General features: G+C 66.8%; 41 protein-coding genes, 2 pseudogenes and 1 CRISPR repeat array (1 of these 44 running past the window's edge). Of the genes and pseudogenes, 31 read left to right on the top strand and 12 right to left on the bottom strand.

Annotated features, from left to right (window positions below; translation table 11 throughout):
• From FJU11_RS08895 to FJU11_RS08825, 15 genes and pseudogenes are all read left to right on the top strand, one after another.
• Positions 1 to 668, top strand: partial view of a metallophosphoesterase family protein gene (locus FJU11_RS08895; protein ID WP_141166691.1) — the 3' portion only. The gene continues 601 nt to the left of window position 1, outside the view; only the last 668 of its 1,269 coding nucleotides appear in the window; its start codon lies off the left edge, out of view; its stop codon occupies positions 666 to 668.
• Positions 665 to 4,219 (top strand): AAA family ATPase, encoded by a 3,555-nt coding sequence (locus FJU11_RS08890; protein WP_181408110.1) that lies wholly within the window; start codon positions 665 to 667, stop codon positions 4,217 to 4,219. The genes FJU11_RS08895 and FJU11_RS08890 overlap by 4 nt, the downstream gene beginning before the upstream one ends.
• 114 nt (positions 4,220 to 4,333) lie before the next feature.
• A complete protein-coding gene (locus FJU11_RS08885) occupies positions 4,334 to 7,600 on the top strand; it encodes a DEAD/DEAH box helicase (protein WP_141166689.1) in 3,267 nt (1,088 codons plus the stop codon).
• A 215-nt stretch (positions 7,601 to 7,815) separates the two neighbouring features.
• Positions 7,816 to 8,304: pseudogene (locus tag FJU11_RS18835) on the top strand (CRISPR-associated endonuclease Cas3''); the annotation flags it as partial.
• A gap of 421 nt (positions 8,305 to 8,725) precedes the next feature.
• Positions 8,726 to 9,688: a CRISPR direct-repeat array (repeat unit 32 nt; unit sequence GTCGCCCCCCACGCGGGGGCGTGGATAGAAAC).
• A gap of 1,081 nt (positions 9,689 to 10,769) precedes the next feature.
• Positions 10,770 to 11,483 carry a FadR/GntR family transcriptional regulator gene (locus tag FJU11_RS08875; protein WP_141166688.1) on the top strand — a complete coding sequence of 238 codons (714 nt, stop codon included), beginning with the start codon at positions 10,770 to 10,772 and terminating at the stop codon, positions 11,481 to 11,483.
• Positions 11,473 to 12,531 (top strand): ABC transporter ATP-binding protein, encoded by a 1,059-nt coding sequence (locus FJU11_RS08870; RefSeq protein ID WP_141166687.1) that lies wholly within the window; start codon positions 11,473 to 11,475, stop codon positions 12,529 to 12,531. The genes FJU11_RS08875 and FJU11_RS08870 overlap by 11 nt, the downstream gene beginning before the upstream one ends.
• Positions 12,528 to 13,607, top strand: a complete 1,080-nt coding sequence (locus tag FJU11_RS08865) for an ABC transporter ATP-binding protein (protein ID WP_141166686.1) — start codon at positions 12,528 to 12,530, stop codon at positions 13,605 to 13,607. Before FJU11_RS08870 ends, FJU11_RS08865 begins: the two co-directional genes overlap by 4 nt.
• 47 nt (positions 13,608 to 13,654) lie before the next feature.
• A complete protein-coding gene (locus FJU11_RS08860; protein ID WP_141166685.1) occupies positions 13,655 to 15,160 on the top strand; it encodes an ABC transporter substrate-binding protein in 1,506 nt (501 codons plus the stop codon).
• A gap of 69 nt (positions 15,161 to 15,229) precedes the next feature.
• Complete coding sequence (locus FJU11_RS08855; protein ID WP_141166684.1) at positions 15,230 to 16,177, top strand: ABC transporter permease; 948 nt, start codon at positions 15,230 to 15,232, stop codon at positions 16,175 to 16,177.
• A gap of 44 nt (positions 16,178 to 16,221) precedes the next feature.
• Positions 16,222 to 17,052, top strand: a complete 831-nt coding sequence (locus FJU11_RS08850; protein ID WP_181408109.1) for an ABC transporter permease — start codon at positions 16,222 to 16,224, stop codon at positions 17,050 to 17,052.
• A gap of 37 nt (positions 17,053 to 17,089) precedes the next feature.
• Complete coding sequence (locus FJU11_RS08845) at positions 17,090 to 18,874, top strand: gamma-glutamyltransferase family protein (RefSeq protein WP_141166683.1); 1,785 nt, start codon at positions 17,090 to 17,092, stop codon at positions 18,872 to 18,874.
• Positions 18,875 to 19,388: 514 nt separating this feature from the next.
• Positions 19,389 to 20,354 carry a sugar-binding protein gene (locus FJU11_RS08840; RefSeq protein ID WP_141166682.1) on the top strand — a complete coding sequence of 322 codons (966 nt, stop codon included), beginning with the start codon at positions 19,389 to 19,391 and terminating at the stop codon, positions 20,352 to 20,354.
• A gap of 133 nt (positions 20,355 to 20,487) precedes the next feature.
• Positions 20,488 to 22,047 (top strand): sugar ABC transporter ATP-binding protein, encoded by a 1,560-nt coding sequence (locus tag FJU11_RS08835; RefSeq protein WP_407946687.1) that lies wholly within the window; start codon positions 20,488 to 20,490, stop codon positions 22,045 to 22,047.
• The gene (locus tag FJU11_RS08830) at positions 22,044 to 23,036 is read left to right on the top strand and encodes an ABC transporter permease (RefSeq protein WP_141166680.1); all 993 of its coding nucleotides are present in this window, start codon (positions 22,044 to 22,046) and stop codon (positions 23,034 to 23,036) included. The genes FJU11_RS08835 and FJU11_RS08830 overlap by 4 nt, the downstream gene beginning before the upstream one ends.
• 171 nt (positions 23,037 to 23,207) lie before the next feature.
• A complete protein-coding gene (locus tag FJU11_RS08825) occupies positions 23,208 to 24,026 on the top strand; it encodes a FadR/GntR family transcriptional regulator (RefSeq protein WP_141166679.1) in 819 nt (272 codons plus the stop codon).
• 43 nt (positions 24,027 to 24,069) lie between these two features.
• Here FJU11_RS08825 and FJU11_RS08820 read toward each other — a convergent pair whose 3' ends face one another.
• The 3 genes from FJU11_RS08820 to FJU11_RS08810 all read right to left on the bottom strand — a co-directional run bounded on the left by FJU11_RS08820 (position 24,070) and on the right by FJU11_RS08810 (position 27,351).
• Positions 24,070 to 25,071 carry a 4-hydroxyproline epimerase gene (locus FJU11_RS08820; RefSeq protein ID WP_141166678.1) on the bottom strand — a complete coding sequence of 334 codons (1,002 nt, stop codon included), beginning with the start codon at positions 25,069 to 25,071 and terminating at the stop codon, positions 24,070 to 24,072.
• A 4-nt stretch (positions 25,072 to 25,075) separates the two neighbouring features.
• Positions 25,076 to 26,323: an NAD(P)/FAD-dependent oxidoreductase gene (locus FJU11_RS08815; protein ID WP_141166677.1), complete on the bottom strand. Its 1,248-nt coding sequence runs from the start codon at positions 26,321 to 26,323 to the stop codon at positions 25,076 to 25,078.
• Positions 26,324 to 26,412: 89 nt separating this feature from the next.
• Entirely contained in the window at positions 26,413 to 27,351 is a 939-nt protein-coding gene (locus tag FJU11_RS08810) for a dihydrodipicolinate synthase family protein (protein ID WP_141166676.1), read from the bottom strand.
• Between the two features lie 217 nt (positions 27,352 to 27,568).
• Here FJU11_RS08810 and FJU11_RS08805 point away from each other — a divergent pair, with 217 nt between their 5' ends.
• Together FJU11_RS08805 and FJU11_RS08800 are read left to right on the top strand one after the other, a co-directional pair.
• The gene (locus tag FJU11_RS08805; protein WP_141166750.1) at positions 27,569 to 31,198 is read left to right on the top strand and encodes a hydantoinase B/oxoprolinase family protein; all 3,630 of its coding nucleotides are present in this window, start codon (positions 27,569 to 27,571) and stop codon (positions 31,196 to 31,198) included.
• Positions 31,199 to 31,374: 176 nt separating this feature from the next.
• Complete coding sequence (locus FJU11_RS08800; protein ID WP_141166675.1) at positions 31,375 to 31,689, top strand: antibiotic biosynthesis monooxygenase family protein; 315 nt, start codon at positions 31,375 to 31,377, stop codon at positions 31,687 to 31,689.
• Between the two features lie 38 nt (positions 31,690 to 31,727).
• Here FJU11_RS08800 and FJU11_RS08795 read toward each other — a convergent pair whose 3' ends face one another.
• A complete protein-coding gene (locus tag FJU11_RS08795; protein ID WP_141166674.1) occupies positions 31,728 to 32,972 on the bottom strand; it encodes a DNA recombination protein RmuC in 1,245 nt (414 codons plus the stop codon).
• A gap of 115 nt (positions 32,973 to 33,087) precedes the next feature.
• Here FJU11_RS08795 and def point away from each other — a divergent pair, with 115 nt between their 5' ends.
• The 3 genes from def to truA are packed head-to-tail and all read left to right on the top strand — an operon-like array spanning position 33,088 to position 35,429.
• Positions 33,088 to 33,612 carry a peptide deformylase gene (def, locus tag FJU11_RS08790; RefSeq protein ID WP_141166673.1) on the top strand — a complete coding sequence of 175 codons (525 nt, stop codon included), beginning with the start codon at positions 33,088 to 33,090 and terminating at the stop codon, positions 33,610 to 33,612.
• Between the two features lie 37 nt (positions 33,613 to 33,649).
• Positions 33,650 to 34,600, top strand: coding sequence for a methionyl-tRNA formyltransferase (gene fmt, locus FJU11_RS08785; protein WP_141166672.1), 951 nt, complete (start codon positions 33,650 to 33,652; stop codon positions 34,598 to 34,600).
• A gap of 10 nt (positions 34,601 to 34,610) precedes the next feature.
• Complete coding sequence (gene truA, locus FJU11_RS08780; protein WP_141166671.1) at positions 34,611 to 35,429, top strand: tRNA pseudouridine(38-40) synthase TruA; 819 nt, start codon at positions 34,611 to 34,613, stop codon at positions 35,427 to 35,429.
• Between the two features lie 12 nt (positions 35,430 to 35,441).
• Here truA and FJU11_RS08775 read toward each other — a convergent pair whose 3' ends face one another.
• The 3 genes from FJU11_RS08775 to dapE form a co-directional block, all read right to left on the bottom strand.
• Positions 35,442 to 36,053, bottom strand: a complete 612-nt coding sequence (locus FJU11_RS08775) for a DUF1236 domain-containing protein (protein ID WP_141166670.1) — start codon at positions 36,051 to 36,053, stop codon at positions 35,442 to 35,444.
• Between the two features lie 208 nt (positions 36,054 to 36,261).
• On the bottom strand, positions 36,262 to 36,852 hold the full coding sequence (locus FJU11_RS08770) for a hypothetical protein (RefSeq protein ID WP_141166669.1): 591 nt from the start codon (positions 36,850 to 36,852) through the stop codon (positions 36,262 to 36,264).
• Positions 36,852 to 38,036, bottom strand: coding sequence for a succinyl-diaminopimelate desuccinylase (gene dapE, locus FJU11_RS08765; protein WP_141166749.1), 1,185 nt, complete (start codon positions 38,034 to 38,036; stop codon positions 36,852 to 36,854). The genes FJU11_RS08770 and dapE overlap by 1 nt, the downstream gene beginning before the upstream one ends.
• A gap of 234 nt (positions 38,037 to 38,270) precedes the next feature.
• Between dapE and FJU11_RS08760 the strand changes: the two genes are divergently transcribed.
• Positions 38,271 to 39,413, top strand: a complete 1,143-nt coding sequence (locus FJU11_RS08760; protein ID WP_181408108.1) for an AI-2E family transporter — start codon at positions 38,271 to 38,273, stop codon at positions 39,411 to 39,413.
• A 55-nt stretch (positions 39,414 to 39,468) separates the two neighbouring features.
• Here the strand turns inward: FJU11_RS08760 and FJU11_RS08755 are convergent, their stop codons facing one another.
• The 3 genes from FJU11_RS08755 to FJU11_RS08745 form a co-directional block, all read right to left on the bottom strand.
• Positions 39,469 to 39,750, bottom strand: coding sequence for a sulfurtransferase TusA family protein (locus tag FJU11_RS08755; RefSeq protein ID WP_141166667.1), 282 nt, complete (start codon positions 39,748 to 39,750; stop codon positions 39,469 to 39,471).
• Positions 39,719 to 40,864: a L,D-transpeptidase family protein gene (locus tag FJU11_RS08750; RefSeq protein ID WP_141166666.1), complete on the bottom strand. Its 1,146-nt coding sequence runs from the start codon at positions 40,862 to 40,864 to the stop codon at positions 39,719 to 39,721. The genes FJU11_RS08755 and FJU11_RS08750 overlap by 32 nt, the downstream gene beginning before the upstream one ends.
• Before the next feature lie 198 nt (positions 40,865 to 41,062).
• A complete protein-coding gene (locus tag FJU11_RS08745; RefSeq protein WP_141166665.1) occupies positions 41,063 to 41,920 on the bottom strand; it encodes a methyltransferase domain-containing protein in 858 nt (285 codons plus the stop codon).
• Positions 41,921 to 41,994: 74 nt separating this feature from the next.
• On the opposite strand from FJU11_RS08745, the gene FJU11_RS08740 reads away from it, so the two are divergent.
• From FJU11_RS08740 to FJU11_RS08725, 4 genes are all read left to right on the top strand, one after another.
• Positions 41,995 to 42,777 (top strand): ComF family protein, encoded by a 783-nt coding sequence (locus tag FJU11_RS08740; protein ID WP_141166664.1) that lies wholly within the window; start codon positions 41,995 to 41,997, stop codon positions 42,775 to 42,777.
• A gap of 63 nt (positions 42,778 to 42,840) precedes the next feature.
• The gene (gene grxC / locus FJU11_RS08735; protein ID WP_141166663.1) at positions 42,841 to 43,098 is read left to right on the top strand and encodes a glutaredoxin 3; all 258 of its coding nucleotides are present in this window, start codon (positions 42,841 to 42,843) and stop codon (positions 43,096 to 43,098) included.
• 8 nt (positions 43,099 to 43,106) lie between these two features.
• Positions 43,107 to 43,988 (top strand): carbon-nitrogen hydrolase family protein, encoded by an 882-nt coding sequence (locus FJU11_RS08730; protein ID WP_141166662.1) that lies wholly within the window; start codon positions 43,107 to 43,109, stop codon positions 43,986 to 43,988.
• The gene (locus tag FJU11_RS08725) at positions 43,985 to 44,452 is read left to right on the top strand and encodes a DUF1178 family protein (protein ID WP_141166661.1); all 468 of its coding nucleotides are present in this window, start codon (positions 43,985 to 43,987) and stop codon (positions 44,450 to 44,452) included. The genes FJU11_RS08730 and FJU11_RS08725 overlap by 4 nt, the downstream gene beginning before the upstream one ends.
• Positions 44,453 to 44,486: 34 nt before the next feature.
• Here the strand turns inward: FJU11_RS08725 and ubiG are convergent, their stop codons facing one another.
• Positions 44,487 to 45,233 carry a bifunctional 2-polyprenyl-6-hydroxyphenol methylase/3-demethylubiquinol 3-O-methyltransferase UbiG gene (gene ubiG, locus FJU11_RS08720; protein WP_141166660.1) on the bottom strand — a complete coding sequence of 249 codons (747 nt, stop codon included), beginning with the start codon at positions 45,231 to 45,233 and terminating at the stop codon, positions 44,487 to 44,489.
• A 185-nt stretch (positions 45,234 to 45,418) separates the two neighbouring features.
• On the opposite strand from ubiG, the gene FJU11_RS08715 reads away from it, so the two are divergent.
• From FJU11_RS08715 to clpB, 6 genes and pseudogenes are all read left to right on the top strand, one after another.
• Entirely contained in the window at positions 45,419 to 46,675 is a 1,257-nt protein-coding gene (locus tag FJU11_RS08715) for an aspartate kinase (RefSeq protein ID WP_141166659.1), read from the top strand.
• A gap of 156 nt (positions 46,676 to 46,831) precedes the next feature.
• The gene (gene ptsP / locus FJU11_RS08710) at positions 46,832 to 49,099 is read left to right on the top strand and encodes a phosphoenolpyruvate--protein phosphotransferase (protein WP_141166658.1); all 2,268 of its coding nucleotides are present in this window, start codon (positions 46,832 to 46,834) and stop codon (positions 49,097 to 49,099) included.
• 12 nt (positions 49,100 to 49,111) lie between these two features.
• A complete protein-coding gene (gene prfA / locus FJU11_RS08705; protein WP_141166657.1) occupies positions 49,112 to 50,191 on the top strand; it encodes a peptide chain release factor 1 in 1,080 nt (359 codons plus the stop codon).
• Positions 50,188 to 51,102 (top strand): peptide chain release factor N(5)-glutamine methyltransferase, encoded by a 915-nt coding sequence (gene prmC, locus FJU11_RS08700; RefSeq protein WP_141166656.1) that lies wholly within the window; start codon positions 50,188 to 50,190, stop codon positions 51,100 to 51,102. The genes prfA and prmC overlap by 4 nt, the downstream gene beginning before the upstream one ends.
• 311 nt (positions 51,103 to 51,413) lie before the next feature.
• A pseudogene (locus FJU11_RS08695) lies at positions 51,414 to 52,163 on the top strand (DUF4167 domain-containing protein); the annotation flags it as partial.
• A 398-nt stretch (positions 52,164 to 52,561) separates the two neighbouring features.
• Entirely contained in the window at positions 52,562 to 55,171 is a 2,610-nt protein-coding gene (gene clpB / locus FJU11_RS08690; RefSeq protein WP_141166748.1) for an ATP-dependent chaperone ClpB, read from the top strand.
• A 172-nt stretch (positions 55,172 to 55,343) separates the two neighbouring features.
• Here the strand turns inward: clpB and FJU11_RS08685 are convergent, their stop codons facing one another.
• The gene (locus tag FJU11_RS08685) at positions 55,344 to 57,260 is read right to left on the bottom strand and encodes a M23 family metallopeptidase (RefSeq protein WP_141166654.1); all 1,917 of its coding nucleotides are present in this window, start codon (positions 57,258 to 57,260) and stop codon (positions 55,344 to 55,346) included.
• Between the last annotated feature and the right edge of the window lie 411 nt (positions 57,261 to 57,671).

Below are 57,671 nucleotides of genomic sequence, written 5' to 3'. Positions count from 1 at the left end.
GACGCACGATCCATGCGCGTGGGCCGTGGGTCGTCATGCCCGGTGCGCCGCAGGGCCGGCACATCAACGAAACCGGCATGAAATCGGTAAGCGAGATCGTCATTCGTGACGGCGCGATCGACGAGGTCAATGCGGTGCCGACGGCTGAAGTGGTCTTCGAGACGGTGGAGGTCGCGATCGGCGCGGACGACGTCGTGGATTTCGCACGGCTCGCGCGTCGGGCGGTCGAGGCGTGCGGGGAGGCGGCGCTGCACCTGGACCAGGTGCTGGTCGTGCGCATTCGTGTCACCGGCGAGGCGGCGACGCTGCGCGCGCTGCGCCACCACGAGGAACTGTGGCGCGAGCGCATCCACGAAGGGGTGCGCGAACTCGAATGGGCATGGGTCGAAGGGCTGGAATTCGTGACGACGGCACGCGCGTCCGGCCCGATGGACGAAGGCCCCGTCGGCGAGATCGTCGGGGCGATGCGCGCGGCGGCACCGCGGGAAGCGACGCACCATCGCCTGCGCGCGATCCTGGAGGAGAGCCTCGATCTGCTTGCCCCTTCGGAACGCCGTGCGCTGGTGCCCGACGAGGCGGCGCTCGACGCCATGGTGGAGGCGATGGCGCACGAGGCGATCGAAGCGGTTTCCGCCACGCTTGCCGGCACGCCGGAGGCGGAGGGATGAGGCTGCGCCGGCTGCATCTCACGCGCTTCGGCCATTTTACGGACCACGTCGTGGATTTCGGTGAGAAACCGCCCGAAGGCGAGCCGGATTTCCACGTGGTCTACGGCCTCAACGAGGCGGGCAAGACGACCTTTCTCAATGCCGTGCTGCGACTTCTCTTCCGCTTTCCACGCCAGGACGTGGAAACCTACGCCTTCCTGCATGGGTCCGATCTCGAGATCGGCGCGGAAATCGAGGATCTGCCGGGCCGGCCCAATACGGTCGTACGGCGCATCAAGGCGGGCAACGCGCTTCTCGACGCCCATGGCGAACGCCTGCCGGACGACTTCTTCGCCGGCGCGCTGGCCGGTCTGGACGAGGCGGAGTACCGGACGATCTTCTCGCTCGACCGGCACAGCGTGATCGAGGGGGCGGACGACATCCGCCGCGCCGGCGGCGAGGCCGGTCGGCTGCTTTTCGCGGCCCATGCCGGACTTTCGCACCTTTCCTCCTCGCTCGACGCGGAGGACGAGGCGGCGCGTGCGCTTTTCCTGCCGGGCGGTAAGAACCAGCGCGTGCCGCAGATCAAGCGCGCGCTGAAGACGGTCGAGGGGCAGATCCGCGCCGCGGAGGTGACGCCGCGCGACTACGACCGGCTGAAGCGCGAGCACGACGAGGCCGCCTCCGCCCGCAAGGCCTGCGAAGACGAGCTGCGCCGGCTCGAAGCGGATGACCGCGAGACGCGCCGACGCATCGAGATCCGCGATCTCGGCCGGACGATCGTCGCGCTTTCGACGCGGCTCGAACGCGATTTCGCGGGGTATCCGGACTGGCCGGAAGAGCCGGACGCACCGCTGCTTTCGACGCTCGCCGGCAAGGTGGCCGCCGCCGACAGCGCGATCGCCGGAAGGCATGAAGAGATCGAGCGTGCGGGGGCCGAACGCGCGGGTCTCCTGCTCGACGAGCCGGTGGTCGAACACGCCGAACGGATCGCCGCGCTCGAACCCTTGCGCAGCACCGCCGAAGGTACGGTGAACCATTACCAGCGCCGCTTCGAACGTGAGCGAGAACTCGAAGCCGACATGGCGCGCCGGCTTGCGACGATCGTGTCTCAGCCGGATGGCCGGCTCGACGACCGTCTGGTGCTGACCGGCGAGGATATCGAAAGCCTTCGCGCGGCGCAGGGACAGCTTGGCGAGGCGGAAACGCGTCTGACCACCGCACAGGAGGAGGAAGGGCTCGCGACTGCGCGCCTCGATCGGCTGGGCGAAGAGCGTTCGCGGGACCCGACCCTCGCCGAACTGGAGGAGGCGACGGTCGATCGGCTGCGTCTGCTCGGGCTTGCGGACATCGCAGCCGCCGCGGAGCGGGCCGAAACGGCGATCGCGCATCGGCGGGCGGCGGCCGAGGAAGCGCTTGCCGGGCTCGCGCTCGCCGGCCGTGCGGTGACGATGGTGCCGGAGACCGACTGGACGCCGTCAGCGGTACGCGCGGCGGCGGAGCGCCATGCCGAATGCATCGGTGAGCAGCGCAACGCCGAGACGGCCTTGCGCGAGATCGATGCTGCGATCGTCGAGCGCGAGCACGCGCTTGCGACGCTCGAAGCGGGAATCGGTCACGAGGCCGTCGACGCCGAGGCGAGCGGGACGCGGCGCGACGTGGCATGGCGGCACCATCGCGAAACGCTCGATGCGACGAGCGCCGATGCCTTTGCCGAAGAGATGAGGCGGCACGACGGGGTCGAGGCCGTGCGTTTCGAACGGGCCGCCGATCTGGGTTCGGTGAAGGCGATGCGCCGCGACCTCGAGGAAAGGCGCGAATTGAGGAAGGCCGCGGCCGAGCGGGCGGAGAGCGCGCTTGCGAACGTCGAGCGCGCGCAAACGGACCATCTCGAAACGCTCGAAGGGCTCGGCCTTCCTGCCGGGACGCGACGCGAGGACCTCGTCTCGTGGTTGCAGCAGGCAGAGACCGCACGGCGCGAGGAGCTGCGCCTTTTCCATGAGCGTGAAGCGCAGGCTGCGCTTCTCGATCGGCGGGAGGAAGCCGGGGAGGAGGTTCGCCGGCTGATGCCGGATCTTCAGGGCCTGCCGGATGCCCGGACGCTCGCCGTCGCGGCCGAACGGCTGGAAGCGCACGGCCGGGCGACGGAACGCCGCCGGGATGCCGAGCGGGCCCTCGAAGAGGCAGGCCGCGAACGGGACCGGCGCGCGAACGAACGCGAAAGCGCGGCGGCGGAGCTCGCCGATGCACAGGCGCTCTGGACGGAAACGATGCGGCGCCGCCTTCCCGAAGACCATGGCATCGCCGATCCCCGTGCCGCGCTCGGCGTCCTTGCCGAGATCTCTCGCAAGGGGCAGGACTGGCGCGAGGTCGGCCACCGCGTGCGGGAGATGCACCGCGACGGGCACGCCTTCGTCGAGGCGCTGCAGCGACTCGCCGGCCGCCTTTCGTTTCCCACCGCCCCCTTCGACGAGCCGACCGGGGATGACGGGCCGCAGGCCTTCGTCGGCCGGGTGCAGGCAGCGCTCGACGTGGAACGGACGCTGCGGCAACGCCTGGCCGATGCGCACCATGCGCAAAAGCGCGACGCGGAGCTCGTGAAGACCATCGCGTCGCTTCGCGATCAGATCGGGAAGACGGAGACCGAACGCGCCGAGGCCGCCGCGACGATCGAACGCCTTCGCGAGCGCTTTCCCGAGACGATCGCGACGGAAGGCATGGCCGAACTCGAAAGGGTCGTTTCGACGGCGCGCGAGGCGACGGCGCTGCGCACCGAAAAGGCCGGCAAGGAACGCGCACTGCACGAAAAGCTCGCAGGCGAGGAGAGCGCTCCGCTCGACGTCGCGGCGACGTTCTTCGAGATGGATCTCGAAGGCGCGCTGGCCCGGCTCGAAGGCGAGATCGCCGAGACCCGCGAGCGCCGCAACGCAGCCTCGGAAGCCTTCGGCGCCGCCCGGCGCAATCTCGAATCCGTCAGTGGCGACGATACCGTCGCGAAGCTCGAGGCCGAGCGGGCGGCCCTTTCGAGCGACCTGACGGAAACCGTTCTCGACTATGCCCGCAGGCGCATGGGACTTTCCCTCGCGCGCAACGCCATCGACGCCTATCGCCGCGAAAACCGCAGCGAGATGATGCGTGTGGCGGGCGAAGCCTTCGCACGGCTTACCCGCGGACGCTACGTCGACCTGACCTCGCGCGCGCGTGACGGCAAGGATGTGCTCGTCGCCCGCCGCGTGGAGGACGATGCCGTGCGTCGCGCGGAGGAAATGTCCGAGGGCACCCGCATGCAGCTTTATTTCGCGCTGAGGATTGCCGCCTACCGCGCCCGCGTGGCAAGCCTGCCGGCCTGCCCGTTTCTTGCCGACGACATCTTCGAGAGCTTCGACGACTACCGCACCGAAGCCGCCTGCGGTGAAATGCGCACGCTCGGCCTTTCCGGCCAGTCGATCTACCTCACGCACCACGCCGATGTCGGCGTCAAGGCGCTTGCGGCAAGCGGGGGACGCGACGTCGTGCGCTTCCTTCCCGGCGTGCCGGAAGCCGATCGCGAGCGCCTGCGCCCGACGGGTTGACGGCGGCGATCTCCGCTTTTCCCATCACAGGAGCGTCAGCGGTCGATCGCGCATGGATCGTTCCGGGGTGCCGGCGCGTTGCTGGGGCCCGTACTTCAGAGAACGAAAAGCGCCATGCTCAAGACCGCTACCCTCGACTCAGCCAAGGAAACGGCGGAGGAACTCTCTCCGCTGCAGCCGGTCGGCGCCGTCGCCGCGATGATCGCACGGCACATGCGCGCGGAAGAGTCCGGGCCGCTGGTCTATGTGGCGTCCACCGGCAGGCGACGCCGGGAGATCGCCGGGATGCTGGACGTGCTGCTCGGCGGGGGCGAGGTTGCCCAGTTTCCCGCGGTCGAAGGCTACCCGGGCGACGGCATCGAGCCCGGTGCCGCGGCGATGGGCGGGCGCACGGCGACGCTGCGCTGGCTGATGGATGCCGACCACCGGCCCTCCGTCGTGGTGACCACGCCGGCCGCGCTGATCCGGCGCGTGCCGCCGCGCGAAGCCCTTCGCGGGACGCATCTCGAAATCCGGGTCGGCGAGGCGATCGACCTCGAAGAGACGAAGACGGCGCTGCTGAAGCTCGGATATCGCCTCGACGAGCGCGTCGACGAACCGGGCGAGGCGGCGATCCGCGGCCGTGTGATCGAGGTGTTTCCCGCCGCCGCACCGCGGCCCTGCCGCGTCGAGCACGAGGACGGGACGGTTACGGCGATCCGCTCCTACGACGACGCCACCCAGCGCTCGGTCGCCGAGAGCGAACTGCTCATCATCGACCCGGCGAGCGAGTTCCTTCCGGCCGGCGACGAAGACGAGGAGGGCGATGCCCCGTCGTTCCTTTGCCGGTACTACGCCGAGCCCGCGTCTTTCTTCGACCATCTGCCCGACGGCGAGATCATCCTCGAGGAACGCGCCGACATCCGCGCGAGCGAAGTCTTCGCCATCCTCGACGACCTGCCCGTCGACGAAACCCATGCAAAGGCCATCCGCGAGGATCACCTCGACGGCGAGACGTGGTCGCGCGAAGTCGGCGCGCGGCTTTCCGCGACCGTCACGTCCGGCAAGCGTTCTTCGAACGTCCCGGTCTTCGCGCTCGAAAAGCACCCCTACCGTGCGTTCGCAGACTTTGCGGAGCCGCTTGCCGGGAAGGGCTACCGGGTCGTCGTCGCCGGAAGCGATCGCCGCGAGCTTCGCACGGCCGCCGGCCGTGCGGCGCGGATGCTGAAGCGCGAGACCCGCGCGGTCGCGAGTTGGGCGGAGGTGCTCGATGCAGAGCCGGGCGATCTTCTCGTCCTCGAAGCGCCGGTGACGGAAGGCTTCTTGGCGCACGACGATCGGATCGCGATCGTCTGCCTGCGCGATCTCGCCGGGCAGCGTGCCGACGGCGGCGCCAGTGCGGAACCGGAGCTCTTCGCCGAAGGCGACGAGGTGTTCGCGATCGGCGACGTCGTCGTCCACCTCGACCACGGCCTCGGTATCCTCGATGGGCTCGAGACCATCGACGACGGCGAGGCGCTCAGCCTGCGCTATGCCGATGACGATACGCTGCTCGTGCCGATGTCCGACATCGCCGCGCTCTGGCGCTACGGCGGTCCCGCCTCGCAGGTCAAGCTCGACCGGCTGAAAGGCAAGCAATGGTTGAAGCGGCGCGACGAGATCATGACGGCGATCTCCGATACCGCGGAGCGCATGGTCGAGCTGCTGAAGGCGCGGCAGGAGGCGAAGGCGAGCCGGCTCGAGCCTGACCGGGCGCGCTACGAGCGGTTCTGTGCGCGCTTTGCCTTCGAGATGACCAAGGATCAGGCGAGCGCGACGGCGGCCGTCCTCGACGATCTCGCATCCGGCCGGCCGATGGACCGGCTGGTGTGCGGCGACGTCGGCTACGGCAAGACGGAAGTTGCGCTGCGCGCGGCGGCCGCGGCGGTCTTCGCGGGCAAGCAGGTCGCGGTCGTCGCACCGACGACCGTGCTCGCGCAGCAGCATTTCCGCACGTTTTCCGAACGGTTCGCGCCGCAGGGCGTATCCGTCGCCAGGCTTTCCAGGCTTGCGGACAAGGAGGAGGCCGAGGAGGCGAAGGCGGGGCTGGCCGACGGGAGCGTGCAGATCGTCGTCGGCTCCCATGCGGTCCTTTCCGACGATGTCTCCTTCACCGATCTCGCTCTCGTCGTCATCGACGAGGAGCAGCGCTTCGGCGCCGAGCAGAAGCAGCGCATGCGCTCGCTCGCCGACGAGCTTCACGTGCTGACGATGACGGCGACGCCCATTCCCCGCACGCTTCAGGCGGGGTTCGTCGGCCTGCACGACGTCAGCATCGTCGCGACGGCGCCGGTGAGCCGGCGACCGGTGAAGACGATGGTCGGGCCGTTCGATGCGGAAAAGGTCGGCGAGGCACTGCGCACGGAGCGCAAGCGCGGCGGCCAGAGCTTCGTCGTCTGCCCGCGCATCGAGGATCTCGATGCGATGGAGGACCGGCTGCAGGCGATCGCGCCGGAACTCGAAGTGCGCGCGTTGCACGGCAAGATGGAGCCCGACGCCATCGACGAGGCGATGCTCGCCTTTTCGCGAGGCGAGGGCGACGTGCTGCTTGCCACCGGCATCCTCGAAAGCGGTCTCGACGTGCCGCGCGCCAACACGATGATCGTCTGGCGACCCGACCGGTTCGGCCTGTCTCAGCTCCATCAGCTTCGCGGTCGCGTCGGCCGTGCGACGCGGCGCGGGACCGTCGTCTTCGCGACCGACCCGGACGAGGAACTGAGCGAAGGCGCGAAGAAGCGGCTGATCGCGATCGAGGAACTCTCCTCGCTCGGTGCCGGCTTCGACATTGCCGGGCGCGATCTCGATCTGCGCGGAACCGGCGAGCTTCTGGGCGACGAACAGGCCGGCCATCTCCAGACCATCGGCATCGGGCTCTACCGGCGCACGCTGGAGCGCGCGCTGGCGCTTGCCCGCGACGACCGCACCGCTCCGGACGAATGGCGCCCGACCGTCGATCTCGGCGCTCGCGCGTCGATCCCGGCGGACTACGTGCCGGAACCGGATCTTCGCATCGAGCTCGCGATCCTCCTCGAACGCATCGAGGACCTGTCGGGGCTGAAGGCGCTGCGCTCGGAGATCGAGGATCGCTTCGGCGCGATGCCGCAGGCGCTGGAGACGCAGTTCGCGCTCGCCACGATGCGCCTTCGCTGCCAATCGCTCGCCGTGCGCGCGCTGGACGGTGGGCCGAAGGCGGTGGCGGCAAGCTTCGGTGGCAAGGATGCCGAACGCGTGCAGAAGCGTCTCGGCAAGCCCGGCCGCGGCCTGCGCTGGTCGGGAACGCGGCTCGTACGCGAATGCAAGAGCGAGACGGCCGAAGAGCGCCTGAAGGAAGCCGAAGCGCTCCTCGACGCCATCGAGGGTTGAGCCGGCCAGTGGGCGGTCGAGCTCCAGCCTGAAGGCTGCCGCCGTACGGATCGTATGACGAGGGGGCCGGCGGGCGGATCTTCGATACGTCGCTGTTACGATCGCGCCGTTCCGATCCGGCTGTGCTGCGAAGGCCTTCGGTCCGGCGCAGTCGTTGACATCCTGAACCGGCATGCCATTCTGGGTTGTGTTCATCCGGCCGGGGGGCTTCGGACATGCACTATGCCCATTCGGTCGAGGGCGCGAGCGAGGACGGTTGGCAGACGCTGCCCGGTCATCTGCGTGCGGTCGGCGATCTGGCATCGAGCTTCGCCGCCGCGTTCGGGTTCGAACATGCCGGCAATCTCGTCGGTCGCCTGCACGACCTCGGCAAATACACGCCGGCTTTCCAGGCAAGGCTTCGCGGAAGTACGGCGCTGGTCGATCATTCGACGGCCGGCGCGGCGGTGCTGCGTGACCGGACACCGGGCAGTACGTTTGCCGATCGGCTGATCCTCGATCTTCTGGCCTACGCGGTCGCAGGCCATCACGCGGGACTGCCCGACCGTTCCAACGCTGTCGGCGCGCTGAACGACCGCGTGGCGGAGCACGATCCCTCGACGCTCGATCCCGTCTGGCGCGACGAGGTGCCCGTGTCGTGGGAAAACCTGTGGCCGTCGTCGTTCAAGGGCGATCGACGTGGTGGCGTGGCACCGGCGTTCCAGCTCGCGTTTCTGGGCCGGATGCTCTTTTCCTGTCTCGTCGACGCCGACTTCAAGGACACCGAGCGCTTCTACGCCGCGGTGGAAAGGGTGATCGTCGACCGCGACTGGCCGGCGCTTTCGGACGTCCTGCCGCGGCTGCTCCGCCAGTTCGACGCCCATATGGAAGGCGGTGGCGGAAGCGCCAGCGACGTCAACCGTCGCCGCAGCGAGATCCTCGCCCATGTCCGCGAGCAGGCTGCATTATCACCCGGCCTCTTCACTCTGACGGTTCCGACCGGCGGCGGCAAGACGCTGACATCGCTCGCTTTCGCCCTGGAACACGCGAAGCACCACGGCCATCGTCGCATCATCTACGCAATTCCGTTCACGGGGGCGTGGATAGAAACTCGTTCATTTTGCGCGGGTTGCGCTGCTATAATCCGTCGCCCCCCACGCGGGGGCGTGGATAGAAACGCCGGCTTGGCGACGTCGAGATAGTGTCGCATCGTCGCCCCCCACGCGGGGGCGTGGATAGAAACTGGCAGTTGCCACGTACCAGCGAGCGCCGATCCAGCGGGTCGCCCCCCACGCGGGGGCGTGGATAGAAACGGCGGTGTAGGCGAACGACATGAGGCCCCGCATGGTCGCCCCCCACGCGGGGGCGTGGATAGAAACACACTTGTCCCGCGCGCTCGTGTCTATTGAAAAGGGTCGCCCCCCACGCGGGGGCGTGGATAGAAACTCCGGGCCTGGGAAAGCGTTGGCATCCGTGTAAAGTCGCCCCCCACGCGGGGGCGTGGATAGAAACAGCCACTCCATGACCTCCATGGCACCACGGACCTGTCGCCCCCCACGCGGGGGCGTGGATAGAAACATCGCCGGAGGAGGCTCCATGAGCACGACACTCCAGGTCGCCCCCCACGCGGGGGCGTAGATAGAAACTGCCGATAGCGGATGTTGAGCAGGTACTGCGCGAGTCGCCCCCCACGCGGGGGCGTGGATAGAAACGAAGACATGCAGTGGACGCCGTGGTCCGAGGAGGGTCGCCCCCCACGCGGGGGCGTGGATAGAAACATTGCGATGGCGCACCGCTAGCGAATGACCTTGACGTCGCCCCCCACGCGGGGGCGTGGATAGAAACGGCGCGAACCCGATCGGGTCGAGCGAGGTGCGCGAGTCGCCCCCCACGCGGGGGCGTGGATAGAAACAGCGGGGCAGAGGCGATCCCGGTTTCCGAGATCGTCGCCCCCCACGCGGGGGCGTGGATAGAAACCATGCGGCGATGGCAGTTCTTTGCGGGCTGTAAGGTCGCCCCCCACGCGGGGGCGTGGATAGAAACAAGTCGATCCTGTCGATCGCGCTCGCGGTAGCCGGTCGCCCCCCACGCGGGGGCGTGGATAGAAACATCCGCGTGCCGGCAAGGCGCATGGCGTAGCAGTGGTCGCCCCCCACGCGGGGGGCGTGGATAGAAACCGCCCACCGTTCGGAACTTCTTGCCGCGCTGACGTCGCCCCCCACGCGGGGGCGTGGATAGAAATTACTACCAGGTCGATCCGGACGATGGCGGCGACGTCGCCCCCCATGCGGGGGCGTGGATAGAAACCCGAGGAATGGGGGCAGCACAGTGGCTAAGTCCGTCGCCCCCCCCATGCGGGGGCGTGGATAGAAACGTCAGCCTTGGCAAGTCGTCCTCCGACCTTTCCGTCGCCCCCCACGCGGGGGCGTGGATAGAAACATGACGAGAGCCGACGAGAGCACGCGGGCGCAGGCCGTCGCCCCCCATGCGGGGGAGTGGAAAGAAACGATGGACAGACCGGTCAGGTCGTCGCGCAGGCGCCGTCGCCCCCATGCGGGGGCGTGGATAGAAACTAGGCCTCGAATCTTGCCGCGGTCGCGCCGCCCCCCATGGGGGGCGTGGATAGAAGCCGCCGCATCCCCCGCTCCGCAAATGGGCGCGGAGGGGTCGCCCCCCCACGCGGGGGCGTAGATAGAAACTGGGCGAACCACGCCGAGGACCCGGAGAACGGGGTCGTCCCCCATGCGGGGGCGTGGATAGAAACGTTACGAAGCTGATGATGCCGGTCCCAATAGCCCGTCGCCCCAACGCGAAGGCGTGGATTTGGTCATTGCGGATGGCTTGCCGTTCCTGTCGAGTACGGTTTCCGGCGTCGGGATTGCGTATTGTCGTCGAGCGCATGGGCATTGAGACGGTGACGGTTGGGTCGCGTCGGCTTTCGGGAAGCAGGCATCCGTTTGGGGGTGAAACGCAAGGGAGCCGATGCCGGTGCGTTCGCCGGATTTGCTTCGCATGACTTGCGATTGCGGGGGTTCCCTGCCGATTGAATCTCCAATGAGGACAATATCTCCGGTTCAAGGTGCCGTTATATTCGGCAGAACGGCGAATATTTGCGCTTGCGCCATTCGGGAGGGCGTGCCTAACTGAACCAAGTACAGATTGGTCCGGTGCCTTCTTCCACGGGTGACGCATGGACGCGACTGGCAGGCCTGGCGACAATTCTCCGACGGCGCTCGAGCGCATCAGGGCGCTGCTTCATCCCGAAACGCTGCCTTCCGATCGGCGCCTGCCGACGGAACGGCAGTTGAGCGAGGATCTCGGCGTCAGCCGGCGTTCGGTGCGGCGTGCGCTCGACGTGCTCGAAGCGGAAGGGCGCATCTCGCGCAGACGCGGAGCGGGCACCTTCGCCGGTCCCTGTCCGCCTCTCAATGCCAGCGCGATGAGCGAACGGCTTGCCGAGAGCGACTTCATGGGCGTGATGGAGGTGCGGCTCAGCATCGAGCCGCCGCTTGCCGAACTGGCCGCGCTGCGTGCCGACGCGCGGGACGCCGAGCGGTTGGACCGCATGACGAAGAATGCGCATCATAGCCAGGATGCCGACGGACGCGAGCTCTGGGACAGTGCGTTTCATCGCACCATCGCCGAATGTGCCGGCAACGAACTCTACCTCGCCGTCTTCGATCTCGTCGATCGCGTGCGCCAGAATGCCGAATGGCGCCAGCTGCGCGAGCGGGCGCGCACGCATTCCGCGCTGTCGCTCTATGCGGGCCAGCACGACGCGATCGTCGAAAGCATCCGGCGGCGCGATCCCGAACGGGCGCGAGAGGCGATGCGCACCCATCTGTCGGCGCTGCGCGAAAGCGTCGTCCGGATGATGGAGACGGGAGCAGACGATGTCGGTTGAAACGGTCGAGGCTGGCGGGCGCGCGAACGGGCCGGCCAATGCGGGAAGCGGCGACGGCGCTACGGTTCTTCGCGTAAGCGATCTTTCGGTCCGTTTCGCCGGCCAGCCAGTCGACACGATCGACGGCGTCTCCTTCACGCTTTCGGCCGGGCGCACGCTCTGCCTCGTCGGCGAGAGCGGCTGCGGCAAGTCGGTAACGTCGCTCGCGACGATGCGTCTGCTTCCCGAAAAGGCGGCGCGCATCACGAGCGGCGAAGCGCGCTTCGAGGATCGCGACATGCTGCGTTTGTCGCGCCGCGAGATCGAGCGGGTACGCGGCGACCGCATGGCGATGATCTTCCAGGAGCCGATGACCTCGCTGAACCCCGTCTTCAAGGTCGGCGATCAGGTGGCGGAGGCGGTGGCGCGCCATCGCAAGGTCGGCCGGCGCGAGGCACGCGAACGCGCGCTGGAGATGTTCCGACGGGTGCAGATCCCGGCGCCCGAACGCCGGCTCGACGACTATCCGCACCAGCTTTCAGGCGGCATGCGCCAGCGCGTCATGATCGCCATGGCGCTCGCCAACGATCCGAAGCTGCTGATCGCCGACGAGCCGACGACCGCGCTCGACGTCACCATCCAGGCGCAGATCCTTCGCCTGATGCGCACGCTTCAGGACGAAAGCGGCGCGGCGATGCTTCTCATCACGCACGATCTCGGCGTGGTGGCGGACATCGCCGACGAGGTGGCCGTCATGTATGCCGGCCGGATCGTCGAAAGCGGGCCGGTGGAGACGATCTTCAACGACCCGCAGCACCCCTACACGATCGGGCTCATGAGTTCGATGCCGACGCTCGGTGCACCGAAGGGACGGCTCGCGACCATTCCCGGTTCGGTGCCCTCGCCGTTCGAATTTCCGCCCGGATGCCGGTTCGCCACGCGCTGCCCGTTCGCGCAAACGCGGTGCTTTTCCGAGGTGCCGCCCTTCGAGCGCAACGACGACGGCCATGGCTGGGCATGCTGGCGCACACCGATCGAGACGATCGCCGAAGCCGGAGGGCACGCATGAGCGACCGGCGGCGCGACATCGTGATCGAGACGCAGGACCTCGTTCGTCATTTCTCGTCCGGCGGATCGGGACGTACGGTCAGGGCCGTCGACGGCGTATCGCTTTCCGTCGAACGCGGAGAAACCTTCGCGATCGTCAGAGAATCGGGTTGCGGCAAGTCCACGCTCGCCCGTCTCCTGCTTCGCCTCATCGAGCCGACTGCGGGAACCGTCGTCTATGAAGGCCGTGATCTTTCTTCGTTGTCGCCCAGGCAGATGCGCGCGGCGCGCGCCAGGCTGCAGTTCGTTTTCCAGGACCCGTTCTCCTCTCTCAATCCACGCATGACGGTCGGTACGCTCGTCGGCGAACCGCTCATCGTCCATACCGGGCTTTCGCGCTCCGAACGGCGCACGCGCGTCGGCGAACTGCTCGAACGCGTCGGCCTTCGTGCCGAGCATGCCGAGCGCTATCCGCACGAGTTTTCAGGCGGCCAGCGCCAGCGCGTGGCGATCGCCCGTGCGCTGGCAAGCGAGCCGACGGTCCTCGTCGGCGACGAACCGGTTTCGGCGCTCGACGTCTCGGTCCAGGCGCAGATCATCAATCTGATGGAAGAGCTGAAGAGCGATTTCGGCCTGACCCTCGTGGTCATCGCGCATGATCTGGCCGTCATCCGGCACATGAGCGACCGTGTCGCGGTCATGTATCTCGGCGAGATCGTTGAACTCGCACCGGCGGACGCGCTCTTCGACGCGCCGGGCCATCCCTATACCGAGGCGCTGATTGCCGCCATTCCCGTGCCGCGGCCGGGACGCGAGGAACATGGGGAAGCGCTCGGCGGCGACATCCCTTCGCCACTCGCGCCGCCTTCGGGCTGCCGGTTCCATCCGCGCTGCCCCTATGCCGTCGATCGGTGCACACGGGAAAAGCCGATGCTCGAGACCGCCGGCCGGGGCCGCCTCGTCGCCTGTCATCGCCAGAAGGAGCTTTCACTCGCGGGCGTCGGCGCGGCGGTGGCTGCCGGGGCCAACGAGAAGGCTTTGCGCCGCTTCGAACTCTACCGCCAGCATGCCGAAGGAAACGCGGCGGGGAGTGGATAACCCGGCTCGTCCCTTCGGTCCGACAAAGACTTCCAGAGGAGAATGAGATGAAACTCGCACGACTCTCGCTACTGCTGCTCGCCACCGTCGCGACGGCCCTGCCGGCCGCGGCCGCCACGCTCAAGATCGGCCTTGCCGACGACGCGGACGTTCTCGATCCCGATCAGGCCCGCACTTTCGTCGGTCGCATCGTCTTCACGGCACTGTGCGACAAGCTCGTCGACGTCACGCCGGAGCTCAAGATCGTTCCGCAGCTCGCGACGAAGTGGAGCTGGTCCGACGATCAGAAGACGTTGACGATGCAACTGCGCAAGGGGGTCAAGTTCCAGGACGGGACGACCTTCGATGCCGCCGCCGTCAAGGCCAACATCGAGCGCTCCAAGACGCTGAAGGAATCGCGCCGCAAGAGCGAGCTCACCTCGATCGATTCCGTCGAGGTGGCGGGTGACCATACCGTCAAGTTCCATCTGAAGCAGCCGGATGCGACGCTGCTCGCCCAGTTCGCCGATCGATCCGGCATGATGATGTCGCCGACCGCCTTCAAGAAGGAAGGCGAGAAGTTCTCGTCCGATCCGGTGTGTTCCGGGCCCTTCCAGTTCGTGAACCGCGTTCAGCAGGACCGCATCGAACTGAAGAAGTTCGACGGCTACTGGAACGCCGACAAGATCAAGGTCGACGCGGTGACCTACCTGCCGATCCCGGATGCGACCGTGCGCCTTTCCAACCTTCGCTCGGGTGATCTCGACATCGTCGACCGCGTCGCGCCGACGGACGTCAAGCAGGTCGAGCAGGCACCCGACATCCATATCGAAAAGGCGGTCAGCCTCGGCTACCAGGGCATTACCATCAATATCGACAATACCAAGAGGGGCGACACGCCGATCGGCAACGAGAAGCTCCTGCGTCAGGCGCTTTCCCTTTCGATCGATCGCAACGCGCTGAACCAGGTCGTCTTCAACGGCGTCTATAAGGCCGGCAACCAGCCCTTCCCGCCGACGAGCCCGTGGTACGACAAGTCGGCATCGATGAGCGGACGCGACATCGACAAGGCGAAGGCGCTGATGAAGAAGGCGGGCCAGGAAAAGGTCTCGCTGACGATGAACGCGCCGAACAGCCCGCAGGAGCTTCAGGTCGCCCAAGTGCTGCAATCGATGATCAAGCCGGCGGGCTTCGATCTGAAGATCCAGCCGATGGAATTCGCCTCGCTCCTTTCGGCCGATACGGCGGGCAATTTCGAGCTCAGCCAGATCGGATGGTCGGGGCGCATCGATCCGGACGGCAACATCGACCAGTTCGTGCGCTGCGGCGCCGGCCTGAACGACTCGCACTACTGCAACAAGAAGGTCGACACGCTGCTGCAGGACGCGCGCGAAACGCAGGACAATGCCGAGCGCAAGCAGAAATACGATGCCGCCAACGAGATCCTGATGAAGGATCTGCCGATCATCTACCTCTACCATCAGACCTGGCTGTTCGGCGTCCGTAAGGACATCAATGGCTTCAAGGCCTATCCGGACGGCATGATCCGCCTGGAAGGCGTGACGAAGGGCTGATCGAAACCCGTACCGGACGGCGCGCGATCGCGCCGTCCGCACCCCGTTTGCTTTCCGGCAGGGCCGCCCATGCTGCGCTACATTGCAAAACGCTTCGCCGTCGCGATCCCGACGCTGGTGATCGTATCGATCTTCGTCTTCTCGCTGCAGAAGATGATGCCGGGCGACCCTGCCGTCATCATGGCGGGCGAGCAGCGCGATCCGCAGGTCATCGCCTATCTGCGCGAAAAGTACCATCTGAACGATCCGGTGCCCGAGCAGTATGCGTTCTGGGCAGGCCGCGCCGTCCGGGGCGATCTCGGCCAGTCGCTGCGCTCAGACGTGCCCGTGCTCGACCTCATCGGCGACAAGCTGCCGGTAACGATCCAGCTCGCGGTCATGGCGATGATCATCGCGTTCGCGATCGGCATCCCCGCGGGGATCGTTTCCGCCGTCAAGAAGGGCACGATCACCGATTACGTCGCGAACTTTGTCGCGCTTTCCGGCCTTTCGATCCCGAATTTCTGGCTCGGCATCATGCTGATCCTGCTCGTCTCGGTGCATCTCGGCTGGCTGCCCGCTTCGGGCTACGTGCCGTTGACCGAAGCGCCGCTGCGCTCGATCGAGACGATGCTGATGCCGGCCTTCGTGCTCGGCACGGCGCTGGCCGCGACGCTGATGCGGCATACGCGCTCGGCCATGCTCGGCGTGCTTCAGGCCGATTACGTGCGCACCGCGCGGGCGAAAGGGCTCGGCGAGCGGGTCGTCATTCTCAAGCATACCTTCCGCAACGCCGTCCTGCCGATCGTCACCCTGAGCGCGCTGCTCTTCGGCGAGCTTCTCGCCGGCGCCGTGCTCACCGAACAGATCTTCACCATACCGGGCTTCGGCAAGCTGATCGTCGATGCCGTCTTCAACCGCGACTATCCGGTCGTGCAAGGCGTCGTGCTGTGCACGGCGATCGGCTTCATCCTGATGAACTTCTTCGCCGACATCCTCTACGTCGTCCTCAATCCGCGCATGAGGGAAAGCCTGTGAGCGCGGTCGCCGCCGAGCCTGCGAAGGGCGGAAGGAAGCTGCGGATGCGCAGCCGCAGCCTCACCAAGCTGCTGGCCAATCCGAGCGCGCTCTTCGGGCTCGCCCTCGTCTGCTTCTTCATCGCCGTCGCGATCCTCGCGCCGATCCTGCCGCTCGACGGACCGGCGGCGACCGATTGGGGCGCGATACGCAAGGCGCCTTCGGCGGCCCACTGGCTCGGCACGGACGATCTCGGTCGCGATCTCCTGTCGCGCATGGTCTGGGGCGCGCGCGCCTCGCTGATGGCCGGCGTCGTCTCCGTCTTCATCGCCGTCGTGGTCGGCGTGCCCTTCGGCCTCGTCGCGGGCTATTTCGGCGGATGGGTGGACCAGATCATCTCGCGTATCGTCGACGCGTTGCTTTCGACACCCTTCCTCATCCTCGCGATCGCGCTCGCAGCCTTTCTCGGCCCGAGCCTCACCAACGCGATGATCGCGATCGGCCTTTCGGCCATGCCCGTCTTCGTGCGCCTGACGCGCGGGCAGGTGCTCGCGGTTAAGACCGAAGACTATGTCGAGGGTGCACGCGCGATCGGGCTCGGCCACGGCCGCATTCTCGCGCGCTACATCCTGCCGAACGTCTTCGCCCCCATTCTCGTGCAGGCGACGCTGACGGTCGCGACCGCGATCATCGCCGAGGCCAGCCTTTCCTTCCTCGGCCTCGGCCAGCAGCCGCCCGCGCCGAGCTGGGGATCGATGCTGAACACGGCCAAGAACTTTCTCGATCAGGCGCCCTGGATGGCGCTTTGGCCGGGCATCGCGATCTTCCTCGTCGTCATCGGCTTCAACCTTCTGGGTGACGGCCTGCGCGACGCGCTCGATCCGCGCGAAATCTGACAAACCGAAAAAGACACGCCAGCGAGGAGAAAACGCGATGCAGGCCTTCACGACCCGACCGGAAATCAAGGGAACCTTCGGCGTCGTCGCCTCGACGCACTGGATCGCCTCGGCCGTCGGCATGAGCATCCTCGAAAAGGGAGGCAACGCCTTCGACGCCGCCGTCGCGACCGGCCTTGTCCTCCAGATTCTCGAGCCGCATCTGAACGGGCCGGCCGGCGACATGCCGGCGATCATCCGGTCCGCCGCCAGCGGGCGCACCGAGGTCATCTGCGGCCAGGGTCCGGCGCCGGCCGGTGCGACGATCGCCCATTACCGCAACGAGGGCCTAGACATGATCCCGGGCGACGGTCTGCTCGCCACCGTCGTGCCAGGCGCATTCGGCGCCTGGATGCTGATGCTTCGCGACTACGGGCGCCTGTCGCTTCGCGCCGTCATGGAACCGGCGATCCACTACGCCGAAAAGGGCCACCCCGCCCTGCCGCGCGTGGCGGCGACGATCGAGGGGCTCGGTGAATTCTTCGAGAGGGAATGGCCGACCTCCCACGAGACCTGGCTGCCCGGCGGCCGCGCGCCGGAAGCCCACGGCATCATGACCAACCCCGTCCTTGCGAAGACGCTGACGCGGCTTTTGAAGGAAGGCGAGGCCGCGAGCGGGCGCGAAGGCCAGATCGAAGCGGCGAAGGACGCCTTCTACAAGGGTTTCGTCGCTGAGGAGATCGACCGCTTCGTCCGCGACACCGTGGCGATGGACGCGAGCGGTACCGCCCATCGCGGCGTTCTGACCGGCGAGGACATGGCCCGCTGGGAGCCGACGGTCGAGACGCCGGCGAGCGTCGACTATCACGGATGGAGCGTTTCGAAGACGCAGAGCTGGGGGCAGGGGCCGGTGCTCCTGCAGGCGCTGAAGCTTCTCGAAGGCTACGACCTTGCGGCGATGGATCCAGCCGGCGCCGATTTCGTGCACACGGTCGTGGAAGCCGAAAAGCTCGCCTTCGCCGACCGCGAGGCCTATTACGGCGATCCGGCTTTCGTGGACGTACCGCTCGAACGCCTGCTTTCGCACGACTATGCCGAAGCGCGGCGCGCCCTGATCGGCGGCGAAGCCTCCTTCGACCTGCGTCCGGGCATCGTCGAGGGGTATGAGGAGCAGGTCCAACGTACCCTCGCCATGCTCGATCATGCGAGCGCGACCGGGGCGGTCTACGAGCCGACGATGGCGCACCTTTCGGAAAAGCGGGGCGATACCGTGCATATCGACATCGTCGACGCCGAGGGCAACATGGTGTCGACCACGCCGTCCGGTGGCTGGCTGCAATCCTCGCCGGTCGTGCCGGGGCTCGGCTTTCCGCTGAATTCGCGCGCGCAGATGTTCTGGCTTGCGGAAGGTCTGCCCTGTTCGCTGGCGCCCGGCAAGCGGCCGCGCACGACGCTGACGCCCACGATCGCCATCCACGAGGAGAAGGGCGCGCTCGGCTTCGGCACGCCGGGCGGCGACCAGCAGGACCAGTGGCAACTGCCCTTCTTCCTGCATCACCTCCATCACGGTATGGACCTCCAGCAGGCGATCGACGCTCCGCTCTTCCACACCATGCATTTTCCCGCCTCGTTCTATCCGCGCAGCCGCGAGCCGGGCGCCATCACCATCGAGGCGTCGATCGGCGAGACGACGCTTTCCGAATTGCGCAAGCGCGGACACCTCGTCAGCGAAGCCGAACCCTGGACCGTCGGCCGGCTGACCGCCGTCGGCCGGAACGCGGGCGGCCTTCTGCGCGGAGCCGCGACCCCGCGCCTGATGCAGGCCTACGCCATCGGCCGTTGACGCAGCGGTGGTTTTGCCTGGTGCGGAACGTCGTCGGTTCGTTCCGCACCGGGCGCATGATGGATCGCACACCGCGACGTTTTGACACCGCATAGTGCTTTGCGGAGGTGTTTTGGTCCGGTTTCGCAAGCGTTCGCCGTTCGACCACGAGCCATGGCGCGCGAACCCAGAACCCGTGCGAAAGCCCTTATACATTGCCGGAAAACCGGACATTTCCCGAGTCCGGCGCCGTCCGAAGGAGGGACGGGAACCGTAGTCGAGAACGAAAGGCCGAAAGGCCATCCGTTCTTGACCACGGTTTGAAAAGGTAATTAATATGATTTTTTGAAAGGGATCGTGAACAACGGCTTGGTGGAGGATCCCCGGCTTTCAGGAACGGCAGCATGCATCCGGCCCCGGTCGGAAAATGCGCCGGTCGATCGGCGGGGAAGTTCAGGCCTGGACGACGGAGACGATTTCTTTCGCGACGATCATATCGACCGGGATCGGCCCGGTTCGAAAGGGAGGAAACAGCATGAAACTTCTTACGCACGCGGCGGGCATCTCCGCCGTTCTGACGGCCGGGCTGGTTCTCGGCACGGCGGCGATCGCACCGGCGAATGCCGCCGACAAGCCGACGCTCGCCTTCGTGACGAACGGCGCCTCGGACTTCTGGAAGGCGGCCGGCGCCGGCATCGACGCGGCGCAGAAGGAACTGCCGAACTTCAAGCTGGAACTCGAATATCCCGACCAGGCGACCGTCGCCGCGCAGCAGACGCTGATGGACAATCTGGCCGCGGCGGGCGTGAAGGCGATCATGGTCTCGGCCGTCGATCCGAAGGCGACCAACGTTCTCGACAAGGTCGCCGGCCAGACCGATCTGTTCACGACCGACTCGGACGCGCCGAAGAGCAAGCGCATCGCCTATATCGGCTCGTCGAACGTGCTCGCCGGCAAGCAGGTCGCCGAGATCGCCAAGAAGGCGATGCCCGACGGCGGCAAGTGCATGGGCTTCGTCGGCCTGCTCGACGCCGCGAACTTCACCGAGCGCAAGCAGGGCTTCGTCGATGGTATCAAGGGGAGCAAGATCACGCTCGTCGATACGCGAAGCGACGGCATGGACCAGACGCGGGCGAAGAGCAACGTCGCCGACGTGCTGGCCGCCGATCCGAGCATCAACTGCTTCGTCGGCTTCTATTCCTACAACATCCCGGAAATCTACGCGGCGGTGAAGGATGCCGGCATGCTCGGCAAGGTGAAGATCCTCGGCACCGATGCCGATCCTGTCACCCTTGGCGGCATCAAGGAAGGCACGATCGCCGGCACGGTCGTGCAGCAGCCCTATCAGTGGGCCTACAAGGGCATGAAGCTGATGGCGCAATACGTCAACGGCGACAAGTCTGCGGTGCCGGACAACCAGCAGATCATCATCCCGACCAAGATCATCACCAAGGACAATGTCGACAGCTACGTTGCCGACATGAAGAAGATGCAGAACTAGCACGGCTCGCTCCGTCGGTCCCGTCTCTTCCCGCAAGGAAGGACGGGGCCACGACTTGCCGAAGGCGGATCGGTCCGGCCGATCCGCGTCTTCGCCGTCGCATCGACGGGCGAGTGCCCGTCCGCAAGGGATGATGATGAAGAGCAAGCCCGACCCTTCCGATGCCGATGCGTCGGCGCCGTTCCTGGTGCTTTCCGGCGTCAAGAAGAGTTATACCGGCGTTCGCGCGCTGAACGGCTTTTCGATGCAGGTCGCGCGCGGCGAGGTCATCGGCCTCGTCGGCGAGAACGGCGCCGGCAAGTCGACGCTGATGAAGATCCTCGGCGGCGTCATCGCACCCGACGGCGGAACGATCACGATCGACGGCAAGGCGCATGACGCGCTTACCGTCGGCGAGAGCATGGCGGCGGGCATCGCCTTCGTGCACCAGGAACTGAACCTCTTCGACAATCTCGACGTGGCGGGAAACGTCTATATCGGCCGGGAGCCCCTGCGAAACGGCTGGATGCGCTTCGTCGACCGGAGCCGGCTCCATTCCGAAGTCGCGCCGCTTCTCGAGCGCCTCGGCGCGAACTTTACGCCGGATACGCCGGTCTCGAGCCTCTCGCTCGCGCAACAGCAGATGGTCGAAGTCGCCAAGGCGCTGTCGGTCGACGCGCGCCTCGTCATTCTCGACGAGCCGACCTCCAGCCTGCCGCTCGCCGAGACCGACCGGCTGCTGGAAGTCATTGCCGGCCTCAAGGCGGCCGGCATCGCCGTCATCTTCATCTCCCACCGCCTGCACGAGATCGAGCGCGCGGCCGACCGGGTCGTCGCACTTCGCGACGGGGAACTCGCCGGTACGCTTGAACGCGACGAGATCTCGCACGACCGCATGGTCAAGCTGATGATCGGTCGCGACATCAAGGCGTGGAACTCTGGCGATCCGCAAGCGGCGCCGGGCGACGTCGTGCTTTCGGCGAAGTCCGTGCAGACCGAGGCCTATCCGCTGCGCCCCGTCAGCCTCGACCTGCGCAAGGGCGAGATCCTCGGCCTCGCCGGGCTCGTCGGTGCGGGCCGGACGGAGCTTGCCCGGGTCCTCTTCGGCATCGACCCGATGCTCGGCGGAACGGTCTCGATCGCCGGCGAGCCGATCAGGCTTCGCGACGCTTCCGACGCGGTGTCGCGCGGCATCTTCCTCGTGCCGGAGGACCGCAAGGGTGCCGGCATCCTGCTCGGCCTGCCGATCCACCAGAACATCTCGCTGCCCGATCTGAAATCGCATGCGAAGCGCTTCTTCGTCTCGCAGCGAAGCGAGACGGAGGCGGCCGAAACCCAGCGCAAGAATCTGGGCATCCGGACGCCGACCGTCTCGACGCTGACGAGCACGCTTTCGGGCGGCAACCAGCAGAAGGTCGTGCTCGCCAAATGGCTGGCGATGAAGCCGCGCGTCATCATCATGGACGAGCCGACGCGCGGGATCGACGTCGGCGCCAAGGCGGAAATCTACCGGCTGATGCGAAAGCTCGCCGATTCCGGCGTCGCCGTGCTGATGATCTCCAGCGACATGGAGGAAGTGATCGGCGTGTCCGACCGGATCGCCGTCATGCACGAAGGCGCCATTTCCGGCTTCCTCGATCACCACGAGTTCAGCGAGGAGAACATCCTGCTCCTCGCCGTCGGAAAGACCGCAAACCTGGCAGGCGCCGCATGACCAAAAAAGATATCGGCCTTCTCGTTCTCATCCTGGTGGTCGGCGCGATCGTCGCCATCCTCAATCCGCGCTTCCTGTTGCCGAACAACATCGCCAACACGTCGAACCTCGTCGGCATGTTCGGCCTTTCGGCGATCGGCCAGGCCTTCGTCATCATCACCAGCGGCATCGAACTGTCGGTCGGCTCGATGATCGGGCTCGTCGGCGTCCTCTTCGTCGATTTCATCGCGACCGAGGGTGTTCCGTGGCCGCTCGCCGTCGTGCTGATGCTGGCGCTCGGCGCCGTGGTCGGGCTTGCCCACGGCCTGCTCGTCACCAAGCTGAGGCTGCAACCCTTCATCGTGACGCTTTGCGGCCTTCTCTTCTATCGCGGCATCGCGCGTTTCTATACGCAGGACGCGACGGCCGGTTTCGGCTTCGGCCAGGAATTCCCGGGGCTCGACTGGTTGACGACCGGCAAGCTCTACGGCGTTCCCGCCTCCTTCATCGCGCTCGTCATCGTCGCGGTCGTCATGTGGTTCGTGCTGAACCGGTCCGTCTTCGGCCGGCATCTCTACGCGGTCGGCAAGAACGAGGAAGCGGCCCGGTTTTCCGGCATCAAGACGCACCGCGTCATCATCACCGCCTACATCATCTGCCAGGTTCTGACGGCGATCTCGGCGATCTACTTCGCCATGTATACCCGCTCGATCTCGCCGTCCTCGCAGGGCAATTTCTACGAACTCTACGCGATCGCCGCCGCCGTTCTCGGCGGGTGCTCGCTGTTCGGCGGCGAAGGGTCGCTGATCGGCGTCATCCTCGGCGTCGTCCTGTTGCAGGAACTGCAGAACCTCGTGAACCTGCTCGGCATTCCCTCGTCGCTGAACTACGCGGTCATGGGCGGCGTGATCCTCATCGGCGTCATTCTCGACCAGCAGCTCGGCCGGTTCCGGGAACGCCGAAGGACGGCCGAACTGGCGCGCCGCGGAGCGGAGACGGCGAAGGCCTGATCGCATGCGGCCGTTCGCCCGGTTCGCCGTCCGGTCCGAAAAGATCGGCAAACGGAAACGATCGCGTTACCGCCGGCGTTGTGCGCCTTCCATGGGTGGCGAAGCTGCGTTAAGCGCCGACGCGTCCAGGGCCGTCATCGCGCCTTGTCGGGGAAGAGAGGCCGCCGTTCGGTGAAGCAGGAATCGATCGTACCATCCGCCGTGCCGTCCGGCCCCTCCGGGCGTCCGTCGCGGGGCGCCTTTCAAAGGGTTCTGCACGGCATCGGTATCGCCATCGTCGCCGGGGAGTTCCCAGTCGGAAGCACGCTGCCGAACAAGGACGTTCTGCTGCGTCGCTTCGCCGTTTCGAACACGGCGTTGCGCGAGGCGCTGAAGACGCTCCAGGCGAAGGGCATGGTCGCCGCCCGAACGCGCGTCGGCTACTGGGTCCGCGCGCAGAACGAATGGAACCTGCTCGACGAGGATTTGCTCGCCTGGCAACTCGAAATCGGCGTCGATGACCTTTTCATCGCCGGCCTGTTCGAGATGCGCCAGTCGATCGAACCGGCCGCGGCCGCGCTCGCGGCGATGCGCAGGAGCGATGCGCAGGTCGACAAGCTGCGCGATCTTGCCAATCGGCTGCGGGACGCCGGTGTTGACCGGCAGCGGTTCACCGATGTCGATCTCGACTTTCATCTCGCCGTCATCGAGGCTTCCGGCAACCCGATGATGCGCTCGATCGGTGCCGTGATCGGCGCGGCGCTTGCCGTCGCCTTTCGCCTGAGCGCGCCGACGGACAGCCTTGCGGAGCTGGACGAGACCCATGCGCAGCACCTTGCGATCGCCGAGGCCATCGCCGCTGCCGATCCCCAGGGCGCGGCCGACGCGATGATGGCGGTGATCGACCAGGGATCGTCGCGCATCGCCAGCGAGATCGAACCACTGGACGGGACGATCGAGATCCGACTGCATTCGCGATCCTCGGGCTCCGGCGTTCGCGCCGCGGACTGAACGTTCCGCGAGACGACCGACGCGCCGAAGACGCGCTTGAAGGTCAGGTCAGCGAGAAGCCGTGGGCGTAGGGGTCGCGGTCGTCGATGAAGATGGTGTTGATGCCGGTCTGGCATGCCCAGCCGCCGATCGACGGGACGATGGCGTCGAGATCGCCGACCTTCGTTGCTTCTTCCACCCGTCCTTCGAAGAGCGAGCCGATGATGCTTTCGTGGACGAAGGCGTCGCCGGGCGAAAGCCGGCCGTCGGCTGCCCATTGCGCCATGCGCGCGGAGGTTCCGGTGCCGCAGGGCGAGCGGTCGATCGCGCGCTTGCCGTAGAAGACGGCGTTGCGCGCTGTGGCGCCGGGCACGGTCGGCCGGCCCGTCCACAGGATATGCGTAACCCGGTCGATGCCGGCGTTTTCCGGATGGGCGAAGCTGTAGGCCTCGTTGAGGGCCGTCCGCAGCTTCGGGCTCCAGCGCACGAGATCGCCGGCATCGACGTCGGCGATGTCCCCGAAGGCGTCCTGCGGATCGACGATCGCGTAGAAATTGCCGCCATAGGCGACGTCGACGACGAGCGTGCCGAGTTCGTCGATCGCGACCTCCAGGCCGCGGCGGTAGAGGAAGGACGGCACGTTGGTAATGCGCACGTCGGTGACGTGCTCGCCTTCCTGCCGGTAGGTCGCGGTGACGAGGCCGGCCGGCGTGTCGAGCCTGACGACGCCGGGTGTCTTCGGTCGGATCAGGCCGTTTTCGAGGCCCATTGTCACCGTGCCGATCGTCCCGTGGCCGCACATGAAGAGGCAGCCGGACGTCTCGATGAAGAGAACGGCGACATCGCAATCGTCGCGCGTCGGCGGGTAGAGGATCGATCCGGACATCATGTCGTGGCCGCGCGGCTCGAACATCAGGCCGGTGCGGATCCAGTCGTATTCGGCAAGGAAGTGCGCGCGCCGTTCGAGCATCGTGTCGCCGGTGAGATGCGGTCCGCCGCCGGCAACAAGGCGCACCGGATTGCCGCAGGTATGGCCGTCGAGACAGGTGAAGGTGGAACGGGCCATGGCATCAGAACCTTTGCGGCGAAAAGGGTTCAAGGTCGATCGCGGGCTTGCGCGCGCACAGGCAGTCGGCGACGAGCCGGCCGGCGGCGGCCGACTGGGTGAGCCCGAGATGGCCGTGACCGAAAGCATAGACCACGTTCGGGCTCGTGCGCGAGGGGCCGATCGCCGGCAGGCTGTCGGGCAGGGACGGGCGGTGGCCCATCCATTCGCGCCCTTCCGCATCATCGAGCCCGGGCAGGAGGCCTTGCGCGACGCGCATCATGGCCTTGGCGCGGTCGTAGTTCGGCGGCCGGTCGAGCCCGCCGAGTTCCACCGCGCCGCCGACGCGCAGGCCGTTCGACAGCGGCGTTATGACGAAGCCTTGCGCGGAGAAGATGAGCTGGCGGCGCAGGTCGAAGGCTGTAGAGGGAAGGGTGGTGTTGTAGCCGCGTTCGGTCTCGAGCGGGATGCGGTCGCCGAGCGTGGCGGCGAGCGGGCGCGACCATGCGCCGGCGGCCAGAACCGCCCCGCGTGCGCTCAGCGTGGTGCCGCCGGCAAGGATGACGCGCACACCGTCATCGGTCGGCTCGAGTGCTTTCACCGGCTCTTCGCGCAGCGTGGCGCCGTGTTCGAGCACATGACGGCCGATCGCGCTGGCGAATTCGTAGGGTTCGCTCACCGTCTCCCAATCGGGAACGAAGGTGCCGGCGGCGATGCGTGGCGAAAGCCCCGGCTGAAGTTCGGCAAGGCGCGAGCCGCGCACATGCTCGAAGGCGATGCTTTCGGCCTCGCGCCGGCGCCAGTCGGCTTCGCTCGCGCGCAGCTCGGCTTCGCTCTCGTAGAGTTCCAGCGATCCGTCGCGGCGGATCATCGACGACAGGTCGCAGGCTTCGACGAGCTCGCCCATCTCGCTGCGTGCCAGACGCATCATGGCAGCCTGCGCGGCGATCGCGCGTTCGACCCGGTCCGGCCAGCCGGCGCGCCAGAAACGCACGAGCCACGGCAGGATGCGCGGCAGGTAGGCCGGCGGGATGGAAAGCGGACCGAGCGGATCCATCAGCCATTTCGGCGCCTTCAGGATCATGCCGCGGGTCGCCATCGGCACGATGTCGGAAAAGGCGAGCGCCGCGGCGTTGCCCGTGCTGGTGCGCCGGGCAATGCCGCTCGGGTCGACGAGCGTTACCGACCGGCCCGCCCGCTGCAGCTTGTGCGCCGCGGCAAGACCGACGATGCCGGCGCCGACGACGACCACGTCTTCACTCCGCTCCGCCATTCGATCCGGTCATCCGCGCTTTCGGAAGGAATGGCATGGACCGGGGCGTGCGAGGGCTTCGCCGTCGGCCTCGCCGCTGAAGGATAACGTCAAGTCTCTTCGTTCCATGCGGCATACCAGCGGAGGAAGAGGGCGTACTGCGCCTCGACATAGGTGCGCTGCGCGTCGCTCAGGCGGTCCGTCTCGTTGAAGTGCAGTTCGTATTCCTTTTCGCCGTTCAGCACCATCAAGTGCTTGTAGAAGAGGACGAGATCCGGTCCCTCGTCGAAGGAGGAGAGTACGGCGAGCGCCTCGTCGAGTTCCCTGGCGTGCCGGCGGGCCACCGGATCGCCGTCCGCGGCCTTCCGGCAGAGGTCGACGAGGTGGAGCACCGCCTTCGGCAGCGCATTGCCGATGCCGGTGATCGCGCCGCCGGCACCGCAATTGACGAAACCGTGGAAGACGTTCGTGTCGACGCCGATCATCAGCGTCAGGTCGTCGCGCGCCGAGGTGATGGTCTCGGCCGCATAGCGCAGATCGTCGGCGCCGCCGAATTCCTTGAAGCCGACGAGGTTCGGGTGTTCGGCATTCAACGCGAAGAAGAGATCGGCGCGGGTCGCAAAGCCATAATAGGGGCTGTTGTAGATGACGGCCGGCAGGTCGGGTGCGGCGGAAAGAACGGCCTTGAAATGTGCTCTCTGCGCCTCGGGCGAACTGCCGCGCGATAGCACGCGCGGGATCACCATCAGGCCGCCCGCGCCGACCTCACTTGCATGGCGGGAAAGCGCGACGGCGCTCGCCGTATTGACCGCGCCGGTGCCGACGATCGTCGGAACGCCGGCGGCGACGAGCCGTGCAACGCCTTCCATGCGGTCTTGGTCGGAAAGCAGCGGCCAGTCGCCCATCGAGCCGCAATAGACGACGGCGGACATGCCGGCATCGATCAGCTCGCGGCCCTTGCGCACGAGCGCCTCGAAATCCGGCCGGCGTTCGGCGGTGCACGGCGTCATCAGGGCCGGAATGCATCCGGAAAAAATGGTTTCGCTCATTCGGTGGGTCTTCCAGCTGTCGTGCGCAGCAAGCGCGAAGGGCGACGGGTCTCGTCCGGCAATGCCGATCCGACCGGGACGGAATGCGATCAGACGAAGCCTAGGGCGTTTCGTTGCGCTCTCCAACCCTTACCATGGCGAAGGCGAACGGCGAGATGGAAGCGTTCGATCTTTGGCGATAGGTTCGATGTCGGTTTCGGTGAAGACGGGGTATCGCATGCAAGGACGATGGGATTTCTGGATCGACCGTGGCGGCACCTTCACCGACGTGATCGGGCGGGACCCGAACGGCGCGCTGCATCCGAAGAAGCTGCTTTCGGAAAATCCCGGCGCTTACGACGATGCGGCGATCCAGGGCATTCGCGACCTGCTCGGCGTCGGCCACGACGCGGCGATGCCGGCCGCACGGATCGGCACCGTCAAGATGGGAACGACGGTCGCGACGAACGCGCTGCTCGAACGGCGCGGCGAGCGCACGCTGCTCTTGATTACCCGTGGCTTCCGCGATGCGCTGAAGATCGCCTACCAGGCGCGCCCCGACATTTTCGCCAAGGAGATCGTGCTGCCCGAACAGCTCTACGAACGCGTGATCGAAGTGGACGAGCGCGTGCTGGCCGACGGCACGGTCGAGCGCGCGTGCGATCTCGAAGCGCTGCGCCCGGAACTCGCCGCCGCGCGTAAGGCCGGCATCGAGGCTGCGGCGATCGTCTTCATGCATGCCTGGATGGTGCCCGAGCACGAGCGGCAGGTCGCAGGCCTCGTGCGCGAGGCGGGCTTTGCGCAGGTCTCGGCGAGCCACGAGGCCTCGTCGCTCGCCAAGATCGTCGGGCGTGGCGATACGACGGTGGTGGACGCCTATCTCTCGCCGATCCTGCGGCGCTACGTCGAGCACGTGGCGAACGAACTCGGCACCACGCTCGGCGAGGAGGCCGGGCCGGCGCTACAGTTCATGATGTCGTCCGGCGGGCTGACGGCGGCCGAGCGTTTCCAGGGCAAGGACGCCATCCTGTCCGGCCCCGCAGGCGGCGTCGTCGGCATGGCCGAGACGGCACGGCTTGCCGGCTTCGACAAGGTCATCGGCTTCGACATGGGCGGCACCTCGACCGACGTCGCCCATTACGACGGCGACCACGAGCGCGCCTTCGACACGGAAGTCGCGGGCGTGCGCATCCGAGCGCCGATGATGCGCATTCATACCGTCGCCGCCGGCGGCGGTTCGATCCTGCATGCGTGCGCGGGTCGCTTTTCCGTCGGCCCGGATTCGGCCGGCGCGGACCCCGGCCCGGTCTGTTACCGCCGCGGCGGCAGGCTCGCGCTGACGGATGCCAACGTGCTTCTCGGCAAGCTTCAGCCGGATTTCTTCCCCGCGATCTTCGGACCCGGTCAGGACCAGCCGCTCGACGCCGAGGCCGTGCGTGCGGCGTTCGCCGATTTCACGCGCGCGGCCGGCGACGGCAAGAGCGCGGAAGAGGTCGCCGAAGGTTGCGTGACCATCGCCGTCGAGAACATGGCGAACGCCATCAAGAAGATTTCCGTGCAGCGCGGCCACGACGTCACGCGCTATCTCTTGAACTGCTTCGGCGGTGCCGGCGGCCAGCACGCCTGTCTCGTCGCCGACGCGCTCGGCATGGAATCGATCCTGATCCACCCCTTCTCCGGCCTGCTTTCGGCCTACGGCATCGGTCTTGCGACGCTCTTCGCCACACGCCAGCAGGCGCTCGTCCAGCCGCTTGCAGAGGAAAATCGCGACGATATCGATGCGCTCGCCGAACGGCTGTCGCGCGACGCCGTCGAGGAGATCGCGGCGCAACGGGTGCCCGCCGAGGCGATCGAAGCGCGCGTCCAGCTTCACCTTCGCTACGACGGCACGGACACGCCGCTGACCGTCGACTATCGCGACGGCGATCTCGCGGCGGCCCGAACGGCCTTCGAGGCGGCGCACCGCGCGCAGTTCGGCTTCGTCTATGACGGGCGGGCCGTCATCGTGGAAGCCGTCGCCGCCGCCGCGCGCGATACCCGCGGCGCCGGTGCTCCGGAGCCCGAGCAGGCGCTCGTCGACGACGAACCGGAAGCCGGCGACACGCGGCGCGTCTTTTCCGGCGGCGAATGGCACGACGCTTCGGTCTACCGGCGCGAGGCGCTGAGGCCCGGACATGCGCTCGCCGGCCCGGCGCTCGTCATCGAGGCCAACCAGACGATCGTGGTCGAACCCGGCTGGCACGCCGGGATCAACGCGCGCGGCCACGTGCTGCTGACGCGCAAGGCGAAGAAACGGCGGACCCAGGCGATCGGCACGCGCGAGGCCGACCCGATCATGCTGGAGGTCTTCAACAACCTCTTCATGGCGATTGCCGAACAGATGGGCGTGACGCTGCAGAACACGGCGTCTTCCGTGAACATCAAGGAGCGGCTCGACTTCTCCTGCGCCGTCTTCGACCGAAAGGGCCGGCTCGTCGCCAACGCGCCGCACATGCCGGTGCATCTCGGCTCGATGGACCGGTCTGTCGAGACGATCATCCGCCTCAACAAGGGCGACATGCGCAAGGGCGACGTCTTCGCGCTGAACGCGCCCTACAACGGTGGAACGCACCTGCCGGACATCACGGTCGTCACGCCGGTCTTCGACGAGGGCGGCGAGACGATCCTCTTCTACGTCGCCTCGCGCGGCCACCACGCCGATGTCGGCGGAACGGCGCCGGGCTCGATGACGCCGCTTGCAACGACCGTCGACGAGGAAGGCGTGCTGATCGACAATTTCAAGCTCGTCGACGGCGGCACCTTCCGCGAGGAAGCGCTTCGGACGCTCCTGACCGACCATCCCCATCCGGTACGCAACGTCGAGCAGAACATCGCCGACCTGAAGGCCGAGATCGCGGCGAACGAAAAGGGCGTCGCCGACCTCAAGACGATGATCGCCGATTTCGGACTGGAGGTGGTCGAAGCCTATATGGGCCACGTGCAGGACAACGCCGCCGAAAGCGTCGCGCGGTTGATCGGTGCACTTTCCGACGCGAAGTGCGAATATCCGACCGATACCGGCCAGATCATCCGCGTGAAGATCACGGTCGATCGCGAAAAGCGGCGGGCCAGGGTGGACTTCACCGGCACGTCGGCGGCGGAGAATAACAATTTCAACGCCCCCGAGCCGGTGACGCGGGCCGCCGTGCTCTACTGCTTCCGCGTCATGGTCGAGGACGCGATCCCGATGAACGCCGGTTGCCTGCGGCCGATCGACATCGTCATCCCGGACGGCTCGATGCTGAAGCCCGCCTATCCGGCGGCCGTCGTCGCGGGCAATGTGGAGACGTCGCAGCACGTGACGAACGCCATCTTCGCCGCGCTCGGGGCGATGGCGAACGGGCAGGGCACGATGAACAACCTCACCTTCGGCAACGCGCGCTACCAGTATTACGAGACGATCTGTTCGGGTTCGCCGGCCGGCTATCTCAACGACGGTACCGGCTTTTCGGGAACGGCCGGCGTGCATACGCACATGACGAATTCGCGGCTCACCGACCCGGAAATCCTCGAGATGCGCTTTCCCGTCGTGCTCGAGGATTTTCGTATCCTCGAAGGATCGGGCGGCAGCGGCGCCCATCGCGGCGGCGACGGCACCAGCCGGACGATCCGTTTCCTGGAGCGCATGGACTGCGCGATCCTGTCCTCGCACCGAGACCGGCCTCCATCCGGCATCCGCGGCGGCGGGGACGGGCGGACCGGCCGAACCGAGATCCGCCGCCGCGACGGCACGAGCGAAATCCTGAAGGCCTGCGACCAGACCGTGCTCGAAGCAGGCGACACCATCACGGTCGTCACGCCGACGCCCGGCGGCGCCGGCGGAGACTGAATGCCTGCAGGCGTCCTGTGTGCATCCGGATCGGACGAAAACGCTCGAGGGGCGGAACGGCGTGGCGAGCGGTTGCCGTTTGCCGTCTTCGGTTTTCGTGGTGCGTGGGTTGGCGTGGCGGTCGCGGGCGCTATGCTTGTGACCGAGCTTTGCCGAATGTGAGGAGTGCCCGGACCATGTATGTCGCGATGAACCGATTCAGGGTGAAGCATGGCTTCGAGGACGCCTTCGAGGGGATGTGGCGCAACCGGGAGAGTTCGCTGAAGGAAACGACGGGGTTCCGCGAGTTCCACCTTCTGCGCGGCGCTTCGAACGACGAGGAAGGCTTCACACTCTTCGCTTCGCACACGATCTGGGAAAGCGAGAGCGCCTTTTACGACTGGACCCGCTCGGAAAACTTCCGAAAGGCGCATGCGAGCGCCGGCCAGAGCGAAGTCGAGTATATGGGACCGCCGGTCTTCGAAGGGTTCAACGCCGTCGTCGGCGCCTAGAGACTTTCAGGTTTATACGGAAGCGCTCTCCGCCCAGTTCAGCGAAGCTCGACGGAGCGCAACCGCAGGCGGGGCGCCTCTTCCTCGTCCGCATGGTCTTCGCCTGCGCCGTTCGCATCGGCTTTCGGGCGGTTCTCCTTGAAATCCAGCGCCTCGATGCGGGCGCCGCGCCTGGTCAGCTTTTCCGTCGAGATGACGATCTGCTCGATGTCCTTCTCGCTCTGGCCGAAATGGCTCTGCAGCTTGCGCACGCGATCGTCCAGACGGTTCAGATCGGCCATCAGCTCGCCCACCTCGCCCTGGATGAGATGGGCCTGCTCGCGCATGCGCTGATCCTTCAGGATTGCCTGGATCACCTGGATGGACAGCATCAGGAGCGAGGGCGAGACGATGACGATGCGTGCCTTGTGGGCGCGCTCGACGACCTGGCCGAAGGTCTCGTGCAGGTCAGCGAAGATCGCTTCCGACGGTACGAAGAGGAAGGCGGTATCCTGCGTTTCGCCCTGGATCAGGTATTTTCCAGCGATCGCCCGGATATGCACGTCCATGTCGCGGCGAAAGCGCAGGGCGGCGTTGCGGCGCGCTTCGGCGTGGTCTTCCCCTTCGGCCTCGCGCATGGCGTTCCAGGCCTCGAGCGGAAACTTGGCGTCGATGGCGAGCACCGGCGCGTCGTTCGGCATCTTCACCGTACAATCGGGCCGCGAGCCGTTCGAAAGCGTCGCCTGAAAGGTATAGGCGCCCTTCGGCAGGGCGTCGGCGACGATCGTTTCCATGCGGCCCTGGCCGAAGGCGCCGCGCGTCTGCTTGTTGGCGAGGATCGCCTGCAGGCCGACGACGTCCTTGGCGAGAGACTGGATGTTCGACTGCGCCGTGTCGATGACGGCAAGCCGCTCCTGAAGCTTCGTCAGGTTCGCGTGGGTCGCCTTGGTCTGCTCGCTCATCGAGGTGCCGAGGCGTTCGCTCATGCCGTCGAGCCGTTCGTTGATGGCGCGGTTGAGATCGGCCTGGCGCGAGCCGAAGAGTTCGGCCATCGTCGCCATACGGCCCTGCATCTCCGTCTGGCTGCGTTCGATCGCCGCCATCTGCTCGGCCTCGCGCCCGGCGCGTTCAGTGAGCGTCCTTTCCATCGCCCGCCGGCTGCGCCCTGCGCGTAGCGCCATCACGAGGACGACGGCGAGGAGCGCGATCGCAAGCCCGGAAACGGCTGCGAGCGCCGTCGCCGCGCCTACCGGATGGCCCGCCAGGACGAAGAGGGGCGGCGATGCGCCGAAAGCGGTTTCCATGGTCGGGTCCTCACTGATTCGTCCGGTATGATAAGATCAAACCATGAACATTTCCTAGCCGCGACGCGGGCGCGCCCGAATTGACCTCGCCCGGCTTTGCCCTTACGTGAAGCGCATGACGACGAAGCCGCTCATTCTCCTTCCCGATCCCGTCCTGCGCCAGAAATCCGAACCCGTCGAGCGGGTGGACGGCGAGCTGGACCGGTTCGTATCGGACCTCTTCGAGACGATGTACGACGCGCCGGGCATCGGCCTCGCGGGCATCCAGGTCGGCGTGGCGCGCCGCGTGCTCGTCCTCGACGTGTCGAAGGACGAGGAGGAAAAGAACCCGCTCGTCTTCATCAATCCGCAGATCGTCTCGCGTTCGGACGAGCGGGCGACCTACGAGGAAGGCTGTCTCTCGATCCCGGACTACTATGCCGAGGTGGAGCGCCCCGCCAGCGTGACGGTGCGCCATCTCGACCGGACGGGAACCGAGCGGACGACGGAGGCCGAGGGGCTTCTCGCCACCTGCCTGCAGCACGAGATCGACCATCTCGACGGCGTCCTGTTCATCGACTACCTGTCGAAACTCAAGCGCGACATGGTCGTGAAGAAGTTCACTAAAATGGCCAAGCAGCGCGCCGAGAAAGCCATTTGAACCGCGGCCGGCGCGCCGGATCTAGGGAGTTGCCGGCATGAGCCTGCGCATCGTCTTCATGGGCACGCCGGAATTCGCCGTGCCGACGCTCGCCGCACTCGCCGCCGACGGCCACGACATCGCGGCCGTCTATACGCGGGCGCCGAAGCCGGCCGGCCGGCGGGGGCTCGCGACCGTCAAGGGGCCGGTGCATCGCCAGTCCGAACTCTTCGGCTACGAGATCCGGACGCCGACCTCGCTCAAAGGCGAGGAGGAGCAGCAGGCGTTTCACGACCTGAAGGCGGACGTCGCGGTCGTCGTCGCCTACGGCCTCATCCTTCCCAAACCGATCCTCGAAGCGACGCGCGACGGCTGCTTCAACGCGCATGCCTCGATGCTGCCGCGCTGGCGCGGGGCGGCACCCATCCAGCGTGCGATCATGGCGGGCGACCCCTATACCGGCGTCATGGCGATGAAGATGGACGAAGGGCTCGATACCGGTCCGATCGCGCTCGCGCGGCGCGTCCAGATCCGCGAGAACATGACCTCCGGCGAGCTCCACGACATCATGATGATGGAAGCCGGAAGGGCGATGCGCGAGGCCATGCGCCGGCTCGACCGCGGCGAACTCGAGCTGACGCCGCAGGCCGAGGAGGGCGTGACCTATGCCCGCAAGATCGACAAGGCGGAAAGCCGCATCGACTTCTCCGCGCCGGCTCGGGAAGTGCACGACCATATCCGCGGGCTTTCGCCCTTTCCCGGTGCATGGACCGAGATCGGCAGGGACGGCCACGAGAACGAACGCGTGAAAGTGCTTGCATCGCGCATTGCCGAGGACGCCGAAACGGACGGGCAGGCGCCGGGAACGGTGCTCGACGACGCGCTTACGGTTGCCTGCGGGGAAGGGGCGGTGCGCCTCGTTCGCCTGCAGAAGGCGGGCGGCAAGGCGATGCGCGCGCCGGAGTTTCTGCGCGGCACCTCGCTCGCCAAGGGAAGCCGGATCGGATAGGGCCCGACCCGTGCCGCGCTTCCGCCTGACGGTCGAATACGACGGGACGCCCTATGTCGGCTGGCAGCGCCAGGACAACGGCGCTTCCGTGCAAGGGGCGCTCGAGCGCGCGGTTGCCGGCTTTGCCGGCGAGACTGTGACGATCCGCGGCGCCGGACGCACGGATGCCGGCGTCCACGCGCGCGGACAGGTGGCCCATCTCGACCTCTCGAAGGATTGGCCGGCCGATACGGTGCGTGACGCCACGAACGCGCATCTCAAGCTTGCCGGCGAACGGGTCGCGGTCGTTGCGGCCGAAGCGGTGTGCGAGTCGTTCGACGCGCGCTTTTCGGCGACCCGGCGGCATTATCTCTATCGTATCGTCAACCGGCGTGCGCCGGTCGTCCTCGAACGCGATCGGGCATGGCAGATCGCGCGCCCGCTGGACGTCGATGCCATGCATCGGGCCGCACAGAGCCTCGTCGGCAAGCACGATTTCACGACCTTTCGCTCCGTGCAGTGCCAGGCGAATTCGCCGGTGCGCACGCTCGACCGGCTGAGCGTGACGCGCGTCGGCGAGGCGGTGGAGATCGAAGCCGCGGCACGCAGCTTCCTGCACAACCAGATCCGTTCCTTCGTGGGAACGCTCGTGGAAGTGGGCACCGGGCGCTGGTCGGCGGACGATGTCGAAGCCGCGCTCGCCGCGCGCGAACGCTCCGCCTGCGGACCGGTGGCACCGCCTGCCGGGCTCTACTTCATGCGCGTCGAATACGGCGAGGACCGGCCGGAGGATGCGCCCCAGCCGGGCCCTTTGGCCGCCTCGAACGGCGATGAGAGCGCTTTCGTATAGACCCGAAACGCCCTAGCGGTAGACGTAGACGATCCGCCTCGAGTCCGGGTCGACCACCACCGGCTGGTCGTTGACGTAGGCGTAGTCGTAGTCGCTGTCGGGTACCGGCGCGAGATCGACGGTGTCCGGAATGCCCGCGCCGACCACCACTTCGCCGTCGAGATAGACGGGGTCGCGGCGGTTGTCGACGACATAGGTGCGCACGGTGTCGGGCGGCGGCGGGAAGCTGTCCGTATCGTCGACGCGGCCGATGAGTTCACCGTCGATCGTCGGGTTCGGCGCATCGGCGGGCGCCTCGTAGGTCACCTGCGGCACGCCGAGGGCGTCACGCTCGTCCTCGATCACCACCGTCCTGTTCTCGTAGGTCGCCGTCAGGTACCTGGCGTAGGCCCATCCCTGTCCGCCATCGTAGCTGACGCGGCACCACTGGCTGTTCTGGATGCAGCCGTCGACGGTGACCTCGTCGCCATTCCGGATGACGCCGGAAGCGGCGTATTGCGGGCCGGGGCCCGAACGCACGTTGAGATTGGCCGTGGCCGTCGCGGACGTCGCCGCGAATGCACAGGCCGCGCTGCCGGCGAGCGCGATCGAGACAATGCCGGCACTTGCGAAGAACCTCTTCATCGTCGTTTCTCCAAGGCTCGTCCCTCGCCGACATGAATGCGGAAGACAAAAGCCGGTTCCCGGCAATGCGGGGATGTGGGGATCACGAAACGTGTCGAAGGATTCCGGTTAGAGCGCCGGGCCCGATTAAAGCACGCCCGGCGCCGTAAACCTTTCTCTGGCGCGGCGTTCCCGACGCCAGGCTGAACCAGTCCGGCTGGAAGATGCTCTATCCGGCGACGCCGAGGATGCGCTGCATGAGGCCGCTCAGCGCCAGGGAAACGACGATGCTGACGATCGTCACGAAGGTCGCGCTCGACGCGTCGCCGTCGAAGGAAAGACGGGTGATGCGGAAGAGCAGGAAGACGACGAGGAAGAAGACCGCGATCGAGGCGAGGAGGACGAGATCGTCGCCGCCGGGAAGCACCATGCGCAGCACCGAAGGCAGCGCCAGCGCGTAGGCCGAAAGCGTGCCGAGCCAGTTCGTCGCCACGACAAAACGCGGAAAGTGCCGCTCGACGCCGATCGGACGGGCGATGAGGCCGATGACGACGAGCGGCAGAACCCAGGTCGCGACGTCGATGAAGGCAAGGCGCAGCACGAAGCCGGCACCGGCGTCGGCGCCTTCCACATGCGCGAGATAGGCGTTGCGATAGCTCGCCCAGCTTACCGAGAGGGCCGGCAGCGCATAGAGGATCGACCAGAAGGAGCGCCAGAAGCCGTCCGCGGAAAGGTCGAGCCACGCGAACCCGTCCGTTCGCTTGCGGGCGAGGAGCAGCACGCCGTTCAGATAGGCTTCGACGTCGTAGAGCGTCGGCATCAGGCGAACCAGTGCACGATGAAGTCCATGTAGACGCGCGTCAGCGCCTCGAGGTCGGAAAGGGGGACGCGTTCGTCGACCTTGTGCATGGTCTGGCCGACGAGACCGAACTCGACGACGGGGCAGTAGTCCTTGATGAAGCGCGCATCGGAGGTGCCGCCGGTCGTCGAAAGTTCCGGCGTTCGCTCAAGCGTGCGCTCGACGGCACCGGCGAGCGTTTCGACGAGCCGGTCGTCGCGGGTAAGGAAGACGGGGCTGATACGGCCGACCCAGTCGAGCCGATAGGAAAGGGCGCCGCGCTCGCCGCGTCCGGTGATGCCTTCGGCGGCGGCCGCGAGGCGACGCTCGATCTCGGTGGCGATCGTCTCGCCGTCCCACACGTCGCAGAAGCGGATGTTGAACCCGGCCGACACGCTGGCGGGAATGACGTTGGTGGACGGATTGCCGACATCGATCGTCGTTACTTCGAGATTGCTCGCCGGAAAGCTGTCCGTGCCCTCGTCGAGCGGCGTCGCGATCAGGCCCGAAAGGAGGGCGAGAAGACCCGGTATCGGATTGTCGGCAAGATGCGGATAGGCGACGTGGCCCTGAACGCCTTCGACCGTGACGCGGCCCGAGATCGACCCGCGCCGGCCGATCTTGATCATGTCGCCGAGCGTCTCGCGGTTGCTCGGCTCGCCGACGAGGGCGGCATCGAAGCGTTCGCCGCGATCGGTCGCCCATTCGAGCAGGCGGCTGGTGCCGTTGATCGACGGCCCTTCCTCGTCGCCGGTGATGACGAGCGAGACGCTGCCGCGCTCGAGCCGGCCCTCCGCTTCGAGGCGAGCAAGGGCTGAGACGAAACAAGCGATGGAGCCCTTCATGTCGACGGCACCGCGACCGAAGAGCTCGCCGTTCGCGACGGTTCCGGCAAACGGCGGATGGGTCCAGGCGGTCTCCCTGCCGGGCGGAACGACATCGGTATGGCCGGCATACATCAGGTTCGGCCCGTTGCGCCCGTGTCGCGCATAGAGGTTTTCGACGTCGGGCGTGCCCTCCGTAGCGAAGACCGGGCGCTCCACCGAAAAGCCGAGCGGGACGAGCATGGATTCCAGAAGCGCAAGCGCCCCGCCTTCGGCCGGCGTGAGCGATGGGCAGGCGACGAGCGCCTGAAGGTTTGCGACTGGATCGGTCGTATCGTGCATGCCTGATTGCCCGGCAAGCGCCGAGAGATCGTTCGGCGCGCTCCAAATCTCTGTTCGCACGTGCGATTTCCGCAAGTCCGTCGCACGCGTCCCGAAATTCGCTCTAACGCATCGAAATGTCACTGTCATTGCAAAAGCGGGATGCGGGCGGAACGGGGGCGGGGCGAACGCGTTCATGGTGACGGAAAGGACCGCCGGTGCTGGCGGTTTGTCGAGGCGATGGACGAGAGGCATGTGGGCGAGACGGTAGAACCCGGGATGGACGAGGGGACGAGGCGACGAACGAAGATGCTCGTGCGCTTCACGGGCGGCATCTTCCTGCTGCTTCTGGTCTACGCGCTTTATTTCGCACGCGACTTCTTCATGCCGGTCGTCCTTTCGGTGCTCCTGGCACTGACGTTCTCGCCGCTCAACCGCTGGCTCATGCGCCGGGGCCTGCCGGCCTTCCTGTCCGCGATGCTCATCGTGTTCACGGTCGTGCTCGTCTTCGGCGGCCTCGGATACGGGCTGAGCGGGCCGATCTCGGGGCTCATCAAGCAGGCGCCGGATATCGCCGACAAGATCCATACCCGCCTCGACGACGTGTCGAACTCTTTGATCCGTGTCAGCGAAGCGTCCAAGCAGGTGGAAAAGGCGGCTTCGACGGCGAGCGACCCGACGGTACAGAAGGTGACGATCGCCCAGCCCGGCATCCTTTCGCGCGCGACGGGCAACCTGCTTTCGATCGGCACGACGATCGTGCTGACGATCGTGCTGACGCTCTTCCTGTTGGCCTCGGGGCTGCTCTTCTACGAAAAGATCATCCAGTCGTTTCAACTGCTCAGCGACAAGAAACGGGCGTTGCGCATCGCTCACGACGTGGAACGCGAGATCTCGCGCTACCTCTTCACGATCTTCCTGATCAATTGCGGGCTCGGGCTGTGCGTCGGTCTCGCGCTGTGGCTGACGGGCTTTCCGAGCCCGGTCGTCTTCGGGGTCATCGCGGCGGTCGTGAACTTCCTGCCCTATGTCGGCGCGTTCGCCGGCGTCGCGGCGGTCGCATTGATCTCCGTCGCGCACTTCGCAACCATCGGCGCGGCGCTCCTGCCACCGCTCGCCTATCTGGCGCTCACCACCGTCGAGGGCCAGATCGTCACGCCGACGGTCGTCGGCAGGCGGCTCGAGATCAACGCCGTCGCGGTGTTCCTAGCGGTTGCGTTCTGGGGTTGGCTCTGGGGCGTGGCGGGCGCGTTGATGGCGGTGCCGCTGCTCGTCTTCGTGAAGGTCTTCTGCGACCATTTCGACGAGCTGCGCGGCTTCGGCAACTTCCTCGCGATCGAGCAGGCGGACCCGCGACCCGACGACGTTCTCGAAACGCGGATCGAACAGGGACGCTGAGCCAGCGGCGAACAACGGCGATCTGTTCCGATCGCCGTTACGTCCGCGCCCAACCTTATGCTTCGGCCGGTCGACCCGTACCGCGTTCGATCAGGAAGCGGTGCCCGCCTTCCGTGGTTCGTGTGTCGAGAAGCGTATGGCCGTCCTGCGTGCACAGATGCGGGATATCGATGCCGGCGAGCGGGTCGCTCGTCTCGACGATCAGCCGTTCGCCCGGTCGCATGTGCGAAAGCCGGCGCCTCGTCTTCAGCGCCGGCAGGGGGCATTTCAATCCCCGAAGGTCGTAGAGGAGGGCCTCGGCGGCCCTACCAGAGCTTCCAGAAGGGCTTCTTGTCATCGGCCGGCTTCGCCTGCACCGGCGAGGTCGTCGGTGCCGCCTGCCGGGTTTGTGGTGCGCCGATGCTGCCGGTGGTCATGCCGGCCTCCGCCATGGCCCGTCCGGCGTCGGAGCCGTTCGAACCCGGCATCAGCGAGGAAATGAACGAATTCGCGGCCTGGCGGGACTGGGCCTTGCGCTCGGCGGCGGCGACTTCGCGCTGCGCGCGCGCATCCTCCACGGCCTGCTTGCGCTCGGCGATCATCTGCTTCTGCGTCGCGTCGGCCTTCTGTTCGGCAACGGCCTGCTCGTAGGCGGTGTCGTATTGCTGCTCGTAGGAAGAGTAGGCGGTGCGCAGCGTATCCGGCGTCTTCATCGAGGGGCAGGCGGCCGTCGCGACGAAGGGGCTGTCGTCCATCACCTGCTGGTTGAAGACGTATTTGCGGTCGCACACCTCGACGTCCGGCGGACGCTTGGTGATCTCGAAATAGTCGTAGCCGACCTTCAGCATCTTCCAGAATTCGAAATTCGGGTTCGTGCGGTGCTTGGCCATGTTCGCCGGCGTCATGCGGAACGGGAAGGCCTCGACCTGGAAGGACCGCTGGCCACCGCGGAAGGCGTCGCGCGCGAAGGCGTAGATCTGCGCCACGTTCTCGTCGGTCATCGAATAGCAGCCGGCCGAGGAACATGCGCCGTGGATCATGATGTTGGAGCCGGTGCGGCCCTGCGATTCATCGTAATTGTTCGGGAAGCCGATGTTGAACGAGAGATAGTAGCTCGAATTCGGGTTCATCTGCGCGGGCTTGATCAGATAGAAGCCTTCCGGCGCCTGACGGTCGCCCTCCTTCAGCTTCGGCCCGAGCTTGCCCGACCAGGCGCAGATCTCGTAGTCGGCGACCTTGCCGTAGGTGCCGTCGCCCTTCTGCTTCCAGACCTCGAGCACGCCCTCTTCCTTGAAGATGCGCATCATGATGGGCGACGTCTTCGACATGTCCTTCTCGTGCATCGTCGCGACGATGGACTGCGGAAGGGGTTCGTTCGCCTTCTTGGCTACGGACGTGAGAACGTCGTCGTTGCAGCCGGCGATCATCGCCAGCGCACATGAAACGATCAGAATACGGAACATCGACCTCATCGTGCCACCACCTGTATGGAAACCGGATGCCGCGCCCCTTGCGGCTTCAGGGATTTCCCCGCGTTCGACACTGACACGCGGATGGTTACCGAAATGTTGAGAGGCGTCCCCCGACGCGTCGCGATCAAGAAAGAATTGAGAAGGAAAACCGCCGTCCTGTCAAGTCGTTGACCGGTGGAGCCGTTCGTACGGGCGATGTCAGCGCTTCAGCGGAAGTTCCCGCGTGTTGAGCGCTTCGGCGAGGCGCGTGGTCGCCGAACCCGGCTTGGCCGGCTTCTGCTGGCTCTCGTGCGGCTTCCAGCCGGAAAGGTGCACGAAAGAGAAGGTTGCGCGGATGCGCCCGTCGGGATCGGCGTAACGCTCGGCGTAGAGTTCGCCGGCGCGCTGGAAGAAGGCACGGGGAACGGGCTTGCGGCTGCGGCCGTGGAGCGGGTTCGCCATGCCCATGGCGCGCAGGTCCAGCATCAGGTCGAAGATCGTGTCGTAGCGCACCGTCCGCGTCTCGACGTCGCTGACCGGCAGCGCGAAGCCCGCGCGCTGGAGGAGCGAGCCGTAGTCGCGCACCTCGCCGAAGGGAATGACGCGCGGACTGGCGCCACCCATCACCTCCGCCTCTGCCGCGATCAGGCAGTCGCGCAGCTCGGCAAGCGTTCCCGCACCCGGAATGGCGGCGAGGAAGAGGCCGTCCGGCTTCAACGCGCGCTGGATCTGGACGAGGACGCCCGGCGTGTCGTTGACGAGATGCAGGCTCATCGCGGAAGCGACGAAGTCGAACGCGTTCTCGGCAAGGCCGACGCGTTCGCTCCCTTCCAGGTCGCTTTCGAGCGGACCGGTCTCGACGCTTTCGACATTGTCGGTTTTCGCGATCGCGGCGGAAAGCACGCCGGCGGCATCGTCGAGGACGGCGGCGCGTTCGAAGCGCCGTTCGACCGCCGACAGGCGCTCGGCGATGTCCTCGGCGACGTGACGCAGAAGGAAATCGGCGTCCGAAGCGCCACCGGCCGTCGCCCGGCGTCGGTTGGCGGTGACGAGATCACGATCGAAAACGGGTTCCACGGGCTGTCTCCGTTCCGGTTCGCCATCGCATAGAAGGCGCAGACCCGCTATTGTCAATGCCTGGGGGCAGGGCGATGGACGAGCACGAAGCGCGCGATCGGGGCGCATGGGAGCGAACCGGCCGCGGTGTGCGGGGCGTGCTCGGTGCCATGCGCGACGTCGTCTTCCCGCCGGTCTGCCTCGGTTGCGGAGCGCGCACCGCCGGTCACGGGGCGCTCTGCACGCAGTGCTGGTGCGGGCTCTCCTTCATCGAGGAGCCGGTCTGTCCCGTCATGGGAACGCCGTTTTCCCACGAGATGGGACCGGGCATCGTCTCGCCCGCGGCACTCGCCGATCCGCCGCGTTTCGACCGCGCGCGGTCGGCGCTCGCCTATACGGGGGCGGCGCGCGACCTGGTGCGCGGACTGAAGTACCGCGACCGGACCGATCTCGCGCCGACCATGGCGGCATGGATGATGCGGGCATGCGCGACGATGCTGGCGGAAGGCGATGCAATCGTTGCCGTACCACTCCACCGCGGACGGCTTTTTGCGCGCGGTTTCAACCAGTCGGCCGAGCTCGCCCGCGCGCTTGCCCGTCGCGCGGGCGTCGAATTCCTGCCGGCGGCACTCGTGCGCAAGCGCGCGACGCGCCAGCAGGTCGGCCTGACGCTCGCCGAGCGCAGGACCAATGTGCGCGGGGCCTTCGCCGTTTCGCAAAATTGCCTGCCGATGATTGTCGGGCGGCGGATCATTCTCGTCGACGACGTCTATACGACCGGCGCCACGGTCGATGCCGCGACGCTGGCCCTGCGGCGAGCGGGCGCCGCTGCGGTCGACGTCGCGACCTTTGCAAGGGTGCTCGACGACCATATATGAGCGGCAATGATCGAAACGACGGCGCGCGGACATCGATCCCGTCGCCCGCAGGACGGAGCCATCATGAAGGACGTCACCATCTACACCCGCCAGCTTTGCGGCTTCTGCACGGCCGCCAAGCGGCTTCTCGACGAAAAGGGCGTCGCCTACGCGGAGCATGACGCGACCTTTTCGCCGAAGCTGCGCGAGGAGATGATCCAGAAGGCGAAGGGGGCCGCCACCTTCCCGCAGATCTTCATCGGACCGGAACATGTCGGCGGTTGCGACGAATTGCGCGCGCTCGATCGCGCCGGCAAGCTCGACGCCATGCTCGAAGCCTGATCCGTTCCATGGGCGTCTTCACCGCCGCTGCCGTGCAGATGCGCGCGGGCACCGACCCGGCACGCAACATCGAGGCCCTGCGCTCGGGTGTCGTCGAGGCGGCCGGACAAGGCGCGCGCTACGTGCAGACGCCGGAGATGACCGGCGCGCTGCAGCGCGACCGGACCGCGCTCTTCGCCATGCTGAAGGCCGAGGCGGACGACCCCGTCGTCGCTGCGGCGAGCGCGCTGGCGCAGGAGCATGGTATCCACCTGCACATCGGCTCGACGCCGATCGCCGTGGAGAACGGGCGCATCGCCAACCGGGCGCTCCTCTTCGGGCCGGACGGCTCGCTGCTCGCGCGCTACGACAAGATGCACATGTTCGACGTCGATCTCGACGGTGGCGAAAGCTGGCGCGAGAGCTCGGTCTACCAGCCGGGAGCCGATGTCGTGATCGCCGACACCGATCTGGCGGCGATCGGCATCGCGATCTGCTACGACATCCGCTTTCCCGAACTCTTCCGGCGTCAGGCCGTTGCCGGCGCGCAGGTCCTGACTGCGCCTTCCGCCTTCACCCGCCAGACCGGCGAGGCACACTGGCACGTGCTTCAGCGCGCCCGGGCGATCGAGAACGGCGCCTTCGTGATCGCCGCTGCGCAGGGCGGCAAGCACGAGGACGGGCGCGAGACCTACGGCCATTCGCTGATCGTCGATCCGTGGGGTCGCATCCTCGCCGAAGCCGACCACGACGAGCCGGCCGTCATCGTCGCCGAGATCGATACCGAGGCGGTCGCCGGCGTGCGGGGGCGGGTGCCGAACCTCGCCAATGCGCGCCCGCTCGGCCATGTGCGCCGCCATCCCGACGGCTTGCAGACCGTGGACGATGCCGCAGGAGGCGCGGCGTCGTGATCCGTTTTTCACTGACCTGCGAGAAGGCCCACGGCTTCGAGGGATGGTTCGGCTCGAACGCGGATTTCGAGGCGCAGAACACCCGCGACCTCGTCGCCTGCCCCCATTGCGGCTCGACCGGCATCTCCAAGGCGCTGATGGCGCCGGCTTTGGCCAAGGGCGGCCAGACGCCGGTCGCGACCAGCGATGGGAAGGTCGCCGAGGGTGAGGCCGGCAAGGCAAGCCTTGCCATGACGGCGGAACAAAAACAGGCGTTCGCCCGGTTTCGCGACGCAGTGCGGGCCGTGCGTGCCAACACGGAAGACGTCGGTACGCGCTTTCCCGAGGAGGCGCGTCGCATCCATCACGGCGAAGCGGAAAGCCGCGGCATCATGGGCAAGGCGAACTCGGACGAGGCCCGCTCCCTCATCGAGGAAGGCATCACCATCGCGCCGCTTCCCGATATCGACGAGGATTACAACTGAACAAGAGCCTTCGACCGACCTGTGGACTGCAACGTCATTTCGGTTTTGCGAACAGCATCATGTAGTTGACGTCGGTGTCGCTTGAGCGGTGCCATTCGTCCCTGATCGGGCTATAGAAGACGCCGACGTGGTCAAGGCGTTCGAGGCCGCCGAGCGACAGCGGACGCTCGATCTCCTCCGGCCGGACGAGCTTTTCGTAGCGGTGGGTGCCGCGCGGCAGCCACCGCAGGACGTATTCCGCGCCGAAGATCGCAAGCGCGGCGGCCTTCGCCGTGCGGTTGATCGTCGCGACGAACATCAGTCCGCCGGGCCGCATCATCTCGGCACACTTGCCGAGAAAGAAATCCGGGTCGGAGACGTGCTCGACGACCTCCATGTTGAGGATGACGTCGAAGGTCTCGCCCGCATCGGCGAGCGCCTCGGCGGTCTCGGCCCGGTAGTCGATGGTGAGGTCGGACTGCTCGGCGTGCAGTCTGGCGACCTTGATGTTCGTTTCGGAGGCATCCGCGCCGACGACCTCGGCGCCCATGCGCGCCATCGATTCGGTGAGCAGGCCGCCGCCGCAGCCGATGTCGAGCAGGCGCAGGTTGCGTAACGGCTTTTCGCCCTGCGGATCACGCCCGAAATGGCCGGCGACCTTCTCGCGGATGTAGTGCAGGCGGACGGGATTGAACTTGTGGAGTGGCTTGAACTTGCCCTTCGGGTTCCACCATTCCTCCGCAAGCCTGGAAAAGCGGTCGATCTCCGACTGGTCGATCGTGGTCTTCGCGTCGGCCGGCATCGGCGTGCTCCCGTTGTTCGCTTCGCGCGGGGAAGTCGGGCGCGGCTGCGCGGAAGTCAAGTGCGCTCGAGGCCACCGGCGTTGCGGGTGCTGGCGAATCCGGCTATCACGCCGGCCATCCACCGTTCGTGGCGAGCCGTTTCGCTGCGTGCGCATGAAGCCACGTCCCGTCATACGGAATGCGCATGGCCCGTCTGGTGATGAAATTCGGCGGCACCTCGGTCGCGAACGTCGAGCGTATCCGCAATGTGGCTCGCCATGTCCGGCGCGAGGTCGCGGCCGGTCACGAGGTCGCCGTCGTCGTCTCGGCCATGTCCGGAAAGACGAACGAACTCGTAGGCTGGGCGCGCGAGACCGCGCGCTTTCACGATGCACGCGAATACGACGCGATCGTCGCTTCCGGCGAACAGGTCACGGCGGGGCTCCTGGCGATCGCGCTGCAGGACATGTCGATCGACGCGCGCTCCTGGCTCGGCTGGCAGATCCCGATCCGAACCGACGCCCAGCACGGCGCGGCGCGCATCACCGCGATCGAGGCGGACGAACTCGACCGCCGCCTTTCGAGCGGTCAGGTCGCGGTCGTCGCCGGCTTCCAGGGGCTGGGGCCCGACAATCGCATCGCCACGCTCGGGCGCGGCGGCTCAGACACGTCGGCCGTGGCGATGGCGGCCGCGCTCAAGGCCGATCGCTGCGACATCTATACCGATGTCGACGGCGTCTACACCACGGATCCGCGCGTCGAGCCGAAGGCGCGCCGCATGGCGAAGATCGCCTTCGAGGAAATGCTGGAGCTCGCCTCGCAGGGGGCGAAGGTGCTTCAGGTGCGCTCGGTCGAGCTTGCGATGGTGCACGGCGTGCGCACCTTCGTGCGTTCCAGCTTCGAGGATCCCGATGCGCCGGGCATGGACGATTTCGACAACCCGCCCGGAACGCTGATTTGCGACGAGGATGAGATCGTGGAACAGGAAGTCGTCACCGGCATCGCCTACGCCAAGGACGAAGCGCAGATTTCGCTGAGGCGGCTTTCCGACAGGCCGGGCGTTTCGGCGGCCGTCTTCGGTCCGCTCGCCGAAGCCTTCATCAATGTCGACATGATCGTGCAGAATACGTCCGAGGACGGTTCGCGCACGGACATGACCTTTACGGTGCCGGCGGCCGATCTCGACAAGGCGGTGGGCGTGCTGGAGCGCGGCAAGCCGGAGATGGGTTTCGACGTGGTGCAGAGCGAGACGGGTCTGTGCAAGGTCTCCGTCATCGGCATCGGCATGCGCAGCCACACCGGCGTCGCCGCGACGGCGTTCCGCGCGCTCGCCGAGAAGGGCATCAACATCAAGGCGATCACGACCTCGGAGATCAAGATCTCCTTTCTGATCGACGGTCCGTATGCCGAACTCGCGGTTCGCACTTTGCACGGCGTCTACGGTCTCGATAAGACGGTTTGACGGCCTGAAGAACGCCGGCCGGCGGCGTCCTGCGTTATCCGGCGATCTCGATCCGGCGTTTCGTCGCACGCGCCTTCCCCGTGCCAGCTCGTTTTTGCACTGGACTGCGGGCTTCGGCATAATGGATTTGGTAAACACGGGTGGAGTGACCACGTGATGAGTGACCTCGCAGCAGGTCCGCGCATGTTGCTCAAGCGTCTTCGCGAACTCATGGCGGAGCCGCTGGAGCCGCAGGAGCGCCTCGATCGCATCGTCGGGCAGATCGCCGAGACGATGGCGGCGGAGGTGTGCTCGTTCTACGTGCTGCGCGCCGACGGGGTGCTCGAACTCTACGCCACGCAGGGGCTGAACCGTGGCGCGGTGCATCTGGCGCAACTGAGGATGGGCCAGGGCCTCGTCGGCACGATCGCCGCCAATGCGCGATCGCTGAACCTCTCCGACGCACAGACCCACCCCGCCTTCGCCTACCTGCCGGAGACCGGCGAGGAGGTCTACAACTCCTTCCTCGGCGTTCCGATCCTGCGCGCGGGGCGTTCGCTCGGCGTCCTCGTCATCCAGAACAAGGACCATCGGCACTACCGCGACGACGAGGCCGAGGCGCTCGAGACGACGGCGATGGTGCTTGCCGAGATGATCGCCACCGGCGAGATGAAGAAGGTGACGAAGCCCGGCATCGAACTCGATCTCAGCCGGCCGGTGACCCTCGACGCCAGCGCCTTCGGAGACGGCATCGGGCTCGGCTACGTCGTGCTGCACGAGCCGCGCGTCATCGTCACGAACCTTTTGAACGACGACACGGACGCCGAGCTCAAGCGCCTCGACGACGCGCTCGGCTCGCTCAGGATTTCCATCGACGACATGCTGTCGCGCCGCGACGTGCCGGTCGAAGGCGAGCATCGTGCCGTGCTCGAGGCCTATCGCATGTTCGCCCACGACCGCGGCTGGGTGCGCAAGCTCGAAGAGGCGATCAGCAACGGGTTGACGGCGGAAGCGGCGGCCGAAAAGGTGCAGAGCGACATGCGCGCGCGCATGATCCACCTCACCGATCCGTATCTGCGCGAGCGTCTGCACGATTTCGACGATCTGGCGAACCGCCTGCTTCGCGAGCTGACCGGCTACAACGCCCGCGCCCTCCACGAGAGCATGCCGGAGGACGCCGTCCTCGTCGCGCGTGCGATGGGCGCGGCGGAACTCCTCGACTATCGGCGCGGCAGCATCCGCGCACTGGTGCTCGAGGAGGGCGCGGCGACGAGCCATGTCGTGATCGTCGCGCGGGCGATGAGCATTCCCGTCATCGGCCAGGCGCACGGCATCGTTTCGCTCGCCGAGAACGGCGACCCGATCATCGTCGACGGCGAGGAGGGGCGCGTCCATCTGCGCCCGATGGCCGACATCGAGAGCGCCTTTGCGGAAAAGGTGCGCTTCCGCGCCAAGCGGCAGGAACAGTTCCGCGAGCTGCGCTCGGTCGTGCCGGAAACGCGCGACGGGCGGCGCGTGGCGCTGATGATGAATGCCGGCCTTCTCGTCGATCTGCCGCAGATCGAGGAATCCGGTGCCGAAGGCATCGGCCTCTTCCGCACCGAGCTGCAGTTCATGATCGCCTCGCGCATGCCGCGCATGAACGAGCAGGAAGCGTTCTATCGCGAGGTCTTCGACCAGGTCTGCGAACGGCCGGTCACCTTCCGCACGCTCGACATCGGCGGTGACAAGGTCGTTCCCTATTTCCGCAAGGCGGAGGAGGAGAACCCGGCGCTCGGCTGGCGAGCCGTGCGGCTGGCGATCGACCGGCCGGGCCTGCTTCGCATGCAGCTTCGCGCGCTCCTGAAGGCCGCGGGCGGACGCCAGTTGCGCCTCATGGTGCCGATGGTCACCGAGGTGCGCGAACTGCGCCGCGTGCGTGCGCATCTCGAACACGAGCGCGCGCACCTCGCGCGCTTCGGCTACGCGCTTCCCGCGGAAGTGCAGCTCGGCGCCATGCTGGAAGTGCCCTCCTTGATGTGGCAGCTCGACGAGCTGATGGCCGAGGCCGACTTCGTCTCCGTCGGCTCGAACGACCTCTTCCAGTTCACGATGGCTGCCGATCGCGGCAACGGGCGCGTGGCCGACCGGTTCAACGCGCTCGGCCGGCCGTTCCTGCGCATGCTGCGCCAGATCGTGGCGGCCGCCGACCGGGCGGGCACGCCGCTGACGCTGTGCGGGGAGATGGCGGGCTATCCGCTGACGGCGATGGCCTTGCTCGGGATCGGTTTCCGGTCCATATCCATGTCGGCGGCGGCGATCGGTCCGGTCAAGTCGATGATCCTGACGCTCGACCTCGCCCATCTCGAAGCCCGGCTGCTGCCGGCGCTCGAGGAAACCGAACCGCACCGGACCCTGCGCGAACTGCTTGCCGACTACGCGGCGAGCGAAGCGGTCGCGCTCTAGGAAACCGCTCCCATGCCCGCACTGCCAGTCGAGAAGATGCGCCAGCTCGAACGCCGGTTCGGCGAACTCGAGGCGCGCATGGCGGCCGGACCCGAGCCGGAAGCCTATGTGCGTCTTGCCTCCGAATACGCCGAGCTGGAGCCGGTTGTCGCCAAGATCCGGGCCTTCACGTCCGCGCAGAGCGAGCTTGGCGGGCTGGAGGAAATCGTCGACGACCGTTCCGCCGACCGCGAGATGCGCGAACTGGCCGAGGCCGAGATCCCGGAAATCCGCGAGCGCATCGAAACGCTCGAAGGCGAGATGCAGATCCTGCTCCTGCCGAAGGACGCCGCCGACGAAAAAAGCGCGATCGTCGAGATCCGTGCCGGCACGGGCGGCTCCGAGGCCGGGCTGTTCGCGGGCGATCTCTTTCGCATGTACGAGCGCTATGCCTCGGCAAGGGGCTGGACCGTCGAGGTGCTTTCGGCCAGCGAGGGCGATGCCGGCGGCTACAAGGAGGTGATCGCGACGGTTTCCGGACGCGGCGTCTTTTCCCGCCTGAAGTTCGAATCCGGCGTCCACCGGGTCCAGCGCGTGCCGGAGACGGAGGCGGGCGGGCGCATCCATACGTCCGCGGCGACGGTGGCAGTGCTGCCCGAAGCCGAGGATATCGACGTCGAGGTGCGCAACGAGGACATCCGGATCGACACGATGCGCGCCTCGGGAGCGGGCGGCCAGCACGTCAACACGACGGATTCCGCCGTTCGCATGACGCATCTGCCGACCGGCATCGTGGTGACGTCTTCGGAGAAGTCGCAGCATCAGAACCGCGCGCGCGCCATGCAGGTGCTGAAGGCGCGGCTCTACGACATGGAACGCCAGAAGGCGGACGAGGAACGCGCTTCGAGCCGCAGGAGCCAGGTCGGCTCGGGCGATCGGTCGGAACGCATCCGCACCTACAATTTCCCGCAGGGGCGCCTGACCGACCATCGCATCAATCTGACACTCTACAAGCTCGACCGCGTGATGATGGGCGACCTCGACGACGTGATCGACGCGCTCGTCGCGGACTACCAGGCCGGGCAGCTGGCGACGCTCGGCGAAAACGCATGAGCGTCCTTGCCGCCCTGCCGGAGACGGAGGCGGAAAGCGTTCCGCTCGGCCGGGTGCTCGCCGACCTTCGCCGCGCCTTCGCACATGCCGGCATCGCGGAGCCGGCTGCCGACGCCCGGGTTCTCGTCGCGGGTGCGCTCGGTCTGGAGCCCGCGCGGCTGATCCTCCACGAGGCCGATCCGCTCGATGCCATCGCACGTGCGAGGATCGGCGAGGCAGGTGCGCGACGGCTTGCCGGCGAGCCGGTCTACCGAATTCTCGGCATACGATCCTTCTTCGGCCTGACGCTGGCGCTTTCGCCGGAAACGCTCGAACCGCGGGTGGACAGCGAGATCCTCGTCGAGGCCGTCATGCCCCATGTCGCCCGGATCGCGGCCGCAAAAGGCACCTGCCGGATCGCCGATCTCGGAACGGGAACCGGTGCGCTGGCACTTGCACTGCTTGCCGCAACGCCGGCGGCGACCGCGCTCGGCACGGATATCAGCATCGGAGCGCTCGAGACCGCCAGCGCCAACGCCGCCCGCAACGGGCTTGCCGATCGATTCCGGACGGTGAGGAGCGACTGGTTCGACCGTGTCGAAGGCGAGCGGTTCGACCTCGTCGTTTCCAACCCGCCCTATATCGCGTCTTCGGCGATCGGTGGCCTTTTGCGGGAAGTGCGCGAGCACGATCCGCGCGCAGCACTCGATGGCGGCGCGGACGGGCTCGACGCCTATCGCCGCCTTGCCGAAGGGGCCGCAGCGCATCTTGAGGACGGCGGCGCGGTCGCGGTCGAGCATGGTTTCGACCAACCGGCGGTGGTGGCGGAAATCTTCGCCCGCATGGGCTTTTCGCCCGTCTCCGTTCATCACGATCTCGCGGGCCATCGGCGCGCGGCGATATTCGTGCCGCGCATCGGAACATGCGGCTAAAGGCCTTCGGGAGACGCGAAACATCAGAAAGGGCTTGGAATTGCGGCCAAAGCGGTCTAGGTTGCGTCCAGTATCGAACATCGGGTTTCGAACGACGCGGGGCAGTTTTGTGCCGCGTTTCCGGGTTCGCGGCCTCCTGGGGTGACCGTCGAACCGTTTTCGATGCAGATATCCGTTTCTATCGACGTCGATGCGCGACGGCATGCGAAAAACGCAGCGTGTCGCGGGAAGAAGACGCCCGGAGCGAGCATTCCTACTTGCGTTCGGGCGACGTCCAGGGACAGCCACGAGGATCATCAGGTGAGTGAACGATGAGGCCAGGACAGCAGAACAAGCGCGGTCGCGGGCGGAATAACAACAACAATAACGGCAACAACAATCGCAAGGGTGGCAATCCGCTGTCGCGTACCTACGACAGTACCGGCCCGGATGTGAAGGTTCGCGGCACCGCGCAGCACATCGCCGAAAAATACGGTTCGCTTGCACGCGATGCGCAGAGCTCCGGCGACAACGTGACTGCGGAAAACTACCTGCAGCACGCCGAGCACTACAACCGCATCATCGCTGCCGCACAGGCGCAGATGCAGGAGCGCCAGCAGCAGAACGAGCGCGACAACGCCGAGCGTGAAAACGCTGGCGAGCAGACCGGCGAGAACGGCGAGCAGCCGCGCGGCGGCGCTCGCGAGCGCACGAACGGGTACGACCGGACGAACGGCTACGACCATGCCGGCGAGCGCAATGGCGCGCGCGGCGATGAAGCGGCCGACCGGCAGGCTTTCGAGCGCACCGGCGGAGCCGAGGACGAGGCGAACGTCCCGGCTCGCGACACCCGGTCCGACGCGCCCCAGCCATCTGCCGCCGCCCAGCCCAACGGTTCCGGCCCGCAGCCGGTGATCGAGGGAATGCCGGCCGAGGTTTCCATGGAGGAAGAAGGCAAGGGCGCAGGCACCGCGCGACGCGCGACGAGCCGTCGACGCACCGGGGCGGCCCGTCCGCGGCGCACCGCCAAGAGCGACGATGCCGAGGCTGCGCCGCAAAGCGGCGAGGCCGGCGACGCCGCCCGCAATGGCCAGAGTGGCGAGGGTGATCAGGAGGCGCAGGGCATTGATGCCACCGCCGCTGCACCCGAGGCGGAGGAAAAGCCCCGCAAGGCGACGCGCACGCGCCGCCCCAAGGCCAAGCAGAGCGACGACACCGCGACGGCCGGCGCCTCGGACTGAAGTCCGGGACCCGCCCACGCTTTCCTTCGGATGCAGGCTTTGCGCCCCGGTCGAACGGCCGGGGCGTTCTCGTTCCGGTTCGTCGTCTTTCGCTGCGCGCAGGCGCCCGATGCCTCTTCCGCAGCACGCGGAGTGTCACCATATAGGTTCCATAACGACCTGCCGATGACGGAGGTCGGTTCATGAAACGTCGCTTCGCGCCGGAACGGGCGAAGCGGGACATGGAGCCTTGGAAAACGATGAATCCCGAGAAATACACCGAACGCGTGCGCGGCTTCCTGCAGTCCGCGCAGACCTATGCCCTTTCCGAAGGGCACCAGCAATTCACGCCCGAGCACCTGCTCAAGGTTCTCCTCGACGACGAGGAGGGCATGTGCGCCGCATTGATCGAGCAGGCCGGCGGCCGCGCGAAGGACGCCCGTCTCGGCGTCGAGGCCGCGCTCGCCAAGCTGCCGAAGGTTTCGGGCGGCAACGGTCAGCTCTACATGGCGCAGCCGCTGGCCCGCGTCTTCACGACCGCAGAAGAGGCGGCGAAGAAGGCCGGTGATTCCTTCGTTACCGTCGAGCGTCTCCTGCTTGCGCTGGCGATCGAAACCTCCGCGGCGACATCCGACATCCTCAAGAAGGCGGGCGTCACGCCGAACGGCCTCAACAAGGCCGTCGAGGCGATGCGCAAGGGCCGCACGGCCGACACCGCATCGGCGGAAGACGGCTACGACGCGCTGAAGAAATACGCCCGCGACCTGACCGAAGCTGCCCGCGACGGCAAGCTCGACCCGGTAATCGGTCGCGACGACGAGATCCGCCGCACGATCCAGGTCCTTTCGCGCCGGACCAAGAACAATCCGGTGCTGATCGGCGAACCGGGCGTCGGCAAGACGGCGATCGCCGAAGGGCTGGCGCTCCGGATCGTCAACGGTGACGTGCCGGAATCGCTGCGCGACAAGCGGTTGATGGCACTGGACCTCGGCGCGCTGATCGCCGGCGCGAAGTATCGCGGCGAGTTCGAGGAGCGGCTGAAGGCCGTGCTGTCCGAGATCGCTTCGGCGAACGGCAACATCATCGTCTTCATCGACGAGATGCACACGCTCGTCGGTGCCGGCAAGACGGACGGGGCGATGGACGCCTCGAACCTTCTGAAACCGGCACTGGCACGCGGCGAACTGCACTGCGTGGGCGCCACGACGCTCGACGAGTACCGCAAGCACGTGGAAAAGGATGCCGCCCTCGCGCGGCGCTTCCAGCCCGTCTTCGCCAGCGAGCCGAGCGTGGAAGACACCGTCTCGATCCTGCGCGGGCTGAAGGAGAAGTACGAGCAGCATCACAAGGTGCGCATCTCCGACTCCGCCCTCGTCTCCGCGGCGATGCTGTCGAACCGTTACATCACCGACCGGTTCCTGCCGGACAAGGCGATCGACCTCGTCGACGAATCCGCCTCGCGTCTCAGGATGCAGGTCGATTCCAAGCCGGAGGAACTGGACGAGCTCGACCGACGCATCGTCCAGCTCAAGATCGAGCGCGAGGCGCTGAAGAAGGAGACCGACCAGGCTTCCGTCGACCGGCTCGACAAGCTCGAGGCCGACCTCGCCGATCTGGAAGAAAAGGCCGACGCTCTGACGGCCCGCTGGCAGGGCGAAAAGCTCAAGCTCGGCCGTGCCGCGGAACTGAAGACGAAGCTCGACGCTGCGCGCAACGAGCTTGCGAGCGTGCAGCGCAGGGGCGAGTTCCAGCGTGCCGGCGAGCTTGCCTATGGCGAGATCCCGGAGCTCGAACGCCAGCTCCACGAGGCCGAGGAAGCCGGCAGCGAAGGCTCCGGCATGGTCGAGGAAACGGTGACGCCCGACCACATCGCCCATGTCGTCTCGCGCTGGACAGGCATTCCCGTCGACCGCATGCTCGAAGGCGAGCGCGACAAGCTTCTTCGCATGGAAGATACGCTCGCAAAGAGCGTCGTCGGCCAGGGCGAAGCGGTGCAGGCGGTCTCGAAGGCCGTTCGGCGTGCGCGGGCTGGCCTGCAGGATCCGAACCGGCCGATCGGCTCGTTCATCTTTTTGGGCCCCACGGGCGTCGGCAAGACGGAGCTTACCAAGGCGCTCGCCCGCTTCCTCTTCGACGACGAGACCGCGATGGTGCGCCTCGACATGTCGGAATACATGGAGAAGCATTCCGTCGCCCGGTTGATCGGCGCGCCCCCCGGCTATGTCGGCTACGAGGAAGGCGGATCGCTGACGGAAGCCATACGGCGCAGGCCCTACCAGGTGATCCTTTTCGACGAGATCGAAAAGGCCCATCCCGACGTCTTCAACACGCTCCTTCAGGTGCTAGACGACGGGCGGCTGACGGACGGGCAGGGCCGCACGGTCGACTTCCGCAACACGATGATCGTCATGACGTCGAACCTCGGTTCGGAATTTCTGGTCAGCCTCGCCGAAGACGAGGATGCGGAGGCGGCGCGAACGCAGGTGATGGAGGTCGTGCGCGCGTCGTTCCGGCCCGAATTCCTCAACCGTGTCGACGAGGTCATCCTCTTCCACCGGCTGCATCGGCGCGAAATGGGGGCGATCGTCGAGATCCAGCTTCGCCGGCTGCAGGCGCTGCTCGATGAGCGCAAGATCACGATCGAGCTCGACGAGGAGGCCGAAGCATGGCTTGCCGAGAAGGGCTACGATCCGGCCTATGGTGCGCGTCCGCTGAAGCGCGTCATCCAGCGCGAGGTTCAGGATCCGCTCGCCGAGAAGATCCTTGCCGGCGAAATCCCGGACGGTGCGACGATAAAGATCGTCAACGGTTCAGACCGGTTGCTTTTCAGGACGAAGCCGGAAGCGGTAGCGAGCGATAGGGCAGCGTAACCCGCTACTGTTGAAGCGAAGAGAAGGGACGGCTTACGGGTCGTCCCTTTTCGGTCGAATAGCCCGTTGCTTTTGGAATGCTGGACCCGATTGAATTACGCCTGCCGTTCCATCTCTTCGTCGTGTGCATCGTTCTCGACGCCAGTCCGGATCAGTCCGGCCGGAAAAAACCCTAGCGTTCCGCGACGCGGCCGTCCTGCGGTTCGTCGGCACGTTCCAGTAGCGAATCGATGCGGGCGCGCTCGCTTTCGAAGGCGACCAGGGCGTCCTTCTTCAGCGGTTTGCGGTCGGGCAGGCGGACCTTCATCGGGTCGACCTTGGTGCCGTTGACGATCACCTCGTAGTGCAGGTGTGGCCCGGTCGCCAGCCCCGTCGAACCGACATAGCCGATCACCTGGCCCTGACGCACGTGCGCGCCGGCCTTCACGCCCTTGGCGATCGCGCTTTGGTGATTGTACGAACTTTCGTAGCCGTTGCCGTAATTGACGATCGTCTGGTTGCCGTAACCGCCCGAATCCCAACCCGCCTTTTCCACCGTGCCGTCGCCGACGGCGAGGATCGGCGTGCCGCGGGGCGCGGCCCAGTCGCAGCCCCAATGCATGCGATCGTAGCCGAGGATGGGGTGGTGGCGCATGCCGAAGGGCGAGGTGAAGCGGCCGTTCGGCACCGGCTTGCGCAGGAGGAAAGGCCGGATGCTCTTGCCGTCGCGATCGTAATAGGCCGCGTCGTCGTCGCTGTCGTGGAAGCGGTAGAGCCGGATGGTCTTTCCGGCGACGTGCGCGTCGAGGAAGAGAAGGCGGGAGCGTTCGGTGGCGTCGCCCTTGGCGTCGGGCGATGAGAAGAAGACCTCGAGCGTGTCGTTCGGCGTCATCGCCGCCTTGAAGTCGACCGCGCTCGCCAGAAGCTTGACGATGTGGCCGATCATCGTCTGCGTCATGCCTTCGTTGAGGCCCGCCCGGTAGAGCCCGTCGTAGAGCGAGGGCAGGTCGCGCCGAACGATCGTCGGCACCGGCGTGTCGTCGAAGGCGTTTTCGACGGCATCGCTCATCGGCGGCGGCGTGCCGACGGCAAAGCGGCCGTGATCGTTGCGCGCCACTGTCACCGCATGCTTGCCGTTCCGGTAGACGCTGGCCCGCATGATTCGCGCATTGCCCGAACCACGGTCGACGCCGAGGCGCAGCACGTCGCCATGCTCGAGCCGGTCGGCGCCGAGCAGACGCTCCAGCGCCAGGGAGACGTCGTCGACGTCGCGTGCGTCGTAGCCTGTCGCCGCCAGCACCTTGGCAATGGGGCGACCGGCATGCACGGGGATTACGGTATCGCCGAACGCTTCGTCGGGCGCCTTTTCCGTCATCGGCGCGATCGAAACGTTTTCAGTCGTCACGCGAGCGGTGCCGAGCGGCCGCTTGGGTGCGAAGGGGCTCTTGGGATCTGGTGGGGGCAGGGGAGCCGGAAGGTAGAGGGATGCAAGCCGCATCGTCGGGCTCGCAAGCGCCTCGCTTTCGGCGCGCACCCGCCGCTCGATCGCCCGGTCGTCGAGCCCGTCGGTATAGGCGGGATGTCCCGCCCCAACCGGAAACGCCTCGCTCTGCAAGCTGATTTCGGTATCGACCTGCGCACCGTAGAGCGCACCGGCCGGGGCCGGCGCCGGGTCGGTATCCCCGTGCGCCATGATCTTCAGCGGATCGAACTTGGGGTAGGTGGCATCCGTCGGCCTGGCGCTGGCGAGCGACATCTTCAGCCGTGCGAACGGGCGCCGCCGTACGACGTCGCGGTCGCCGTCATGGACGAGCGTCGAAACTTCCATGATGCGTCGATCGGCAGGTGCGGCAGCGGCTGCGGGCAAGCGCGGGGCGACGGGTCGGTTTCCCTTTTCGGCACGGCTTCCGGGTGCCATGTCCACGGCGGCGAAGGCCTGTCCGGGCAGGGCGAACTCCTCGCGTCCGTCGAAGGCCGCGACGAGCGATACGCCCATCAGCACGCTGAAGGCGATGCCCGTAAGGAAGGTACCGGAAAGCCAGCGAAGGGAGACGTCTCGCCGGTCGGGCGTGCGCGGCGCGCCTGCGAGCAGGGGCGGTTCGTCGCCCATGGCGTCACACGCGCGCTTGCGCCGTTTCCTTGCTGTGTCCAAGACTTCCGACCCCCGGTCATGCCGCTCGAACGAGCCGTCGCTCGCAGCCCCCGCTGCGCGTGTTCGAAAGCCCGGCCGGCGGCTTGGCCGCGATGGCTGGCGAATCAAACCTTCCGGCGTCGTTTTCGCGTCGCCATGCCTTATGCCACGGGGAATGGGCCCATTTGAAGGCTCTTCGGCGGCAAAGGCCCGTCTTCCGCGCTGTTCGTCCCGGTCTCGGCGAAAAAGTTCCTTTCCTGCCGATTTTTCGCCGGGACCGCGTTGACATCATTTGGTGATCCATCCTATACAGCGTTCATCGACGGCGGCGGCGCCGGGGTCCATATGGGTTCTGGCGGTTGGCTGCTTTTTCCGACTTTTGGTGCTAGT

It is taken from the genome of Pararhizobium mangrovi (assembly GCF_006516965.1).
GTDB classification, from domain to species: domain Bacteria; phylum Pseudomonadota; class Alphaproteobacteria; order Rhizobiales; family Rhizobiaceae; genus Pararhizobium_B; species Pararhizobium_B mangrovi.
Note: the sequence above shows the minus strand (reverse complement) of the source record. Positions and strands in the feature narration are given on the sequence as shown.

Coding starts and splice junctions, on each gene's coding strand:
- FJU11_RS08890 (WP_181408110.1), top strand. CDS start 665: ATGAGGCTGCGCCGGCTGCATCTCACGCGCTTCGGCCATTTTACGGAC.
- FJU11_RS08885 (WP_141166689.1), top strand. CDS start 4,334: ATGCTCAAGACCGCTACCCTCGACTCAGCCAAGGAAACGGCGGAGGAA.
- FJU11_RS08875 (WP_141166688.1), top strand. CDS start 10,770: ATGGACGCGACTGGCAGGCCTGGCGACAATTCTCCGACGGCGCTCGAG.
- FJU11_RS08870 (WP_141166687.1), top strand. CDS start 11,473: ATGTCGGTTGAAACGGTCGAGGCTGGCGGGCGCGCGAACGGGCCGGCC.
- FJU11_RS08865 (WP_141166686.1), top strand. CDS start 12,528: ATGAGCGACCGGCGGCGCGACATCGTGATCGAGACGCAGGACCTCGTT.
- FJU11_RS08860 (WP_141166685.1), top strand. CDS start 13,655: ATGAAACTCGCACGACTCTCGCTACTGCTGCTCGCCACCGTCGCGACG.
- FJU11_RS08855 (WP_141166684.1), top strand. CDS start 15,230: ATGCTGCGCTACATTGCAAAACGCTTCGCCGTCGCGATCCCGACGCTG.
- FJU11_RS08850 (WP_181408109.1), top strand. CDS start 16,222: ATGCGCAGCCGCAGCCTCACCAAGCTGCTGGCCAATCCGAGCGCGCTC.
- FJU11_RS08845 (WP_141166683.1), top strand. CDS start 17,090: ATGCAGGCCTTCACGACCCGACCGGAAATCAAGGGAACCTTCGGCGTC.
- FJU11_RS08840 (WP_141166682.1), top strand. CDS start 19,389: ATGAAACTTCTTACGCACGCGGCGGGCATCTCCGCCGTTCTGACGGCC.
- FJU11_RS08835 (WP_407946687.1), top strand. CDS start 20,488: ATGATGAAGAGCAAGCCCGACCCTTCCGATGCCGATGCGTCGGCGCCG.
- FJU11_RS08830 (WP_141166680.1), top strand. CDS start 22,044: ATGACCAAAAAAGATATCGGCCTTCTCGTTCTCATCCTGGTGGTCGGC.
- FJU11_RS08820 (WP_141166678.1), bottom strand. CDS start 25,071: ATGGCCCGTTCCACCTTCACCTGTCTCGACGGCCATACCTGCGGCAAT.
- FJU11_RS08815 (WP_141166677.1), bottom strand. CDS start 26,323: ATGGCGGAGCGGAGTGAAGACGTGGTCGTCGTCGGCGCCGGCATCGTC.
- FJU11_RS08810 (WP_141166676.1), bottom strand. CDS start 27,351: ATGAGCGAAACCATTTTTTCCGGATGCATTCCGGCCCTGATGACGCCG.
- FJU11_RS08805 (WP_141166750.1), top strand. CDS start 27,569: ATGCAAGGACGATGGGATTTCTGGATCGACCGTGGCGGCACCTTCACC.
- FJU11_RS08800 (WP_141166675.1), top strand. CDS start 31,375: ATGTATGTCGCGATGAACCGATTCAGGGTGAAGCATGGCTTCGAGGAC.
- FJU11_RS08795 (WP_141166674.1), bottom strand. CDS start 32,972: ATGGAAACCGCTTTCGGCGCATCGCCGCCCCTCTTCGTCCTGGCGGGC.
- def (WP_141166673.1), top strand. CDS start 33,088: ATGACGACGAAGCCGCTCATTCTCCTTCCCGATCCCGTCCTGCGCCAG.
- fmt (WP_141166672.1), top strand. CDS start 33,650: ATGAGCCTGCGCATCGTCTTCATGGGCACGCCGGAATTCGCCGTGCCG.
- FJU11_RS08775 (WP_141166670.1), bottom strand. CDS start 36,053: ATGAAGAGGTTCTTCGCAAGTGCCGGCATTGTCTCGATCGCGCTCGCC.
- FJU11_RS08770 (WP_141166669.1), bottom strand. CDS start 36,852: ATGCCGACGCTCTACGACGTCGAAGCCTATCTGAACGGCGTGCTGCTC.
- dapE (WP_141166749.1), bottom strand. CDS start 38,036: ATGCACGATACGACCGATCCAGTCGCAAACCTTCAGGCGCTCGTCGCC.
- FJU11_RS08755 (WP_141166667.1), bottom strand. CDS start 39,750: ATGACAAGAAGCCCTTCTGGAAGCTCTGGTAGGGCCGCCGAGGCCCTC.
- FJU11_RS08750 (WP_141166666.1), bottom strand. CDS start 40,864: ATGAGGTCGATGTTCCGTATTCTGATCGTTTCATGTGCGCTGGCGATG.
- FJU11_RS08740 (WP_141166664.1), top strand. CDS start 41,995: ATGGACGAGCACGAAGCGCGCGATCGGGGCGCATGGGAGCGAACCGGC.
- grxC (WP_141166663.1), top strand. CDS start 42,841: ATGAAGGACGTCACCATCTACACCCGCCAGCTTTGCGGCTTCTGCACG.
- FJU11_RS08730 (WP_141166662.1), top strand. CDS start 43,107: ATGGGCGTCTTCACCGCCGCTGCCGTGCAGATGCGCGCGGGCACCGAC.
- ubiG (WP_141166660.1), bottom strand. CDS start 45,233: ATGCCGGCCGACGCGAAGACCACGATCGACCAGTCGGAGATCGACCGC.
- FJU11_RS08715 (WP_141166659.1), top strand. CDS start 45,419: ATGGCCCGTCTGGTGATGAAATTCGGCGGCACCTCGGTCGCGAACGTC.
- ptsP (WP_141166658.1), top strand. CDS start 46,832: ATGAGTGACCTCGCAGCAGGTCCGCGCATGTTGCTCAAGCGTCTTCGC.
- prfA (WP_141166657.1), top strand. CDS start 49,112: ATGCCCGCACTGCCAGTCGAGAAGATGCGCCAGCTCGAACGCCGGTTC.
- prmC (WP_141166656.1), top strand. CDS start 50,188: ATGAGCGTCCTTGCCGCCCTGCCGGAGACGGAGGCGGAAAGCGTTCCG.
- clpB (WP_141166748.1), top strand. CDS start 52,562: ATGAATCCCGAGAAATACACCGAACGCGTGCGCGGCTTCCTGCAGTCC.
- FJU11_RS08685 (WP_141166654.1), bottom strand. CDS start 57,260: ATGGGCGACGAACCGCCCCTGCTCGCAGGCGCGCCGCGCACGCCCGAC.